This is a genomic window from Pseudonocardia bannensis (assembly GCF_012911875.1).
GTDB lineage: Bacteria > Actinomycetota > Actinomycetes > Mycobacteriales > Pseudonocardiaceae > Pseudonocardia > Pseudonocardia bannensis.
Genome location: NZ_JAAXKZ010000029.1, coordinates 1 through 52,226, shown reverse-complemented (window position 1 = coordinate 52,226; position 52,226 = coordinate 1). Strand labels below are relative to the sequence as shown.

The following is a 52,226-nucleotide window of genomic DNA, read 5'->3' as shown; positions in this document are numbered from 1 at the left end:
CGAACCGCGCCAGGAACTCCTCACGCAGCCGGGCGGACTCCGCCCGATGCACAACCCGCCCCACAACGGCCACGGTCGCTGCAACTCCTCATGATCGAGGTGTTGCAGCGACCGCTAGAACCCGAGCACCGCTGCCGGGGCCTTCGCCGTCGTGGTGTCATGCGAGTGGCCGGACCCGGGGCGGGCCGGCGGGAGTCAGTGCGACGGCCGCCGCGACCGCCCGCGCACGGCACTCAGCCGCTGGCTGAGCGCCTCCAGACTGGCCAGGTCGTCGCCCGTGGCGAACAGATCGATGTAGGGCATCGCGGCGGCCATGCCCTGAGCGATCGGCTCGTAGCCGACCAGGCCCTTCAGCGGGTTGAGCCACACCACCTCGCGGGAGAGCCGGTGCAGCCGGTCCATCTGCTCGGCGAGGAGGTCCGGCTCGCCGGTGTCCAGCCCGTCGGAGCAGACGATGACGACCGCCCCTCGCAGCACCTGGGTCTGTCCCCAGCCGTCCACCAGGGCCTTCACAGCGTCCCCGATCCGGGTCCCGCCGTCCCAGTCGAGCACCGCCTCCGAGGCGGCCCGCAGCGCCGCGTCCGGTGTGCGGGTGCGCAGCTGACCGGTGATGCGTGTCAGCCGGGTGCCGAAGCAGAACGCCTCCCAGCCGTCGTCGGAGGACAGCGCGGCGTGCGCGAAGATCAACAATGCTCGCGAGTACGCCGACATGGAGCCGGAGATGTCGAGCAGCAGCACCAGCCGGCGGGGGGTCAGACGGCGCTGGTGCCACTGGATGCCGGCCGCCTCACCGTCCGGTCGCATCGAGCGGCGCAGCGTGCGGGCCATGTCCAGCTCGCCGCGCCGACTGCTCCGCCGCCGCCGGGTCCGCCGGGGCGGCATGCTCCACGTCAACTCGCGCATCAGTTCCCCGAGCCGCGCGAGCTCCTCCTCGGTGCAGAGCTCGAAGCGCTTGTAACGCAGCTGCTCGACCCGGCTCGCCGGCGAGACACTCGCCGTCCCGGTGCTCGACGCGGACCCGTCAGGCGTCTCCAGCGCGACGTCCGGGACGCGGGCCACCATCCGGGGCATCGGCGTGCGCTCGGTGGGGAAGCCGGCCCCGTAGTGGGCGAAGAAGGCCCGGTCGTAGGGCGGGGTGTCGGCCGGGCGCGAGACGAGCACGGCCCGCCCGACCCAGTACGTCGCCTCCGGTGAGGTGAGCGCGATCGCCCGCGCGAAGGTGGCCAGCCGGGCCGGCTCCACGGTCAGCCCCTCGGCGCGCAGCCGTCGGCCGAAGGCGGCGACGTCGTCGACGAGGGTGCTCAACCGGTCGGCAGGTCGAACATCGGGCGGATCTTCCACATGTCCTCCCGGCTCTTGGCCACCCAGCCGAGCGTGGCCAGCGCGGCCTCGCCCTCGGCGCGACTGGCGCCGAGCAGCGCCATCGCCCGCGCCCAGTCGATCGCCTCGGTGGCGCCCGGGGTCTTGGTCAGGTCCATGTCGCGCAACGCGGCGATCGCCTTGGCCACCGACCGAGCCAGCTCGTCGTCCACCCCCGGCGCCCGCAGACGGATGATCTGCGCCTCCCGCTCGACATCGGGGAAGTCGATCCAGTGGTACATACAGCGCCGCTTGATGGCGTCGTGCAGTTCCCGGGTCCGGTTCGAGGTGATGATCACGACCGGCGGCTCGTCGGCGGTGAACCGCCCGATCTCCGGGACGGTCACCCCGAAGTCGTCGAGGACCTCGAGCAGGAACGCGTCGAACTCGTCGTCGGCCCGGTCGAGCTCGTCGATGAGCAGCACCCGCGGGCCGCTCTCCCGCACAGCCCGCAGTAACGGCCGCTCGAGCAGGAACTCGGGTCCGTAGAGCTCGGCGACGCTGTTGCCCGAGTTTCCGTTGTCCTGCTGCCAGGCACGTACCTGGAGCATCTGCCGGGCGTAGTCCCACTCGTAGAGTGCCTGGGAGGCGTCGATGCCCTCGTAGCACTGCAGCCTGATCATCGGACCGCCGAGCATGCGCGAGAGCGTCCGCGCGACCTCGGTCTTGCCCACCCCGGGCGCGCCTTCGAGCAGGATGGGACGGGACATGGTGAGCCCGAGGTAGAGGGCGACGGACAGTCCCGGGTCCGGGATATAGCTGTGCTGACGAAGGGCTGCGTCCAACTCGCTGATGCCGTCGGGAAAGCCCGGGGCCCGGAGCGGGGTGACATTGGAGGTCGTCAACTGTCGTCCTTTCACAGGGGCTCTCGTGCGGGCCCGCTCACCGGACTCGGTCTGCCCGCTCCGCGCCTGCGCAGCTGTGCGACGCGAGAGCCGGCCGGGCACGACGAGACCGCTTGTATACCATCGCCGAGCGGACCGCCGCGATCACCCGACCGGGACCGGGTCCCGCTCGCCGCAGCCGCTCGTTCCGGTCCTCGACGGGCCGCCTGCCGCCCAGCGCGCCGATGTAGCCGGCGTCGGTGTTCACCGCCGCCAGGAGGGCCGGCTCGTCGAACTTCGGGTCGTGGGTCAGCGCCAGCACCGCGTCCCGGGGCCCCAGCGTCCTCGTGGCGAGGGACCGATCCGGCCACTGCCGCACCACCCCGGCCGAGCGGGCGAACCGCGGCGACCGGATGAAGGTCTCCCGGGCATCGCAGGTGGTGACCGCATAGCCGAGCGCTGCGGCCATCGGTGCCGGTGCGGCGGAGAAGTCGATCGCCCCGAACAGCACCATCTGCGGCCGCGGAGCGCGCACCCGCATGTTGCGCTCCCCGTCGATGAGCATCACCGCACCCGGTTCCAGGGGCGCTGATCCGGCGCTGTCCACCAGGGTCCCGGCGACCACGGTCCGGGCCTCGGTGGTCCATTGCGCGGTGACCGATGCCCGTGCAGCGGCGATCGTCATCCGTGCTCCTCTCCAGCGATCCCGCTCCCTCAGCGGCCGCCGCGGAAGATCCGGTACAGCGCCACCGCCATGACGAGCGCCAGGCCGGCCGGGACGAAGCGCTTGGCCACCGACGCGCCCGCCACCTCGACGAGATCCACCGGTTCGGTACCGACCGTCGCGCTCTGGCTTTGGCTTTGGTTCGGGGCGGCCGGCTCCGGGCCGGGGTCGGCCAGCACCTTCTTCTCCAGGTCGTCGGCGAACTTGGTGAGCAGTCTGCCGGCGACCTCGGCGAGGATGTTCCGGCCGAACTGCGCCACCCGTCCGGTGACGTCCAGATCGGTCGTGATGGTCGCTTCGGTGACGCCGCCGCGGGCGGCCAGGCTGCCGGTCACGTCCGCCCTCATGGTCCCCGCACCCCGCCGCTCGCGACCGGCGGCCACGGCCTTGACCGTCCGGGCGACCGCGTCGCGCTCGACGACGGTGATGTCCACGTCGTACTGCACGGTGACGGCACCGACCTTGATCTTCATCCGGCCGCGGTACCGGTCGCCGTCAGCCTCGGTGAGGACGAATCCCGGAATGTAGGGCGCGAAGCGTTCGACGTCGTTGAGGACGTCCCACAGGGCGTCCACCGGCGCGGTGACCGTGAACGTGTTCCTCAGTTGCATCGGCTTGCCTTCGGGGTCGTGGTGAGGCGCAAGGGGGCGTCAGATCGTTCCGGCGGCGGCCAGCGCAGCCAGTTGGTCGTCATCGAGGCCCAGCAGTTCGCGGTACACCTCGTCGTTGTGGGCGCCGAGCTCCCAGGCGCCGGTCGGGCCGGGGTCGCCCGGTGTCGCGGAGAGCTTGGGCACGACCCCGGGCACGGTGAGCGGGCCCACCTCGGGGTCGTCGACCTCGATGAGCATGTCCCGGTCACGGAACTGCGGGTCCTGGAAGATGTCGGCGATGGAGTTCACCGGCCCGTAGACGACGTCGGCGGCAACGAGGATCCGGTCGATCTCGGCGGCGTCGTGCTGCGCCGTCCACTCGCTGATGATCGCGTCCAACTCGGCCATGTGCTCGACGCGTCCGCCCAGGGTGCGGAACCGCTCGTCGGCGAGCAGGTCGGCCCGGCCGATGGTGTGGCAGAGTCGCCGCCAGAGGTTCTCCCCGTTCGCGGCGATGACCACCCACTTGCCGTCCCGGGTGCGGTAGACGTTCGAGGGCGCGACGTGCGGCAGCACCGTCCCCGAGGGCTCCCGGACGACGCCCAGCTTCCCGTAGTCGGGCACCATCGACTCGAGAAGTGCGAAGCAGCTCTCGGTGATCGCGGTGTCGATGACCTGGCCGCAACCGCCGTTCGCGTCCCGGTGGTACAGCGCCATCAGGATCCCTTGTGCCGCGGACATCGCCGCGAGCGAGTCGCCCAGGGAGATCCCGGCCCGGGGCGCGGCCTGCCGGGGGAAGCCGTTGATGTAGCGCAGCCCCCCGACGGCCTCCCCGGCGGAGGCGAAGCCCGGCCGGTTCGCGTAGGGGCCGGTCTGTCCGTAGCCGGAGATGCGGGCGATGATCAGCTTGGGGTTCCGGTCGTGCAGCTGATCCGGTCCCAGGCCCCACTTCTCCAGCGTTCCGGGCCGGAAGTTCTCCACCAGCACGTCGCACTCGTCGAGCAGCCGCAGGCAGAGTTCGCGCCCCGCGGGCTGCCGGACGTCCAGCGTGATGAGCTTCTTGTTGCGGGATTGGACCGACCACCACAGCGCCCGTCCCTCGTGACGGTGGACCCCCCATTCGCGCAACGGATCCCCGGAGCCGGGCAGCTCGATCTTGATGACCTCGGCGCCGAAGTCACCGAGCATCCGGGTGGCGAACGGTCCCGCGATGATGGAGCCCAGTTCGAGGACACGGACCCCGGCGAGGGGTCCGGTCCGGACGGCCGCGGTCGTACTGCCGGCGAGCCCGGAGGGCTGGTGGGCGCGGCTCACCGGTGCGAACCGGGGCGGTCGGGGGCGGCCCGGCACGGCAGCGGCTTCTCCAACCCGGGAGCGGGGCCCCGCAGCAGGGGGCCGAGCGAGAACGAGGCAGGCATGGGCAATGTATACACGCTCGGGCGGCGCGTGTATACACGATTTCGGGCTCCGGATCGTGCCCGCCGGTCGGAAGCGCAGGACGAACAGCCCGCGGAGTACACGGCGAGGGACGGGCTCGACCGAGCCCGCCCCTCGCCGTGCTGAGCGACGGACCTACTGCTTCACCGGGTCCGGTTCCGTAACCGGCGTCGTGGCCTCAGGCCGCTTCGCCCCAGCGGTCCGCCCGGCATCGGCTCGCGCCGCCCGCAGGAAATCGGCGCTGGTGATCCCGCAGGCCGCGCAGATGGCTGCGTGATCGGGGGTGCTGGGATCGCGATCCATCTCCACCGCGGTGTAGGAGTGCCCGCAGCGGTGGCACTTCACCCGCGCCTCCCAGATGTCCGCGACCTCGTCGCGGGGATCTCCAGGACGATCGAGCAACCAGCGGCCGGGCAGCTTGCTGGCCGCCAGGTACAGCACGACGCTCAGTACGAGCGTGACCAGGGAGGACCAGGTCGCGCCGAACCGGCCGCCGAGGGTGAGCAGCAGGATCCCGCAACCCGCGGCCAGGAACCAGGCCGCCAGGCCGGGGGTGACGGCCTTGACCCGGCCCGGCCGGAATTCCGGCAGCCCGTTCTTGTCTCCCCTCCGGTTGAGCGCGACGTGGGTCAGCGCGACCCCCACCCAGGCGATGATGAACACGGCCTGCCAGGCCAGCGCGGCCAGCAGGTAGCTCAGCACGTCGGTCAGCATCAACAGATAGGCCAGGACACCGGCCACGAGCAGCCAGGCCACTCGCGGCATCCTGACCCTGAAGACCCGGCTGAAGAAGGCCTCCAGGTTGGTGGACGCGAGGTAGAAGTTCGCGGTGTTGATCCGGGTCTGCGTGGCCAAAATGAACAGGACACCGAAGATGCCCATGAGGTCGACGATGCCGGTGACGACCGAGCTCTCCGACAAGGGGCCGTCGGTCGCGAGGCTGTCCACCAGGAAGATCCCGGCGAGCCCGTTGACGAGGAATGCCAGGAGGTAGAAGACCGGGCCGAAGGTGACAACGCCGTGGAACGTCTCGTCCTGCTTCCGGCCGAACCGCGCGAAGTCGATGGTGAACATCATCAGGATGGCCATGCCGAGGTAGGTGACGAAGGCGAACAGCCAGCCGGGTCCGGCGAGCGCGGGGGCGGCCTCGGGGCCGCGGGTCAACCAATCGGAAGAGGCGGTGTCGCTGCTCGCGGCCAGCACCACGGCGGCCACCAGGCCGGCCATGTAGAACGGCAGCAGGACGCCGTTGAGCTTGTCCAGCCAACGCCGGACGCCGCCGACCACCAGCGGGATGCTGTAGACGACGACGGCCAGATACCAGATCTCGAGAGCGCCCCCGAAGTACCGGTGCAGGGCGACGGCCACCACCGACCCCTCGAACACCGCGTAGTAGATCGCGGTGCCGGCGAACAGCAGCGAGGCCAACGCCGCTCCACCATGCCCGAACAACCGCCGGGACAGTAGCGCCACGGTCAGTCCCGTCCGCGCCGCATAACGCGAGAAGAGGAAGTTCGCGGCGGAGAACGCGATGGCCGCCAGTGTCATCCCGATGAGGGCGTTCACCGTGCCGACTGCGAGCGCGACGACCGCGGCGGTGACCAGGTAGACGACCCCGCTCATCATCGCCCACCAGGCCATGGTCAGCGAGAAGCGGCCGCTACGCCAGGTCATCGGCATGATGTGCGTGGTGTAGTCCTCGGTCGCTGCGTGCCGCACGACATGCTCGTCATCGGTGTAACTCACCTCGAGCGGGCCTTGGATCACCCTGTCGAGATCTTGTGACATCGCATCCTCCTTGATGGGATCGATGAGAGGCAGAGCTGGGCTTCCGGCCTTCGAGCGTGCCGACGCTCCGGGCCGTGGGGTGCGGATGAATGCATCGGGCCGTCCGATGCGGCCACGTGAAGACGCGCTGAATGCCGGTGATGGGCCGAGCGGGCGCGTATCGAACGTCGGGGACAACGCGGCCCGGTCCGGGCACAGCCGTCGGGCCGGGGGTGAGGTCATCCATCCTCCGCCGGCGAGTCGCCGGTCAGTGCGGTGGCGACACGATCCGAGCAGCGGTCTGATGTCGTTCCGGCCGAGTGGGGATGCACACCGACCCGCCGCGCGCGGCGAGCTTCCAGAACGCTCGACACGTGCCATTGATCGGGATGGGCCGCCAGAGGCGGTTGCGCAGTCAGTTGCGGTGGGCGCGGTGCAGTGAAGAGCCGCCCGGTAGCCCGGGCGGGGCTTTCGGTGGGGGCTCACGAGCGAGTGAGACGCGCATGGCGGGGAGCGTATACACGAAACTCTTGTGTGTATACATTGCTGGCCGGATCTGCCACACTGTGCCTCGTCCGGCCGCCGCGACCCGCTGCGTGGCCCGGATCTGGCACCGGGCCGCACCGCGGTCAAGGAGGAAAAGCATGACATCAGCGCCGGACGCCACACAGTTCGACAGCCGCCCCGAGGCGCCCACACCCCATTGATCGGTTGACGATCCAGGGGGCGTGTTCCGGGGAGCTGCCCACGCATCGACGTCCGCTCGAGGGCGATGTGTGGGCGCTGGTTCGGCGCGTTCCGTCGCGGCGGCCGGTCACGGCGTGGCAGGGACGTGAGCGGCATCCGCCAGCGGACCCGCAGGCCCGTCGGTCTCCGGCCGATCCGATGCGATCGGCTCCGACCGATAACCCCGTGACGCGCACCCGAAGCGGTTCAGAAGGAGGTCCAACCGCATGATGCGCTTTCTCTGCGACACAGCGGAGGTCCCGGCAGGCGAGACGAGGTCCGTCCGCCTCGAGGGGATGCCTGAGCTCGTCGTGTGCAACGTCGACGGTGAGTTCCATGTCCTCGCCGCCACCTGTAGCCACGGCAAGGCGTCACTGGCGGACGGCCGGCTGTTGGGGTGCGAGGTGGAATGCCCGCTGCACTCCGGGCGGTTCGACGTGCGCACGGGCCGAGCGACACGACGGCCGGCGAAGAGGCCGGTGGCGGTCTACGAGTGCGTGGTCGAGGGCGGCGACCTGTACGTCTCCGATCCTGCCCCCGTGGATTCCGACCTCGCCGTCGCGCTCCGGCGCGAACCGGCGAGCGTGCCGCCGAAGCGATGACTGTGCGAGTGATGCCGGCGCCCGCGCCCCACGAGTCGGACGGGACGCCCGTGGACACCAGACCGAACGCCACGACCCGTCACCACCAGAAGTCAGTGTGCAGGAGGATCCCATGACCTATGTAGGCGAACGCGCGGATGCGCCGGAGGCCGCCGAGACGTACCACCGTTGGAGTCGGCGGTATCCCGAGCTGGGCACCGGTCCGATCTCGACCGAGCGCTTCCTCTCGCAGGAGCAGTTCGACCAGGAGCGCGACCGGGTGTTCGCCAAGTCCTGGCTGAACGTCGGCAGCACGCAGGACCTGGGCGAGCCCGGCGCGTTCTTCGTGCGCGACATCGCGATCCTCGGCGTCTCCCTGCTCGTCGTCCAGCAGGACGACGGCGACGTCCAGGCTTTCCACAACGTGTGTTCGCACCGCGGCAACAAGCTGATCTGGGAGCCAGACGGCACCTGCCCCGGGCAGTTCGCGTGCCGGTTCCACGGCTGGGGTTACGGCCGTGACGGTGCGCTGGAGACCGTTCCCGACGAGGAGAACTTCCACTTCCCGGACAAGGGCCAGCTCGGCCTGGTCCCCGTCCGGACTCAGGTGTGGAACGGCTTCATCTTCGTCAACCTCGATGCCACCGGGACCGAGTCACTGGATGACCACCTGGCCGGGCTGGGCGAGAGCCTGCGGGACTTCCCGTTCCACGAGCTGAAGCTGTCCTACCGCTTCGACATCCGCGAGCGAGCGAACTGGAAGGTCGCGCTCGACGCCCAGAACGAGATCTACCACATCCCGATGCTCGCTCCGCTGCACCGGTTCCTGGGCACCGCCTTCGCGTCGAACGACGACGGGTACACCCGGCTGCAGGACTTCGAGAAGTGGGGACCGCACACGGTCTACTGCTCCGACGTCGACCCCGACTACGTCCCGACGCCGGCGGAGGCCGCGATCCAGGCCGCGTGCCCGGACTTCAGCGCTCCGCGCCTTCCGACGCGGGCCCCGTTCGCCTTCCACGTGCTGTTCCCCAACATGGTCGTCGCCTTTCTCGGCAACTCCATGTTCACCTACAACTTCTGGCCGATCGGCGTCGACGAGACCGTCTGGGAGATCCGTTTCCACTACCCGCATCCGCGGACGCTGGCCGAGCGGGTGGCGATCGAGCAGATGAAGTCCCGGCTGCGCGACGTGCTGTGCGAGGACCAGGTCGGTCATGAGGCGCTGCAGGTTGGCCTGCGGTCGCGGGCCCGCCCGGACTTCGTGCTGCAGGACCAGGAGATCCAGATCCGCAGCTTCCACAAGTCCCTCGACGAGCGCATCTCCGGAGCGTCCCATGTCTGAGCACACCCAGCCCGCCCCCGCGGTGCTGCCCAACGGCTTCGAGGACCTCGCCCGGTTCCGGGACTGGATGGTCCCGACCGATCGCGAACGCGTGGAGCGCCGACTGTCAGTGCCGTTCGTGGAGGTCAAGGCGTTCTACGACGAGATCCTGCCCGAACTCGACCGGATCCTGCCCTACCTGCAGACCCGCCCGCCGACCGACATGTCGCAGGAGGACGCGAACCTGCTGAACCTGGCGCTGTCGCTGGTGGAGGTCGCGAACGCCGTGGAGATCTACAACCAGGGACCCGTGATGGACGGCGGCGACCTGCGATCGTTCGTCTCGGTGATCGACAAGCCGCTGGAGGCAGGCAGTGCCGCCTAGTTCGAAGGTGGCCTTCATCTCCGGTGGTGGGTCCGGGATCGGCCGGGCGAGTGCGCTCGCATTCGCCCGGCTCGGGCACGCCGTGATGATCGGCGACGCGGACGCGGCCGCGGCCGCGGCGACCGCGAAGGAGATCACCGAGGCGGGCGGGTCGGCCGCCGGTGTCCAGGTCGACGTCAGCGACGAGGGACAGGTCCGGGACGCGGTGGACGCGACGGTCTCCGAGTTCGGCCGGCTGGACTCGGCGGTCAACAGCGCCGGCATCCAGGGGGAGTTGGGGCCGGCCGGCGAGTGCAGCACCCCGAACTGGGAGCTGACCCTGGCGGTCAACCTCACCGGGACGTTCCTGTGCATGCGGGAACAGATCCGCGTGATGCTCCCGCAGGGAGCAGGTTCGATCGTGAACATCTCGTCGAACTTCGGCCTCGTGGGCAAGAAGGGTATCCCCGCCTACTGCGCGAGCAAGCACGGAGTCATCGGGCTCACGAAATCCGCGGCGCTCGACTATGCGGCGCACGGCATCCGGATCAACACGGTATGCCCGGGCCCGACCACGACACCGATGTTCGACAAGATCGTGGAGGAGTCCGGGGACCGCGCGCGGACCATGCTGCAGGAGGTCGAGAGCAGCGTTCCGATGGGCCGGCTGGGCATGGCGGACGACATCGCGGCCGCGGTGACCTGGCTCTGCTCCGACGCCGCCTCGTTCGTCACCGGCACAGCCATGCCGGTCGACGGGGGGTTCGTGGTCGGTTGACGGTGCTCGGCGCCGGAACCTGTGGCGCCCGCTCCCGGCGGGCGTGGCCGGGCCTTTCGACGTTGAGTCGTGGTGCGGCCGAAATGCGGAGAACGGAGAAGGATTCATGCTGATCAAACGCCGGAACGGCGAACTCATTCTCATCGAACAGGTCGTGCACGCCCACATGGCGGCCGAGATCGCTGCCCACTGGGGCAACGAGCAGTTCGCTGCCCCGCGGCCGCAGGACAAGGCATGCCTCGCGGCGGCGATGCACGACGACGGGTGGCGTGAGCCGGATTCGATCCCGCTGTTCAACGAGAAGGAGGCGCGGCCGCTGCACTTCCTCGAGATCGGGATGGAGGATCACGTCAAGCTCTACGGCCGGGGGGTCGACGAGGTCTTTGCCGCCGATCCGTACGCGGGCCTGTTGGTGTCGATGCACTGGACCGGCCTCTACCGCTCGCGCTGGGGGATGCAGGCCGGGCGCGTCGAGTTCGGCGACAACGTGCGCCAGGACGAGGCCGTCCTGGCCGAGGAGCAGCGCTGGATCGACGTCAAGCGCGAACTGGTCCGTGACCAGCGGCGCAGCGATCTCGAGCTGAGCCTGTGGCACAACTACGACCTTCTCCAGACCTGGGATCTGCTCTCCCTCTACGCCTGCGTGTGCGACACCGTCCCCGACGACGGCCCGGTTCGCCAGGTCTTCGAGACGCTCAAGAGCATCGACCACGTGCCGGGCGTGCGCACGATCCCGTCGGTTCCGGTGTCGATCGGCGGGGAGCGGGTCGAGATCACCCTCACCGCGGTCGAGCGCGGGGTGGTCGCCGTGGATCCCTATCCCTTCGACGTCGACGAGCTGACTGTCGGTGTCACCGCCAAGGCGATTCCCGACCGTCGTTACGACAGTGCCGAGGAAGCCCGTCAGGCTGTGGCCTCGGCCCGGGAGGAAAAGGTCGGATGCCGGTTCGTGCGCTCCTGAGCACAGCCGCCCGGACCGCCGTTCGTCACGACTTCGAAGGGTCAATGAATTTGAGCAAGGCATGCAGTCCCGTCGGACCCCCGCGGAGCGCGCTCTGCGATCGAGCCGGGCGCGCGGTCCGATGACGGGGACCCCGACCGCGCGGCCCCGACCGCGCCAAGGAGAGCAGCCCGTGACCGTGCTGACCGAGCCCGACGAGGGTTCGGCCGAGATGCCGGTGGCCTACATCCGTCTCTACAGCGATGCCGAGGGCCATTCGCGGTTCGAGGATGTCTCGCCGCTCGGCCGGACCACCGGCGTCGTCGAATCCGACCTACGGGCCACGTTCTCCGAACCCATGCCGGCCGACTGGGTCGTGTTCCGCCACGTCGTGCACGAGGCCGACGACAGTCGTCCGCACAACGCCCCGCGCCGGCAGTTCATCATCATGCTCAAAGGTGAGTGCGAGGTGGAGACGTCCACGGGGGAGAAACGCCGTCTCGGCCCGGGCAGCGTGCTGCTGACCGAGGACACCGAGGGGCTGGGCCACATCACCCGCCGGATCGGAGAAGGGGACCGATTGACGCTGCTCATCCCACTAGGTCCTGAGCTGTAGCAGGATCGCTGCAGTAAATTGGCATGTATGCAGGCTTCGGGGGATGTCGACACCGGTGGTGCCGCGGTCAGTCGGGGAAAGCCCGGTGCGGACCATGAGGTGGACGGGGTGGAAGCGCCGTCGGCGGTAACCAGCGTCAAGGGCAAAGAGGCCTATCAGGCGCTGCACCGGGGCATCGAGACCGGGCACTACCCCGCCGGTATGCGGCTGCTCGAGGTCAAGTTGGCCGACGAGCTCGGGATGTCGCGCACACCGGTGCGAGAAGCCATCCGGCAGCTCGCGCGCGACGGCTTCGTGGAGATCGTCCCCAACCGCGGCGCTACGGTGCGGGGCTGGACGCCGGCCGAGGTCGAGGAGGCCTACGCGCTGCGGGCGGTGCTGGAGGGGTTCTGCGCCAGCCGTGCCGCAACCCGTATGGACCGCGCCGCCGTCACCCGGCTGACCGAGCTCCACGCCGAGTTCGAGCACGAACTCGGCGTGGAGCAGCCGGACGTCGAGACCCTGATCCGGCTCAACGAACAGTTCCACCGGGCGATCGTGGCGGGGAGCGGCAACGCCAAGGCGATGGAAGTGGTGCCGCACGCCGCGGAGGTCTCCCGGAGCATCAAGCACGCCTTCTGGTCGTCGCACCGGATCCGCCAGACAGCGCTGGTCTATCACCGGGAGATCGTCCAGGCGATCCGCGCCGGTGACCCGATCCGGGCCGAGGCCGTGGCCCGCAGCCACGTGTTCTCGGTGAAGGACTTCCTGTTCGATTACCAGCGCGACGTGCTCGACGCCGGCGAGGCCCCCGACCTCGACACGTGAGACGGCGGGCGGTCCCGGCCGATCAGGGGAACGCGCCGGCCCGGGGGAGCAGAGCCGGTACCTCGTGACCGAGTTGGTCGGTCAAGAAGGCTGACACGCCCATCAGCGCCGTGAGGTCGAGTCCGGTGTGCAGCCCCATCCGCTCGGCCATGTAGACGAGATCATCGGTCGCGATGTTGCCCGTCGCGGCCGGCGCGAACGGGCATCCCCCGATACCGCCGACGCTCGAGTCGAGCACGCGCACGCCCTCGAGGAGGGCGGCGAAGGCGTTGGCGAAGCCGGTGTTGCGCGTGTTGTGGAAGTGGAAGCGCAGCCCGGGGCCGTCACCTACGGCCGACCTGATCTGCTGGCTGAGCTCACGGACCTGGTTCGGGGTGCCCACACCGATCGTGTCCGCCAGTGCCAGTTCGTGCACTCCGGCGGCGGCACCGTTGCCCGCGAGCTCGACGACCCGGTCCAGGCTCACCTCCCCGTCGAACGGGCAGCCGAACGCCGTCGCCAGGGTCAGGGTCGTGAAGAGCCCCCGGGAGCGCGCCTCGTCGATCACCTCGAGCGCTGCGGCCATGGCCTCGTCGGTCGAGCAGTTCTGGTTGCGCCGGCTGAAGGCCTCGCTGGCGCACACGACCACGTTGACCTCGTCCACGCCCGTTGCCAGGGCCCGCTGCAACCCCCGCTGGTTCAGGATCAGCCCGGCGTAGGAGACGCCCTCGACCCGCGGAACCCCCTCCATCACGGCTTCGGCATCAGCCATGGTCGGAACCAGCCGTGGATGGGCGAAGGAGACCGCCTCGATTCGCCGGGCCCCCGCCTCGATCAGCCGACGGACGAGTTCGATCTTCGCGTCGGTCGGCAGGATCCGGGCCTCGTTCTGCAGCCCGTCGCGGGGGCTGACCTCGACGATGGTCACATCCATAGTCACATGGCTCCTCAGGCACGACCCGGGCGAGAGACCGATCGGATCAGGTCCGGCCCGGAGCAAGCGCGACCGCGGTTCAAGGTGCGCAGCGTATGTATACACGTTCTCGTTCGTGGGTGTTGACCTGTCCGGGGCCGCGTATACAATCTGTCTGCCGCGCCGGACGCCGGCCCCACGGCCGGCGCGGTCAAGGATCTGGAACGGTTCGCGACGCGTTTCGTGATGGGAGCCGTCCGAATCAGCTACCTACCCAGTCGCCCCCGTCGAATTCCCTCGACGGCCTGATCTACCTGCGGCCGAACCCGCCCCGCCGAGCGTCTGGGCCGAGTTCCCCATCGATCGAGGAGTCGGAAGTGCAGTCGGAAGTGCAGGTAGAAGCAGGGCACACAGCCCCCGCAGACTCGGAGGCGCTGCGCCTGGTGGTTCGGCTGCGATCCCGGGAGGCCGACGGGGTCGTCGCGCTGGTGCTCGCCGATGCCGAGGGCGCAGAGCTGCCGGAATGGGAACCGGGCGCTCATGTCGATGTGTGCCTGTCCGGCTTCACCCGGCAGTACTCGCTGTGCGGAGACCCCTCGGATCGCCACCATTACCGGCTCGGTGTCCTGCTGGAGCCGGCAGGACGGGGCGGCTCTCAGCTCATCCACGAGATCTTGTATCCCGGCAGTGCTGTCACCGTTCGGCCACCCCGTAACCACTTCCCGTTCGCCGTCGCGGACGACTACCTCTTCATCGCCGGCGGGATCGGCCTCACCCCGCTGTTGCCCATGATCGCGCGAGCCGAGGCGGAGGGTCGTCGCTGGCGGCTGGTCTACGGTGGACGGACTCGAGCGTCGATGGCCTTCCTCGGCGAGTTGGCCGCCTACGGCGACAAGGTGCAGGTGGTACCGCAGGATGAGCACGGCCTGCTCGAGCTGACCGATCTGCTCGCGGTCCCGGGCGAGAGGCACGTGTACTGCTGTGGACCGGAGCCGCTGATCGAGGCGGTGGAGCGACTGTGCGCCGGCTGGCCGCCCGGGCGGCTACACGTCGAGCGCTTCACGGCTCGGGCCGCGGACGGCGAGGACGAACAGACAGCGTTCGAAGTGGAGTGCGCGGAGTCCGGGGTGACCGTGACCGTGCCGCCGGGGCAGAGCATGCTCGATGCCCTGCTCGCGGCCGGGGTTGACCTGAACTACGACTGTCGCGAGGGGACCTGCGGTACGTGCGAGCTCGATCTCCTCGAGGGACTCGCCGACCACCGCGACGCAGTGCTCAGCTCGGAGGAGCGCAACGCCGGTGAGCTGATCTTCCCGTGCGTCTCCCGCGCGCGCTCTGACCGGCTGGTCGTCGACGCCTGACAGGAACCAGCGTCACAACCGCCTCATGCGGATTCGACAGGAGGAGCTCGACCCGGGATGGATCAACAAACGAGCGCTGTATACACACGCGCAGGCTTCGGGCAGCCGGTCCGCCTCGGGACCCGGCCTGCCGTCCTCGTGGTGGACCTGATCTACGGGTTCACCGACCCCGGCTGCGTGCTGGGCGCGGATCTGACGGAGCAGGTCCAGGCGACCCGGCAGGTTCTCGACGAGGCGCGCGCCCGCGGCTGTCCGGTCGTGTTCACAACGATCCAGTACGAGTCCAACCTCAGGGACTGCGGCCTGTGGCTGCAGAAGCTGCCCGGGCTCGCCGTGCTGCAGGCCGGCCGTCGTGAGGTCGAGGTCGATGCCCGGTTGGGGCGGGCGGCGGAGGAGACGGTCATCGTCAAGAAGGGGCCGTCGGCGTTCTTCGGCACGAACCTGGCCTCGGTCCTGATCTCGCAGCAGGTCGACACCGTCGTCCTGTGCGGGGCCTCCACGAGCGGATGCATCCGGGCGACGGCGATCGATCTGCTGCAGTACGGGTTCCCGACGCTGGTGCCGCGGGAGTGTGTCGGTGATCGTGCGCAGACTCCCCACGAGGCCAATCTCGTCGACATCGACGCCAAGTACGCGAACGTCACCTCGTTGCAGAACGCCTTGCAGTACCTCGGGGCCGTCGCGACGCCGGCCGGGAGCGCGGCCCTGTGACGGGGCGGGCGCAGAACCGGGCGGACGACCAGATTGCGGACGAGGAGATCGTCAACCCCGCGCCGCGCACCGTCACGGTCTGGTCCGACATCGGCTGCCCGTGGGCGAGCCTGGCACTGAACACCCTCCGGTCGCGGATGCGGGAGCGGGGTGAGGAGGCCTTCATCGATCACCGCTGCTTCCCGCTGGAGCTGTTCAACTCCCGGCCGACCCCGAAGTTCATCGTCGACGCCGAAGTCGTGATCATCGCGGGTCTCCGGCCCGAGCTGGGCTGGAAGCCGTGGACCGCCCCGGACTGGACCTACCCGGTCACCACGTTGCCGGCGATGGAGGCGGTGCAGGCCTGCAAGCGCCCGTCGGTGGGTGGGCTGCGGGCCAGCGACGAGCTCGACGGCGCGCTGCGGGAGGCGTTCTACGTCCACGGCCGGTGCATCAGCGTCCACTCCGTGGTGCTGGACGTAGCCGAGCAGTGCGAGCACGTCGATGTGCGGGCCTTGGCGGCGGCGCTGGCAGAGGGCGCAGGCCGGGCCGAGGTGCACGCCCAGTGGCGGGTCGCGCAGCGCCCGGAAGTGCGGGGGAGCCCCCAGCTGCTCACCGCGGGCGGGTACACCACGCACAACCCCGGCGCGACCTACCACTGGACGGCCAAGCCCCCGGAGGGGTTCCCGCGCCTCGAGCACTACCGAACCGATTGGGCGGACGAACTGCTGGACGCCCTGATCACCCACCCGTGCACCGATGAAAGGGAACTCCCATGAGCCAGCCGTCCGATCCGGTCGTCATCGTTGCGACCCTGCAGCCCCTTCCGGGGCGGGAAGCGGACGTGGAGGCCGCCTGTCGCGAGGCCGTTCGCGCCGTGCACACCGAGCCTGGCTGCGAGCGCTTCGCGCTGCATCGCGGGGTCAACGGGTCCAGCAGCCTGGTCCTGCTGGAGAAGTGGAGCTCGGCGGCCACGCTCGACGACCACACGAAGGCGCCGGCCTACGCCGAGCTCGGCGCGAAGCTGAGCGGAGCGCTCGCCGGGCCGCCCGATGTCGTCTACCTGCAGCCGCTGCCCGACGGCGACGACCGGCTCGGCGTGCTGTAGCACCACCGGTCCCGGATCCGAGCGCCCCGCCGGCACCGCCGGCGGGGCGCTCGGCATCTGCCCGACGGGCGGCTCGGTCCTCGGCGACGCCGAGGACCGGCCGTCTCCTCTGCGCGGCTCATCACATCGTTCCTCACGCAGGAGGATGGGGGCCGTCCTCATCGCTCCGGGATCCTCGGCGCTGGCGTGCCGGGCCAACGCTGGGCGCGCGACCCGTTCTGGCCGCAGGCTCAACGAGGAGACTGATGAAACCAGCCAGTTTCAAGTACGCGTGTCCCACCTCCGTGCAGGAGGCGGTCGGCCTACTGCAGCACTTCGGCGATGACGCGAAGGTGCTGGCCGGTGGCCAGAGCCTGGTACCGATGATGAACGGTCGCCTGGCACAGCCCGATGTGCTCATCGACATCAACCAGATCGCCGAGCTGCGGGTACTGGAGGTCAACGGCGGCCTGCGCATCGGGGCGGGTGTACGCCAGCGCACCGCCCTGGAGTCGCCCGACGTGCAGCGCGTCGTCCCGGTCATCGCCGAGGCGCTGCGTCATGTAGGGCACGTCGGCATCCGAGCGCGCGGAACCGTCGGTGGCAGCATCGCCCATGCCGATCCGGCCGCGGAGCTGCCGACGATCATGCTCGCGCTGGACGCGACGATGACGGTCACCGGCGCCGGCGGGCAGCGGACCGTGCCGGCGGAGGAGTTCTTCCGCGGCGTCTTCACGACCGCGGTCGAGTACGACGAGCTGCTCACCGGCGTCCACGTCGCGGTTCCCGGGCCGGCGTCGCGCTCGGCGTTCGTGGAGGTCTCGCGGCGGCGCGGGGACTTCGCGCTGGTGGGCGCCGCGGTCAGCCTCGAGCTGATCGACGGGGCGGCGCGCCGGGTGCGGATCGCGCTGAGCGGGGTCGCCGACCGGCCGGTCCTGGCCCACCGGGCGCAGGAGTTCCTGGAAGGCAGGGACCCACACGATCCTGTGGTGCGCGAAGAGGCCGGCCGGCTCGCCGCGGCCGATCTCGATCCGGCGAGCGACATCCACGCGCCGGGCAGCTATCGGAAGAAGGTGTCCGCCGTCCTCGTGAAGCGGGCCTTGAGCAACGCCGTGAACGGGGAATGAGGGCAGCGATGTCGACAGTTTCGGAGAACCTGCAGCCGGTCGTCGAGGACGAGATCACGATCGAGGTCACGATCAACGGGAGCCCACGCAGCGGCCGTGCCGAGCCGCGCCTGCTGCTCGCCGACTTCCTGCGCCAGCAGTTGGGCCTGACCGGTACCCACCTCGGATGTGAGCACGGTGTGTGCGGGGCGTGCACCGTCCTGATCGACGGTGAGCCCGTGCGGTCCTGCCTGATGTTCGCGATCCAGGCCAGGGGCGCCGACATCACCACCGTCGAGGGGCTGGACGACGACGGCGAACTGCACCCGGTCCAGCAGGCCTTCCATGCCAAGCACGGCCTGCAGTGCGGCTTCTGCACGCCGGGCATGGTGCTGACCTGCAAGGCGCTGCTGGACCACAACCCGACGCCCTCGGAACCGGAGATCCGCGACTTCCTGTCGGGCAACATCTGCCGTTGCACCGGCTACGTCGGCATCGTCGAGTCCGTCAAGGAAGCGGCGGCTGCCGGACGGGGCGTGTCGCCGGCCGCCCCTGCGTCCACGACGACCGAGCGCTGAGAGGAAGACCGACATGACCGTCACCGAACCCCTCACCGTTCGGCCCCCGCAGTACGTCGGGGCCCGCGTGCTGCGTGTCGAGGACAACAAGTACCTGATGGGGCGCGGGCGCTATCTCGACGATCTGGCCCTGCCCGGCATGCTGCAGGCCGCCTTCGTCCGCAGCCCGCATGCACACGCACGGATCGCGAGCATCGACATCAGCGCCGCCAAGGCGCTCAAGGGCGTCGTCGAGGTCCTCACGGGCGCCGAACTGGCGAAGATGGGAACGCCCCTCGTCGCCGACCTGCAGCGCGAGGAGGTGCTGCCGGTCGGGAAGGAGCTCCTGGCCACGGACAAGGTCCGCCATGTCGGCGAGGCGGTGGCGATCGTCATCGCGGAGTCGCGCTACCTGGCCGAGGACGGAGCGCAACTCGTCTCCGTGGAGTACGAGCCGCTGCCGGCGCTGGTCGACCCGGAGCAGGCGCTCAGCCACGGGGCCGTGCTGCTGCACGATGACGTCCCGGGCAACAACGTCGCCCACATCGAGTTCGACAGCGGCGGTGTCGAGGAGGCCTTCGCCAAGGCGGACCGCGTCTTCACGAAGCGCTTCCACGCCGGTCGCCAACATGCCGCGCCGCTCGAGACGCGGGGCGTCATGGCGGACTACAACCCCGGAACCGGGCATCTCACCATCTGGTCGTCGACCCAGCTCCCGCATTTCCTGCGCACGCTGATCGCCCCGCACCTGCAGATGAGCGAGCGGCACCTGACCGTGATCGCTCCGGACGTGGGCGGCGGCTTCGGCCTGAAGTGCCATGTCTTCGTGGAGGAGGCGATCATCCCGCTGGTGGCCAAGCGCCTGCGGCGGCCGGTGAAGTGGGTCGAGGACCGCGTCGAGAACCTGGCGGCGAGTGGTCACGCCAAGGAGATCGTGATGGACATCGACATCGCGGTCACGAACGACGGGCGGTTCCTGGCCTTCCGAGGCCGCTACATCGGTGACTGCGGGGCCTACTCGGGCTACCCGTGGACGGCGCTGATCGACCCGCTGGCGGCGGCCAACCTGCTACCCAGCCTGTACGACGTGCGTGAAATGTCGTTCCAGGTCGACGCGGTGCTGACGAACAAGTGCCAGACGACGGCCTACCGCGGACCCGGCATGGCCCCGGGCCACCTGGCCCGCGAGACGCTGATCGACGACATCGCGCACGAGCTGGGCATGGATCCGGTCGAACTGCGGATCAAGAACTGTATCGGCCCCGAGCCGTACGTCACGGTGAACAACATGCGCTTCGACGGCGGTAGCTATGTCGAGTCGATCCGCAAGGCCCAGGAACTGGTCGACTACGACAGGTTCCGGGAGGCGCAGGCTGCGGCGCGGGCGGAGGGCCGATACCTGGGGATCGGCTTCAGCCCGTTCGTGGAGGCCGGCACGTGGGGTTCCGAGGGTGCGAAGGCGCTCGGGTTCCCGGCCGAGTTCTACGACACCGCGAGTGTGACGGTCGAGCCCGACGGCACGGTGACCGTGACCACCGGCACCTTCAACCACGGGCAGGGGCATCACACCAGCCTGGCCCAGCTCGCCGCCGACCGTCTCGGGGTCCGGATCGAGAACGTGCGCGTCGTCGACGGGGACACCTCGAAGGCGGTGTGGGGGGCGGGCACCTACGCCAGCCGGTCCGCCGTCGTGGCAGGCGGCTCGATCCTGTACGCGGCCACCGAGGTGCGCAACAAGCTCCTCGCGCTGGCGGGCAGCCTGCTCGAGGCGAGCCCCGACGACATCGAGCTGTACGACGGGCAGGCCAGCATCAAGGGAGTGCCGGAGAAGAGCCTCCCGATCGCCCAGCTCGCGGGGGTCGGCTACTTCGGCGGCGCGCTCCGCCCGGAGGGCCAGGAACCGACCCTGAGCGCCACCCGCTACTACGATCCGCCGCAGACCTACAGCAACGGGGTGGTGGTGGCGATCGTCGAGGTGGACGCCGAGACCGGCCGCGTCGACCTGCAGCGGGTGGTGGCCGTCGAGGACTGCGGGACGATGCTCAACCCGCTCATCGTGGAGGGCCAGGTGCACGGCGCCGTGGCCCAGGGCATCGGTGCGGCGCTGTACGAGTCGCTCGAGTACGACGAGAGCGGCCAACTCCTGTCGGGGACGCTGATGGACTTCCTCTACCCGTCCTCGACCGAGGTGCCGACGATCGAGGTCTCGCACATCGTGACCCCGTCGCCGGTGACCGAGGGAGGCATGAAGGGCATGGCCGAGGGCGGCACGATCGCCGCCCCGGCAGCCGTGATCAACGCGATCGCGGACGCGCTCACCCCGTTCGGCGCGGTGATCCGTCACGCGCCGGTGCGACCGGCCGACGTGCTTGCGCTCATCGAGGCCGGCCGGGCCTGACCACACCGGCGGCGGCCGGTGGGCCGCCTCGCGCGAGCGAGCCTTCGAACCTCCCGGCGCCCTCGATCCCTGAGGGCGCCGGGAGGTTCGTAGGTCGGCCGCCGTCGTGGCCGCCCATGACCCCGCCGACGCCGTACCGAGAGGGAGCAGTGCAGGACGACATGTCGTGGCCCCCCGCGGGGTCGAAGGACGGGAGTCCGGCACCTGTGCCGACTCGCGACCGGCCCACGCCACACTGCGCATTCGAGGCGGCCTTCGCCGCGGCCCCGATCCCCGGCGCGATCGCCGAGACCGGCGGCGAGCATCGGTTGGTGGCGGTGAACCGCGCGTTCGCCGCGCTCCTCGGCTACCGGACCGCCGATCTGGTGGGCATCCGGCTCGCCGAGGTCGTCGCGGCCTCCGACGTCGCGGCGCTCCGGCGATGCCTCGTCGCACTGGGCCGGGACGAGTCACAGATCGGACCACGGACCATGCGGTGGATCCGTGCCGACGGCGGTGCGGTGGCGGCCGACACCCGCTTCGACGGCAGTTCGACCGGTCAGGCGATCGTGTTCCTGGAGGGCGGCGCCGATGCCGGCTCGCCGGGCGACGTGCGCGACACCCGCAAGCTCCTGCAGGACATCATCGACGGTGTCCCGGCGCTCGTGTTCATCAAGGACCTGCAGGACCGCTACATCCTCGCCAACCGGCGGACCCGCCAGCTGTTCGGCGGCGAGTGCGTCGGGCTCACCGATCAGGACATCGCGACGATCGAGGAGGCGCAGCAGTTCCGCCGACACGACGCCGAAGCACTGGCGGCCGGTGAGCCCCGCGAGTTCGAGGAGTGGGCGCTGCACAACGGCGAGCAGCACACCTACTACTCGCTGAAGTTCCCGTTGCTGGACCGGCAGAACCGGCCCTATGCCCTTTGCGGGGTGTCCACCGACATCACCGCGCTCAAGCGGGCTGAGACGGCGGCCCGTGAGGCCAGGGACGAGGCCGAGCGGGCGAACCGGGCCAAGAGCGAGTTCCTGTCGCGGGTCAGCCACGAGCTACGGACCCCGCTGCACTCCATCCTGGGCTACTGCCAGCTCCTACAGGTCGAGGGCCTCGGGCTGGACATCCCGGCCACCGCCGGTCGGATGGCGAGGGCCGGCCACCACCTGCTCGAGCTGATCAACGACCTGCTGGAGGTTTCGCGGATCGAGCAGGGACAGGACCGCATCCGCCTCGAGCCGGTGCACGCCTGCGATCCGGTCAGCGAGGCGGTGGACATCGTGCGGCCGCTGGCCGCCGCCCGCGACATCGAGTTCGCCGTCAACCTGCACGGGGGCATCCACGAGTTCGTCTCCGCCGACCGGCGGCGCCTGCACCAGGTCTTGCTCAACCTCATGTCGAACGGCATCAACTACAACCGGCCGGGTGGGGAGGTGCGGGTCTCGTTCCGCCGGGTGGCCGTCGATCGCCTGCGGTTTCTGGTCTCCGACACCGGTTCCGGTATCCACAGGCAGGACTTCGAGCGGGTGTTCATGCCGTTCGAGCGGATGAACGGGCAGGACCAGCACCCGGAGGGGGCCGGGCTCGGCCTCGCGGTGTCCAAGGCGCTGATCGAGGCGATGGGTGGAACCATCGGCATCGAGAGCAGCCAGACGGGCCGCGGAACCACGTTGTTCGTGGAACTGCAGCTCGTCGCGGCACCGGCCAACGCGCACGAGATCGTCTTCGGGGCGCGGCAGGAGGAGGCGATCGGCCGTACACCCCTGCGCGGGCGGATCCTCTACATCGAGGACCACGCGGCGAACTTCGAGCTCATCGAACAGGCCCTGGGCCGGGCCGCGGACCTCACCCTCGTCCCGGCGGCCTGTGGTGAGATCGGGCTGACGCTGGCGAGAGAGCTCGTCCCGGATCTGATCCTGCTCGACCTGCATCTTCCCGACCTGCCCGGCGAGACGGTCCTGGTCCGGCTCAAGGAGGATCCGCACACGGCCCACATCCCGGTCGTCGTACTGTCGGCGGACGCCACACCGAGTCAGATCACGCGCGCCCGGGCGGCCGGCGCCGAGGAGTACCTGACCAAGCCGCTGGATCTTGTGCAGTTCGTTCGCGCCGTCGCAACCGCGCTAGGCGGCGGCCCCGAGGAGAAGGCGTATTGATCATGAAGTCGGTAAGCCCGGGGCAGGGGCGCGTCGGTGTGATCGTGGCCGACGACCACCCCCTCTACTGCGACGGTCTGGTGCGCGTGTTGCGCGAGCGCGCCGAGATCGATGTGCTCGCGCAGGCCGAGGACGGGCGCAAGGCCCTCGAGTGCATCCGCGAGCTGCGTCCCCAGGTCGCCGTGCTCGATCTGTCCCTGCCCGAGATCGACGGCCTCGGCGTGCTGGATGCCGTCAAGCGGGAGGCGCTCCCGACCAGGGCCCTGTTCGTCTCGGCGCAGGAGGACAGTGCGACGATCTACCGGGCCATCTCCTTCGGTGCCGACGCCTATCTGCCCAAGAGCAGCAGTGCCGCCGAGATCGTGAGCGCGGTCCTCGCCGTAGCGCGCGGGGAGACCGTCATCTCGCCGGCCATTCAGTACGGGCTGGCGCGGGAGATCCGGCTCCGCCGCCCCGCCGACGACCGGCCGGTGCTGAGCCCGCGCGAGCTCGAGGTTCTCCGTCTCGCCGCGGACGGCTTGAGCGCGGTCGAGATCGGGGAGCGGCTGCATCTGAGCAAGACCACCATTCGCACGCATCTGCAGCACGTCTATGACAAGCTGGGCGTCGCCGATCGTGTCGCCGCGGTCAGCCAGGCCCTGCGCCGAGGCATCCTCAAGTAGGCGGCACACCCTCATCCTCAGGCCGGATCCTCCTCGCGATCGTCGCGTTGCAGGATGGGCGATCCGGCGGCGGCCGAGCAGCGTGGGCATCAGACACCGACGCCGACGCAGATGAGGCCAGATGCCGGTAGCTCGCGATCCTTCCGTCCCGGCGGCCATCGGGCGCAATCGGATGAGCGCCGCCGGGCGCTCGTTGCACGCGGTCGACGCGATCGTCGAGGACGCCCGGGTGGACGTCCTGTTCCGACAGGCCATGGGCCGGTTGGCGTCCGGTGTGGTCATCGTGACGTGCTATGTGGACGACCGCCCGTGGGGTATCACCGCCACCGCCTGCTGCTCGATCTCGGTCGACCCGCCGCTCCTGCTCGTCTCGCTGAAGTCCTCCACGGTGAGCGCGTCGGCGATCCAGCGGACCGGCCGGTTCGGCGTCAGCCTGCTGGGAGCGAGGGCGCTGGACGCCGCCAAGTTCGCCTCCCGTCCCGGTCAGCCGAAGTTCATCGACGACTACTGCACTCCCTGCGAGCCCGAGGGCGCCTCGGCGACGCCGATCGTCCGGCACGCCGCCGCGCACGTGGACTGCGCCGTGAACCAGGCCCATCCAGCGGCCGACCACCTCCTGTTCATCGGTGAGGTGCACGCGGTGCTCCTGCAGTCGGCCGACCGTCCGCTCGTGTACTGCTCGCAGAGCTACCACGGCCTCGACGCGCTCGGTGAGCAGGAGCAGCGATCGTGAGCCGCGCGCTCTCCGGTTCCGGCCGCCGCGGCGGCCCGCTGCGCGAATCAACCGTCAACAGCGAGTCCTCCAGGACAGGAGCGAAGTGATGCTGGATGGAATGACACCGGCCGGTTTCATCGGACTGTGCGAGCACGTTCTGCGGCTCTGCGCCGTGAACGAGGCGGAGACCGTCGCGGTGCTCTCACAGGGCGACGAGCGGCAGGACTACGCCGATGCGTTCATGACCGCTGCCCGGCAGCTCGGCGCGGCCACGTTCCAGGTCCGTCTCCCGGACCCGCTGCCGTCGGTGGGCCCGCCGGGGGGCGACGGATTCGGTGTCACCCCGCTGGCCGGGAACCGTGCAGCCATCGATTCGCTCAAAGGCGCGGACCTGGTGATCGACCTGCTGTTCCTGCTGTTCTCCAAGGAGCAGCTGGAGATCCAGGAATCGGGTACGCGCATCCTGCTGTGCGTGGAACCGGTGGCTCATCTCGCGCGGATGCTGCCGACACCGGACCAGCGGCGGCGCGTCGAGGTGAGCGCCGAGTTGCTGTCCAGGGCGAGGAGCCTGCGGTTCACGAACCCGGCCGGGACCGACGTCGTCTACGACCTCGGCCACTATCCGGTGCTGACCGAGTACGGCTACACCGACCTCCCGGGTCGCTGGGACCACTGGCCGTCGGGCTTCCTCGCCACCGGTGCATCGGACGTGGGGGTGAACGGTCGGGTCGTTCTCGACCGTGGCGACATCCTCACCCCGCCGTTCGGCAGATACGTCGACGAGCCCGTGGAGATCACGATCTCCGACGGCTACATCGACGAGATCCGCGGCGGTGTCGACGCCGACCTGTTCCGGGACTACATCAACAGCTTCAACGACGACCGGGGACGCGCGATCTCGCACATCGGGTGGGGCTGCAACGAGAACGCCCGGTGGTCGGGCCTGGCGCACGACGGGCGGGGGATCGGTATGGAGAGCCGGGCCTTCTACGGGAACGTGCTGTTCTCGACCGGGCCGAACCAGGAGCTGGGCGGGCCGAACGACACCCCGTGCCACCTCGACATCCCGATGCGCAACTGCAGTGTCTACCTCGACGACGAACCGGTCCTGGTCCACGGTGAGTTCGTCGTCCCGGAACTACAGGTTCGACAGAAGCGGGTGCTGAACCGCTAGGTCCGATCCTCGGCGGTGAATCCCCCCGGGTCCTCCGCCCGCACCATCAATCCGATCCTCTCCCTGCACGATGGGCGCCCGTCGCAGTAGTGCCGATCATTGGTCGCCGAGAGCGTTCACGAGATGCACATCGCCGGCCGGCCGAAAATTGAGGAGTTGTCTGTGACGGAACCAGCGCACCGGACGGGTGGTCAGGACGCTGTCGCCCGGTTGTCCGCGCTACTGCGACCGCACCGTGGTCCCAGCGTGGTCACGATGGGCACGTTCGACGGCGTGCACGACGGTCACGCTGCACTCCTGGCGCACGCGAAGGGCCTGGCCACGGCCCGTGGGCTGCGCACGATCGCGGTGACGTTCAGTCCCCGTCCCGATCAGGTGCTGTCGCCGGAGCACGCGCTCCCCGACATCGTCCCGATCGCCGAGCGGGTGGACCGGCTCCGCGCGAGCGGGGTGGACGACGTCGTCGTCATCCCCTTCGATCGGGCGCTCGCCACGGTCACCGCCGAGCGGTTCGCCCGTCTCCTGGCGACCGACCTGGCCATGCGGACGCTCTGCGTCGGCGAGGACTTCGCACTGGGCCACAACCGGGAGGGGAGCGTCGCATACCTGCGTGGGCTCGGGGTGGACGTCGTCGCCTGCCCACTCGTACGAACCGCCGGGCGGGCCCGGAAGATCAGTTCGAGCGTGATCCGGCGGGCCATCGCCGACGGCGTGGCCCCTGATCAGGCGTGGCAGGCCGCATGAGCACCGCGCGGAAGACCCGTGGGAGCAGCCTCTTCGTGGACTGCGGCCGCGTGCGGCTGCACGTGCTGGAGTACGGCGCGGGCGAGCGCACCCTGCTTCTCCTGCCCGGCATCACGAGCCCCGCGGCGACCTGGGAGTTCGTCGCCGAGCGCCTCGCCGAGGAGATCCGGATCCTCACCTGGGACGCGCGGGGGCGCGGGTTGTCGGACCATCCGGAGACCGGCTACGGCGTCGGGCACTTCGCGGCTGACCTGGACGCGCTGATCACCGCGCTGAAGCTGGACCGTCCGGCCGTACTGGCGCACTCCATGGGGGCTCGCATCGCGGCCTACTTCGGAGCCCGCCGTCCCGAACGGGTCGGGCCCCAGATCATCGTCGATCCGCCGATGATGGGGCCGGGGCGGCCGCCGTACGCCTCGCCGATGTCGGCCTACATCGACGAGCTGCGTAAGGCCTCAGCCGGCGAGCTGACGCTCGAGGAACTCGGCCGATCCTGGCCGAGCTGGGACATCGAGCGCTTGCGCGACCGTCAGCAGTGGCTGCCGACCTGCAGCGAAGCCGGTGTCCGGGAGAGCTACATCGGGCTCGAACAGGATGATCTGGTCAGCTCCTGGCGGGGGCTGCGTCCGCCGCTGCTGCTGATCCGCGGCGCCGACAGCCCGGCGTTGTCGGCCGACGACGAGGCCGAGCTGCGCGCGGCCAATCCCGATGCCAACTATGTCTCGATCGCCGGGGCCGGCCACATGGTCCCGTACGACAACCTCGAGGACTTCCTCGGCGTCGTTCGACGCTTTCTCGCGGATTCGAATGGTGAAAGGAAACGCTAACCATGGGGATCAATAGGGACGCCGTTTTGCGTACGGGTGAGCAATACAAGAAGGCGCTGCGCGACGGTCGCGTCGTCTGGTACGGCGGCGAGCGAATCGACGACGTCACGACGCACCCGGCGACTGCCGGCGGTATCGACCGACTCGCCGAGATCTTCGACATGCAGCACGACCCGCGGTACCAGGACACGATGACGTTCGTGCGAGAGGACGGCCAGCGCGTCACCCGGGCCTGGCAGCTGCCCCGTACGAAGGAGGAGCTGCGCGCCAAGCGGGAGATGGACGAGCTGGCGTCGCGGCACACGCTGGGCATGTTCGGGCGCCACTTCGACAACATCGCGTGGACGACGCTCGGCCTGGCCGCCTACGAGCACCTGTTCACCGAGCCCGAACTCGCCGGCAACATCGGCCGCTACATCCGGTACGCGCAGGACAACAACATCATGATCGGGGGCATCGTCGCGGACCCGCAGGGCGCGCGGGCGAAGGAGAAGTGGTCCATCGGCGAGCGCATCCCGCTCAAGCACCATGGCGACACCGACCGGCTCCCCCCGCTGCTGCGGGTGGTGGAGAAGCGCTCCGATGGGATCGTCGTCGCCGGCGCCAAGATCGTCGGCACGGTCATCCCGCAGGCGGACGAGATCCTGATCCTCACGCAGCCCGGCGTCTCATCGGAGGAGAGCTTCTGGTGCGCCCTGCCCGCCAACTCGGAAGGGCTGCACATCGTCCTGCGGCAGGCACTGGCCCACCCGCCGTCGGCGACCGAGCACCCGCTCGCCTCGAAGGGAGAGGAGCAGGACTGCCTGGTCATCCTGGACAACGTCTTCGTGCCGATGGAGCGGGTGTTCTCGCTCGGCAACCCGAACCTGCCGCTGGAGTACGGGGACATCGGCGCCGGTGAGCACTGGAACACGCTCGTGCGGATGGCGGTCAAGGCCGAACTGCTCGTCGCGCTGGCGCAGATGATCATCGACTCGATCGGCACCGTGCGGGTGGCCAAGGTGCGCGAGATCGTCGCGGACCTCGTCGTCTATGCCCAGGTGCAGCGCTCTCTCGCGATGTCCGCGCAGGACTACGCGATCACGACCGAGTCCGGCGTCGTCTGGCCGCAGGTGGACTACGTCACCGCCGGGCGGGTCTACGGGGTCGAGCACTACGGCACGATCATGGGCAAGATCCGCGAGATGGCCGGCCAAGGCCCGCTGATGCTGTTCACGGAGAAGGACTTCTCGCACCCCGAACTGGGGCCACTGCTGTGTCAGGTGACAGAGGGCTTCGACCTGGTGTCCGAGGAGAAGAACCTGCTGATGGGGCTCGTCTGGGACATCACGTCGGACAGTTTCGGCATGCGGGTCGACTACTTCGAGCGGCTCAACGGCTATCCGCTGTTCTTCCTCAAGGAACGACTCTTCGGCGAGTACGACCGGGTAGCCGGCGTGGAACACCTCGCCAGGTTCCTGGGGCTCCCGGTCGACAAGCTCGCAGCGCCGGCCCGAGCCCTCGCGGACGTCAGGAAGCCGATGTTCGGATAGCCATCGAAGCCATGTCGGGGGGCGTGGCGGAGCAACTGGAATGCAGGGCCGGGGCCCCGGGAATGGGTCAACGCAAGAGGGAGGACGATGAGTCTCGCGGATCGGCTGTACCAGGCATATCGTTCGCGCGATATCAATCGAGTATCTGATCTCTATGCTCCTGGTGGCTGGCACCGTGAAGTCGCGACCGGCCGCGTCAGCCGCGGCCGGGAAGCGATCGGCAGGGGCCTGCAATCATTCCTGGAAGCGTTCCCGGATGCCCGATGGGAGGCGGAGGCAATAATCGTGGACGACAGCCGAGAGGCGGTCCCATACCGTTTGACCGGTACGCTTTCCAAGCGGCTTGGTGGCTTCCAGCCGCGGGGCCAGATCCTCGACCTCCGTGGCGTGCATGTACTCGGATCCATCGACGATCAGATCGCCTGGTCCGAAGACTATTGGGATGCCGAGACCTTCCGTCGTCAGATGAGCGGAGCGTGATCCGACCGGCGCTCGACATGGCGCCAGCCATCGCCGTCGGGCAGCGCATCAGGATCTGATGCAAGGTCGGGGCCACCCGGCCATGCCGGTGATCTCGACTCGACCGGGGCTGCGGCGGGCCGGTGGCCAGGGCGTCGGCGGATCAGTAGCTGCGGGCCCTGCCGCCGTCGACGCGCAACTGGATGCCGGTGATGTAGCCGGCCGCAGCGGAGCACAGGAACGCAGCAGCCTGCCCGAACTCCTGCGGGGTGCCGTAGCGCCCGGCCGGGATGGTGGAACGCGAGGCCGCAGCGACCTCCTCGGGTGAGGAGCCGGTCTGCTCGGCTCTCGCGCGATCGGTGAGCCGCACGCGGTCGGTGTCGATGCGTCCGGGAAGCAGCATGTTGCACGTGACGCCCCGGGAGGCGACTTCGGCGGACAAGGTCTTGAGATAGGCGGCCAGAGCGGCTCGACCGACGTTGGAAGCGGCCAGGTCGGCCAAGGGTTCGGCGACGCCGGAGGAGCCCACGGCCAGGATCCGACCCCAGTTGCGGGCGAGCATCCCCGGCAACGCGGCGGCGACCAACTGTCGCTGTGCGCGGGCCAGCGTGTCGATCGCTGCCGTGAAGTCCTCGTCGCTCAACGTCTCCGCGGTGCCGTGCGGCGGACCGCCACTGTTGAGCACCAGGATGTCGACGCCGCCGAGCGCCTGCTCCACACGTGGCACGAGTTCGGCGACGGCGGCCAGGTCGGTGAGGTCGGTGACGAAACCCGCGGCGCCTGACAACTCGGAGGCGCGCTGCTCGACCGTGTCCGCACGGCGTCCGGTGATGGCCACCCGGACGCCTTCGGCGGTCAGCGCCGCGGCGACCGCGTAGCCCAGACCGCTCGTCGAGGCGCAGACCAGGGCGGTGCGGCCGTGGATGCCCAGATCCATCAGGTCGTCCCTGGGGAGCCGGGGGCGAGTGGGCACGCCATGGTCATGTCCTTCCACTGCGGGGGGTTCTCGGGTGAACGGGTGAGGCGGTCTCGCGGTGGGGCTGGGACACCGGCCGGGAGGAGGCGTCGTCCGAGTCTGTGGGGAGGTGAGTGCCCGTACCCTCACCTCCCCACCGAGATCAATCGGCTCGTGCCGGTGCGGCGCTCACCTCGGCGCATTCCGCGACCATCGCGGCGAGTTCCCCTGGGCGGGACAGGAACGGGGAGTGCCCGGCGTCGATGTGCACCACGCGAGTGGCCCGACCGGTCGCCATCGCCTCCTGGACGAACCGGGGGAGCTCCGGGTCGAGGTCGGCGACCACGTACGTCGAGGGGATGGTCTCCCAAGCGGCTGCCTGCAGCGGCTGCCGGCACGAGCTGAGTGACTGCGGCTGTAGCCGGGGCACCGCCGCGGCGGCCACCGCCGGCTCGCAGTCGCTGTAGAAGACCTCTTCCGGGCGGTCCGGCGTCATCCAGGTGCCGTCCTCGGACAGCCGCCACCACGAGACGGGTTGCCCACCGGCCGCGTCGATGAGGCTCACCCCGGCGTCGAGCATGAAGGCGCAGACGTACACCAGGTGGACCACGTCCTCCCGCCCGGTGGCGGCCTGGGTCACCGGCAGCCCGCCGTAGGAGTGCCCCAGCAGGATCTTGGGGCCGGCGACGGCGTCGAGCACGGCGGTCACCGCGGCCACGTCGGCGTCCAGGTCCCCGAGCGCGGTCACGTCCGGCCCCGAGCTGGGCAGGTCCACGGTGGCGACGGCCAGCCCCTGGGCCTCCAACGCCGGGACGAGCTCGTCCCAGCACCAGGAGCCGTGCCAGGCGCCGTGAACGAGGACGACCGTGGCGCTCACCGGACACCCCCGACCACACCGTGCGGGTCGATGACGTACTTGCGTGCGACGCCGGAGTCGAACTCGGCGTAGCCGGCCGGGGCGTCGTCCAGGCTGATCACGGTGGCGTTGACGGCCTTCGCGATCTGCACCTTGTCGTGCAGGATCGCCTGCATCAGGCCGTGGTGGTAGCGCATGACCGGGCACTGGCCGGTGGTGAACGACAGCGACTTGGCCCAGCCGGTGCCCAGGCTCAGCGACAGCGACCCGACCTTGGCCGACTCGTCGACACCGCCCGGATCGCCGGTCACGTACAGCCCCGGGATCCCGATGGAACCACCGGCGGCCGTCAACGACATCAGCGAGTTCAGCACCGTCGCCGGCGCCTCCTTCGCCGCCCCGGCACCGTGTCCACGCGCCTCGAAACCGACCGCATCGACGGCGGCGTCGACCTCGGGGACGCCGAGGATCTGCTCGATCCGGTCCTGGGGGTCGCCCTGGGACACGTCGATGGTCTCGCAGCCGAAGGAGCGGGCCTGGGCCAGCCGATCGGCGTTGAGGTCACCGACGATGACCGCGGCCGCGCCCAGCAGCTGCGCGGAGACCGCGGCGGCGAGGCCGACCGGGCCGGCGCCGGCGATGTAGACCGTCGAGCCCGGCCGGACGCCGGCGGTGACCGCACCGTGGTAACCGGTCGGGAAGATGTCCGAGAGCATGGTCAGGTCGAGGATCTTGGCCAGGGCCTGCTCCCGGTCCGGGAAGCGAAGCAGGTTCCAGTCGGCGTAGGGGACCATCACGTACTCCGCCTGGCCGCCGACCCAGCCGCCCATGTCGACGTAGCCGTAGGCCGAGCCCGGACGGTCGGGGTTCACGTTGAGGCAGATGCCGGTCTTGCCCTCCTTGCAGTTCCGGCACCGCCCGCAGGCGATGTTGAACGGCACCGAGCAGACGTCGCCGACCTTGATGAACTCGACCCCGGGACCGGTCTCCACGACCTCCCCGGTGATCTCGTGGCCCAGCACCAGGCCGTGCGGAGCGGTCGTGCGGCCGCGGACCATGTGCTGGTCGCTGCCGCAGATGTTGGTCGTCAGGACCTTGAGGATCACCCCGTGCGGGCACTCCCGGCCCACATTGTCCGGGTGCACGCCGGGACCGTCGCGCAGGACGAGCCCCGGGTAGTCGAGGTCGCTGACCTCGACCCGGGCGGGGCCCTGGTAGGTGACGCCGCGGTTGTCTGCCATGGACGCTGGAACTCCCTTTCGGTGTCGCCGCTGTCGTGCGACGGACGGACCGGCCGGCGCAGCGCAGGCCGGAGAAGCCGACGGGCTGTGGACCCGGAGGGGATCCACAGCCCGTCCGGCGTGTGGTGGTGCGGCGTGGGTCAGGCGGGGAAGCCGACCGCGTGGGTGTCCATGAACTCGCGGACGCCCTCGATGCCCATCTCGCGGCCCATGCCGCTGTGGTTGAAGCCGCCGAACGGGGCCCGCTCGTCGAGGTGGGCGGCGCCGTGGGCGTTGACGAAGGTGTAGCCGGTCCGCAGCCGGGCGGCCAGGACGGCGGCCCGGTCGAGGTCCTGGGTCCAGACCGAGGAGCACAGCCCCGACCAGGTGTCGTTGGCGCGGGCGACGGCGTCGTCCTCGTCGTCGAAGGGCAGGATCGGCAGGGTCGGGCCGAACTGCTCCTCGACCACGACGCGCGCGCTCTCGGCCGGGTCGAGCACCAGGGACGGGCGGAGGAAGTTGCCGCGGGAGATGTCGGCGCCCTCGGCGGCCTCCCCGAACTCGCGGACCTCGGCACCGGACTCGCGCGCCTGCGCGGTGAGCTCCTGCACGTACTCCAGCTGCCGCCGGCTGTGCAGCGGGCCCATGGTCACGCCCTCGTCCAGACCGTGGCCCAACCGGGTCGCGGCGAGGAGACCGGACAGGCCCTCGACCACCTCGTCGTAACGTGACCGGTGCACGTAAAGGCGCTTGGTCGCCATACAGATCTGACCGGTGGAGTCGAAGGTCCCGGTGAACAGGCGCTGCAGCGCCTCGGGCCCGAGGTCGGCGTCGGCCAGCACGATCGCCGGGTCGTTGCCGCCCAGCTCCAGCGCCACGCGGGTCAGCGACTCGGCGGCCATGGACATGATCCGCTTGCCGCCACCCGGGCTGCCGGTGAAGCAGACCTTCTTGACCCGATCGTCCTGGATCAGCGCCGCGCCGATCTCCGCGTCGGCGCCGGTGACGACGTTGAGCACGCCCGGGGGCAGCGACCGGGCCACGAGTTCGACGGTGCGGACGGTGGCCAGCGGGGCGGTGGGCGGCGGCTTCACCACGACGGTGTTGCCGGCCAGCAGCGCCTGCGGCAGCGAGGCGGCCAGGATCGCCAGCGGCCAGTTGAACGGCACGATGATCGTCACGACGCCCAGGGGCAGGTAGGAGATCTCGGTCCGGTAGGGCGGCGCCGGCAGGTGCGTCACGTGCTCGAGCTCGCCGGCCAGGCCGGCGGCCAGGTCGAAGCGGTGCGCGAACACGATGGAGTCGATGAAGGACTCCATCCGGATCTTGCCGTTCTCGCGGGTGAGCACCTCCGCCGTCGCCGGGCGGTCGGCCTCCAGGGGAGCGAGAGCCGCGGTCAGCAGCGCGGCCCGCTCCTGCGGGGTGCGGGCGGCCCAGGCCGGGAACGCCCGGTGCGCCGCGGCCACGGCGGACTCGGCCTGCTTGGCGGTCGCGGCCGCGGCGTAGCCGACCACGGAGACACCGTCGGCCGGGTCGATCACCTGCAGCGCGTCGTCGGCGCTGCGCACCTCACCGTCGATGAAGAGATCGGTCCTGATCTCGGGCAGCTGGGCTGAAGACACCATCGTCTGTTTCCTCGGAGGTCATCGCAGGGGCCGCAGAACCGGTCGCACACTGTGTGCTCGGTGACGGTAGGTCGGACGACGATCACGCTCGTGGGGCATCGGACCCGATGCACCCGGTGTGATCCGGAAGTCCGGAGCGCGACATCTGACGTACCTGCTGGCCATTGTCCTCCTGCCCCCTGTGGACGGCGTGCCCGGGCGGTTAGCGTCGGCTCCCGTTGCCCGGGCCGGGTCCGGCGCCGGGCTCTGCGCTGTCTGAAGGAGAACGCCGTGCCCACGGTTCGCGAGACCACCTACGACCTGCTCCGCGCCTGGGGGCTGACCACCGTCTTCGGCAACCCCGGCTCGAACGAGCTGCCGTTCCTCGATGGGTTCCCGGCGGACTTCCGGTACGTCCTCGGGCTGCACGAGGGCGCGGTCCTGGCGATGGCCGACGGCTACGCGCAGGCCACGGGCCGCCCGGCGCTGGTCAACCTGCACTCCGCGGCCGGGTTGGGAAACGCGATGGGAAACCTGGCGAACGCGCGCGCCTCACACACGCCGCTCGTGGTGACCGCAGGACAGCAGGCCCGCGCGATGATCGGGCTGGGGTCCGTCCTGGCCGAGCCGGGGATGACCCGGCTGCCCGAGCCGCAGATCAAGTGGGCGTTCGAGCCGGCCCGGGCCCAGGACGTACCGCGGGCGTTGTCGGAGGCCTTCCACCTGGCCACGCTGCCGCCCGCCGGCCCGGTGTTCGTATCCCTGCCGCTGGACGACTGGGCGCAGGACGTGAACGCCGACGAGGTGGCCCACCTGGCCGGGCGGCGGGTGCGCGCCGCCGGCGCGGCCACCCCCGACCTCGTCGCCGAGCTGGCCGGCCGGCTGCAGGGGGCCTCGGCCCCGGCGCTGGTGGTGGGTCCGGAGGCGGACGACGAGCGCTCTTTCGGCCTCGTCGTCGAGCTGGCCGAACGGCTGCAGGCCCCGGTGTGGACCGCGCCCACCCCACCTCGGTGCCCGTTCCCCACCCGGCACCCGCTGTGGCAGGGCGTGCTGCCGCCGAGCATCGCCGGCGTCAGTGAGTGCCTGACCGGCTACGACCTCGTGCTCGTCCTCGGCGCCCCGGTCTTCCGCTACCACGCCTATCGCCCCGGACCCTGGCTGCCGGCCGGCACCGAGCTGGTCGCCGTCGGCGCCGACCCTCACGCGGCGGCGCGGGCGGCCTTCGGGGACGCCGTCGTCGCCGACGTCGCGGCGGTCCTCGGCCAGCTGCTCGACGCGTTCCCCGCTGCCCCCTCCCGAGCTGCCGTCCCGTCGCGGGAACGCCCGGCCGCGCCCGCACCGGAGGCAGCGCCGTTCCCTGCCGACGCGGTGTTCGCGCAGATGGCCCGGGTGTTGCCGCCGGATGTCCGCCTGGTCAACGAGTCGACGTCGAACACGACGCAGTTCTGGGCGCACCTGGACCTGCGCCGGCCGCGCAGCCTGTTCTTCCCGGCCGCCGGTGGGCTGGGCTTCGGACTGCCCGCGGCGGTGGGAGTGGCACTGGCCGATCCGCACCGGCCCGTCGTCGCCGTGCTGGGGGATGGCGCGCTCCAGTACGGCGTGGCCGGCCTGTGGACGGCCGGGCAGCTCGGCCTGCCCATCACGTTCGTCGTGCTCCGCAACGGCGGCTACGGCGCGCTGCGCAGCTTCGTCGCGCAGCTGGGGGTCACCGACGCCCCCGGGCTGGACCTGCCCGGCCTCGACGCGGTGCAGATCGCTGCCGGCTACGGCCTGCCCGGCGAGCGGATCACCAGCGCCGAGCAGCTGGCGACCACGCTGGCCTGCGCGGCGTCACTGCAGGGGCCCCGGCTGCTCGAGGTGCCGATCACGGCTGAGACCCGTCCGCTGGGCTGAGCGGAGCGTGCGGAGCGAGCATCGGCGCTGAGCGGAGCGTGCGGAGCGAGCATCGGCGCTGAGTCGGGGGTCCGCACGCCCGGACGCGACAGATGACGTAGTCCGGACGCCACAGAAGACCAACCCGGAGCAGGTCCGCGCGCTCACGACTTCCGACCGCCGACCGGCTTGCATTCCTACAGCCGTGAGGCCGCCCTCACCCGCGTGGTCGCACGCCTTCTCGCTCTCCGGCGTCCAGAGGAGTACGCAACCGTGGCCCCACCACCCAGCTCCACCAGTGCCCCGTCCAAGAAGGGGATCTTCGCGGCGAGCTTCATCGGCACGTCGATCGAGTGGTACGACTACTACATCTTCGGCACCGCCGCCGCGCTGGTGTTCGGAAGCCTGTTCTACCCCGAGTTCTCCAGCACGGCCGGCACCCTGGCGGCGTTCGGGACCTTCGCCGTCGGCTTCATCGCCCGCCCGCTGGGGGCCGCGGTCATCGGTCACTACGGGGACAGGATCGGCCGTAAGTCGATGCTCGTCCTCACCCTGGTGCTGACCGGCGGCTCGACGTTCCTCATCGGTGTCCTGCCCACGTACGCCGCCATCGGCATCGGCGCGCCGCTGCTGCTGGTCGCGCTCCGTCTCATCCAGGGCTTCGGGGTCGGCGGCGAGTGGGGTGGCGCGATCCTGATCGCCACCGAGCACGCCTCCCCGCGGCGCCGTGCGGTCTACGGGAGCTTCGCCCAGTTCGGCGTGCCGGTCGGCGTCCTCACCTCGAACCTGGCCTTCCTCGCCGTCTCGGGCATGTCCAACGAGGACTTCATGTCCTACGGCTGGCGGATTCCCTTCCTGATCAGCATCGCGCTGGTGGTCGTCGGTTTCCTGGTCCGCAGCCGGCTGCAGGACGCGCCGGAGTTCCAGCAGGTGAAGCAGGACAAGGACGTCAGCAAGGTCCCGGTCGCGGAGCTGTTCCGCCGCCAGCCGCGCAACCTGGTGCTCGCCAGCCTGGCCTCGATCGCCCCGCCGGCGGTCGGCTACACGGTCATCGTCTACATGCTCACCTACGGCACCGCGGTGGTGGGCTTCAACCGGACGACGCTACTCACGCTGATCCTCGCCTCGACGCTGGTCTGGATCGGGACCATCGTCGTGTCGGCCCTGGCCGCCGACCGCTTCGGCTCGAAGAAGGTCTACGCGGTGGGCGCCCTGACCGCCGTGCTCTGGCCGATCCCGATGTTCGGGCTGGTCAACACCGGGGACACCGGTCTGGCGCTGCTCGCCTTCGTCGTGGCCGCGCTCGTCCAGGGCGTCATGGCCGGGGCCCAGGGCGGCCTGTTCACCGAGATCTTCGACGTCCGGTTCCGGTACAGCGGGATCTCCATCGCCTACCAGGTGGGCGGCATGATCGGTGGCGCCGTCACTCCGATCGCCGCGACCGCGTTGTTCGGAACCTACGGCTCCTCGACGCCGATCGCGGTGTACGTGATGGCGCTGTCGCTGGTCAGCTTCGTGGCCGTCCTCGGACTCCGCGAGGGTTCCGCGCCGTCGGTGCCGTCGGTGCCGTCGGTGCCGTCGGTGCCGTCGGTGCCGTCCGGGCCCTCGGCCACCGGGCAGACGGACACGGCCGCCGAAGAGACGGCGCCGGCGGCCGCGTCGACCACCGCGACGGGGCCGCTGGGCTGACGCACTCCCATCTGCCACCCGAGTGGCAGGCCCGAGTGGCAGGAAAGCCACGTTCATGCCACCCCCGGCGTGAACGTGGCTCTCTTGTCAAGATCGCCCGGCCGCCGCCCCGCAGGCCGCGTCCGGGGCGCTCTGCACCCTCAGTACCGTTCCAGGGAGACACCGGTGTGAGGAGGCAGAGGTGTACAGCGACGTGGACGCCCCCGCCGGCGCGTCCCGGCAGCCGGTCACGGGCGAGGATCCTGTCCTCCGGGCTCTGGTGGACGTGTCCGCCGACGGACTGGCCGTGCTGGACCCGCGCGGTCGTTTCACGGTGCTCAACGCCGCGGCCGCGCACATCCTCGGCCTCCCGGCCGACGACCTCGTCGGGCGTGCGGCCCCTTTCGACATCGGCGATGCAAGCCCGGATCGGCCCCGTGAGGACCGTTGCCGCACGACATGGCCGGCCCCGGACGGACGTCGACGGGACCTGGAGTACCGCCTCGCCCCAGCGGCCGGTGGGGGGTACGTGGTCTGGTTCAGCGACGTGACCGACACCCTCCGGCAGCAGGAGCGGCTGACCGCCATCGCCCGGGCGGCCTCCAGCGTCGCGGACGTGTGCTCGCTGCGCGCCACCCTGGACGCAGTCGCGCACGAGGTCGTGATGACGGCGAACATCGCCGCCGTCCAGATCCTGGCCATCGACGACCCGCGCGAGGAACTACGGGTGCTGGGCATGGCCGGCTTCGGCGACGCCGCCGAGTTCACCGAGCGGCTGAGCGCCTGCCGGCGACTCGGCGCCCGGGTCGGCTTCATGGACGCCTTCCAGGGCGGGAAACCGGTCGTGGTCCTGCACCGCAAGCCCGCGATCATGGCCGACCCGACCTGGGCCCCGCTGCACGCGATCATGGGGCACCCCGACTGGGACAGCTTCGTGTCCATGCCCCTGGTGGTACGCGGCCGTACCCTCGGCGTGATCAATGCCTACTACCTCCCCGGCGAGGATCCCGGTCCCAACTCCCTGTCCTTCCTGGAGGCGATGGCCGATCACGCCGCGGTGGCGATCGACACCGCCACGCTGCTGGCCCAGACCCGGTCGCAGGCCCAGCTCGACGAGCGCCGCCGGTTGGCCCGGGACCTGCACGACTCCGTGGTGCAGCAGCTGTTCTCCATGCGCATGCAGGCGAAGGCGCTGCGCGCCCAGGTCGATTGCGCGGACGCCGATCCGGCCCGGGTGCGCAGTGGCGCCGAGGAGCTCGCGGAGCTCTCCCAGAACGCACTGGCCGATCTCCGCGGGCTCGTCTTCGAGCTGCGTCCCCTGGACCTGGCCGAGCGAGGCCTGGTCGACGCCGTCCGCGCCCACGCCGCGAGCCTGGAGGCGCGGACCGGACTGGTCGTCGACGTGGAGGCGCCCCCCAGTCTGGAGCTGGAATCCGGGATCGACGTCCAGGAGGACCTGTACCGCATCGTCCAGGAGGCGCTGCACAACGTGGTGAAGCACGCCCGGGCCACCGCGGTGGGCATCCGGTTCACCCCGGCCGAGGACGGCGGCGGTCTCGTCGTCGAGGTGACCGACGACGGGTGCGGCCCCAGCGCGGCGTCCGGGAGTTCCGCCGGCGGTGCCCCCCGGGACACGCTCGGGCTGGTGTCCATGCGCGAACGCGCCCAGCGCTGGGGTGGTCGGCTGGTCGCCGGACCGCGCCCGTCGGGCGGTTGGACGGTCCGGGTCACGTTGCCGGCCTCCGTCGCGCAGGTGGCCGCGGAAGGAGAGGCGGGGAGCCGATGACCGAGGACGTGGCCCCGGGCGAGGTCATCCGGGTCATGGTCGTGGACGACCACGCGATCGTCCGCCGTGGCCTGCAGGCGTACGTCGACACCGTGGCCTCACTGCACGTGGTGGGGGAGGCGGCTGACGGTCAGCAGGCGATCGACCGACTGCAGCAGTGGCAGACCCTCGGCGAGCCCCTGCCCGACGTGATCCTGATGGATCTGCAGATGCCACGCATGGGCGGCGTGGAGGCGACCGAGGCCATCGCCCGGGCCCATCCCGGGGTGAAGGTCGTCGTGCTCACCAGCTTCGGTGAGGTGGAGCGGGTCCACGCTGCACTCGCCGCCGGTGCGGCCGGCTACCTGCTGAAGGACGCCGACCCCGATGAGGTGGCCACCGCCGTCCGGGCCGCCGCAGCCGGGGAGGTGCACCTGGACTCGGCCGTGGCCCGTCAGCTCACCCGCCGCATGGCCGCCCCCCAGGTCGGGCTGACGTCCCTGACCGCGCGGGAGCGGGAGATCCTGATCCTGGTGGCCCACGGGCACTCCAACCGGGACATCGCCGACCGTCTGGTCATCAGCGAGCGCACGGCGCGGACGCACGTCAGCAACGTGCTGACCAAGCTGCAGCTCTCCTCCCGCACCCAGGCCGCCCTGCTGGCCATCCGCGAGGGGCTCATCCCAGCACCCAGCTGACCTGCCCCTGCAGCGGCGGACGCGACGGATGACGTAGTCACGACCCGTTGCATCGGTCGGCCGTGAGCTGACATCGAGCCGATCACCTGGGCCTCGATTCTTCCTACGTTTGTCGGTGAGCGCGGTCGTCCGGCCGCGACGAGCCCGGCGACGACGCAGGGAGGTCAGCGCCGCTGTGACCACGTCCACCGTCCTTGACACACCCGCCCCCACGACCCGCACCACGTCGGACTTCGCGGCGGACATGGTCGTCACGGCCCGTCGCGAGGAAGCCGAGGGTGTCGTCGGTGTGGAGCTCGCCCTGCCGTCCGGGGAGCAGCTTCCTTCGTGGACGCCCGGCGCGCACATCGACGTCGAGCTGCCCGGTGGGCTGACCCGTCAGTACTCGTTGTGCGGCGACCCGGCCGACGGCGCTGCATGGCGCATCGGCGTCCTGCGGGAGGCCGACGGGCGCGGTGGGTCCCGGTGGATCGCGGACGAGCTCACCGAGGGTGCGACCCTGCGCATCCGCGGGCCGCGCAACAACTTTCCGCTCCAGCCCGCAGGCCGGTACGTGTTCGTGGCCGGCGGGATCGGCATCACCCCGCTGCTGCCGATGATCCGGGCCGTCGCCGCGGCGGGCGCCGACTGGGTCCTGCACTACGGCGGCCGCACCCGCGCGTCGATGGCCTTCCTCGGCGAGTTCGCCGCATACGGGGACCGGGTCCGCGTGCACCCCCAGGACGAGGTCGGCCTCCTCGACCTGGACGCCGTACTGGGCGCCCCGGCCGCGGACACGCTGGTCTACTGCTGCGGTCCCACCGGCCTGATCGAGGCCCTCGAGACCCGCTGCCGGGCCTGGCCCGCGGGCGCGCTGCACGTCGAGCGGTTCACCGCCGCGCCGGTCGTGACCGACGGAGCCGACACCGCGTTCGACGTGGTCTGCGAGCGTTCCGGCCTCACCGTCTCGGTGGCGCCGGAGCAGACCGTCCTCGAGGCGGTGGGGAACGCCGGGATCGACGTCCTCTCCTCCTGCGAGGAGGGCGTCTGCGGCACCTGCGAGACCACCGTGCTCTCCGGCGAGCCCGACCACCGCGACTCCCTCCTCACCGAGGAGGAGAAGGCCGCGGGCGAGACGATGATGATCTGCGTCTCCCGCTGCCGCGGCGCCCGCCTGGTCCTCGACCTCTGAGCGGAGCTTGCGGAGCGAACATCAGAGCTGACGCCCGAACCGGGAGAGCTGAAGAACCTTGTCCGAGAACACCACCCCGTCCGTGCTGGTCATCAGCGCGCACGCCGCCGACTTCGTCTGGCGCGCAGGCGGTGCCATCGCCCTGTCCGCGCAGCGCGGCTCCGCCGTGCACGTGGTGTGCCTCAGCTTCGGGGAGCGCGGCGAGTCGCAGGGCCTGTGGAAGCAGGAGGGCATGACCCTGGACCGGGTCAAGCAGACCCGCCGCGAGCAGGCCTCCGCCGCCGCCGAGGTGCTCGGCGCGAGTATCGAGTTCCTCGACCTCGGTGACTACCCGCTGCGGGTGGACGAGGCAGCCCAGGACCGCATCGTCGCGGTCATGCGGGAGCGGCAGCCGGAGGTGCTGCTCACCCACGTGGCGAACGACCCGTACAACCGCGACCACAACCTGGCGCACGAGACCACGCTGCTGACCAGGATGGTCGCCCAGGCGCACGGGCACGACCGGTCCACGACGCCGCTGGGCGCGCCCCAGGTGCTGAAGTTCGAGCCGCACCAGCCCGAGGTCTGCGGCTTCACCCCGGACCTGCTGCTCGACATCACCCCGGTCTTCGACGTCAAGGTCAAGGCGATGCAGTCGATGAGCGGCGCGCAGGGCCACCTGGTGCAGTACTACACCGACCTCGGCATCCGCCGCGGCGTCCAGGCGGTGCGCAACGGCGCCCCGAAGACCGTCACCCACGCCGAGGCCTACCAGCGCACCTTCCCGACGGTGGGGGAGGAGCTGCGATGAGCGAGCGTGCGAGCGAATCATCGGCACAGCGCCGGCACGTCATCGTGCGGACCAACCGGCGCCCCGACGCCGAGGCCGTCGAGGTGCTCGGCCGGGTCGGCGTGGCGACCGCGCACGAGGCGATGGGCCGCCGCGGCCTCACCCACCCGGTGCTGCGGCCGATCTACCCGGGCGCGCGGATCGCCGGCCGGGCCGTCACCGTGCTCAGCCAGCCCGGCGACAACCTGATGATCCACGCCTGCATCGAGCAGTGCCGGCCGGGTGACGTCCTCGTCGTCACCACCACCTCGCCGTCGACCGACGGCATGTTCGGCGAGTTGTTCGCCACCCAGCTCGCCGCCCGTGGCGTGCTCGGGCTGGTCATCGACGCCGGCGTGCGCGACGTCGCCGACCTGACCGCGCTCGGCTTCCCGGCATGGTCCCGCGCGGTCTCCGCGCAGGGCACGGTCAAGGCGACCCCCGGTTCGGTCAACGTGCCGGTCGTCGTCGCCGGCGCCTACGTGCGTCCGGGTGACGTGGTCGTCGCGGACGACGACGGTGTGCTGATCGTCCCCCGCGAGGAGGCGTCCGCGGTGGCCGCCGCGTCCGTGGCTCGCGAGGCCAACGAGCAGGAGAAGCGGGAGAAGTTCCAGGCCGGCGTGCTCGGTCTGGACGTCTACGGCATGCGCGCGACCCTCGAGCGTCTGGGCGTCACCTACGTCGACGAGCCGGGCGACGAGACCGTCCCGCTCCCCTCCGCCTGATCCCTTCCGCCCCTTGCTTCCCAGGAGATCCCGTGGCTACGAACCCGATTGTCAAGAACGGCTGGTACATCGGTGCCTGGTCCGACGAGGTCGGCCGGACCCTGCTGCAACGGTGGATAGTGGGTCGGCCGGTCTGCTTCTACCGACTGCAGGACGGCAGCGTCACCGCGATCGAGGACCGCTGCCCGCACCGCAAGTACCCGCTCTCGTTGGGCCGCCTCGACGGTGACGTCATCGAGTGCAACTACCACGGGTACCGGATCGACTCCGGTGGCGTCTGCGTCGGCGTGGCCGAGCAGCCGGACACCCCCAAGGCGTCGGTGCACCGCTTCCCACTGGTCGAGCGCGACGGTGTGGTCTGGATCTGGACCGGCGACGTCGAGCTCGCCGACCCCGCGCTGATCCCCGACACGTGGTGGCTGAGCGACCCGGGCTGGACGCACGTGAAGGGTCTCGTGCCGCTGAAGGCGCGGCAGGTGCTGCTGGCCGAGAACCTGCTCGACCTGACGCACGAGACGTTCCTGCACCCCAGCAGCATCGGGAACGCCGCGGTCGCGGGCACGCCGATCGAGGTGACCAGCGAGGGCGACCGGGTGTCGTTCATCCGGCACATGGTCGGCATCGAGGCGCCGCCGTTCTACGAGAAGTCGATGGGGCTCACCTCGCCCATCGACCGGTGGCAGGACGGCGACTTCTACGCGCCGGGCGTCTTCATCCTCAACATCCGGCTCGCCCCGACGGGCACCGAGGAGCCCGAGGGCTTCCACATGAAGGTCATGTACGGGATGACCCCGGCGACGGAGACCGAGACCCACGACTTCTTCGCCCTCGCCCGCGACTACAAGATCGACGACGCGGAGCTGTCGACGTTCCAGCTCGAACAGCAGCTGGCGGTGATGAAGGAGGACGTCGACGCCCTGGAGATCCAGGAGGTCATGGTGGCCAGCGAGCCGGCCGGTGCCCGCGAGTCGAGCATCCGATCTGACGTCGCGGGGATCCGCGGCCGCCGGCTGCTGGAGAAGATGGCCGCCAAGGAGGCCGCCGCCGGGGAGGCACCGGCGCCACGTCGTCCGCGGGCGGCGGTGGCCGGGGCATGAGCACCTTCGTCCTCGTCCACGGAGCCTGGCACGGTGGCTGGTGCTGGGACCGCGTCGCCCCGCTGCTGCGCGACGCGGGGCACGAGGTGCACGCACCGACGCTGACCGGCCTGTCGGAGCGGGCGCACCTGCTCTCCCCCCAGGTGGGGCTCGACACCCACGCCGAGGACGTCGTCCGGCTGATCGACACCCTCGGCCTGACCGGCGTCGTCCTGGTCGGGCACAGCTACGCCGGCCAGATCGTGACCGCTGTGGCGGACCGGCGCCCGGCGGCGGTCGCGCGGCGTGTCTACCTCGACGCGTTCGTCGGGACCGACGGCGAGGCCGCCCGCGACCTGCTGCCGGAGACGGTCGAGCACCACTGGGCGGAGTCCGCGGCGGAAGCCGGCTTCGGCTGGCTCGTTCCGGTGCGCAAGCTGTCGGTGCTCGGCGTGACCGACCAGGCCGACATCGACTGGCTGACCCCCAAGCTGACGCCGCACCCGTGGAAGACCTACACCGACCGGCTGCACCTCACCGGCGCGGTCGATGGCGTCCCGGCTGCGTTCATCGAGTGTGTGAGCTGGATGCGAGTGTTCCAGGCGCAGGCCGAGCGGGCGCGCGAGTGCGGCTGGCCGGTGCACGAACTGGACACCGGGCACGAGGCGATGGTCACGGCCCCCGAGGCACTGGCCGACGTCCTGCTCGAACTGGCCCGCTGACCGTCCCCCCATCCATCACACACCCCTGGAGTCCGTCGTGGAGTTCCTCGTCCGGTCCGAGAATCGCCTGCCCGTCGACACCCCGGCGGAGCGGCGCGAGGAGCTGCGGGCCGGTGAGCGCGCCCGGGCCGTGGAGCTGCGCGCGGCCGGCGTACTGAAGCGGCTCTGGCGCGTGCCCGGGCGCAACGCCACCATCGGGCTGTACGAGGCCGCCGACCCGGCCGAGCTGCACGACGCGCTCATGTCGCTGCCCATGGCGCCCTGGCTCGACATCACCGTCGAGGCCCTGGCCACCCATCCGCAGGAGCGGCAGTGACGACGGCCGCCGGGGCGACGGGTACCGGACTGGAGCTGCGCATCTCCTTCCGCCAGTACGACGGCGAGATGCTCGGCCGCTGCTGGTGCGGGCGGACGTGGACCAGCTCGCATCCCCGGGAGATGTGGGACTGGCTGGACGACCACGAACATGCGCCGGCCACGAGCAGCAACGGGCCAGGAGGCCGCGATGTCGACTGAGCCGAGGTTCGACGTGCCGGGGACACCGGTCTTCGACGGGCGCAGCAGCCGGCGGGGATTCCGCATGAACAAGCTGTTCATGAGCCTGCGATTCGCCGAGAACAGGGAGCGGTTCCTGGCCGACGAGAAGGCCTACTGCGAGGAGTTCGGCCTGGCGCCGGAGCAGCAGGAGGCGGTCCTGGCCCGCGACTGGCAGGCCATGATCGACCTCGGCGGCAGCATCTTCTACGTCTACAAGCTGGCCATGATGGACGGGCGGTCGATGCAGTACCTCGGGGGTGTCTTCGCGGGGATGACCGAGGAGGAGTTCGTGGCAGTCATGCGCGCAGGAGGACGCACCGATGGCTGAGGTGATCTGGGGCCTGGCGACCTCGCACGTGCCGTCGATCGGCGCGGCGATGGACCGCGGGAAGACCGAGGACCCGTACTGGAAGCCGCTGTTCGACGGCTACCGGCCGGCGCGCGAGTGGATGGCGCAGCACACGCCCGACGTCGCGATCGTCGTCTACAACGACCACGCCAACGGCGTCGACCTCGACATCGTCCCGACGTTCGGCATCGGCACCGCCGATCGGTACCGGGTCGCGGACGAGGGCTTCGGCCGGCGTCCGGTGCCCGACGTCGTCGGCCACCCGGAGCTGTCGCTGCACCTGCTCGAGTCGCTCATGGACGACGGGTTCGACCTGACCGTCTTCCAGGAGCTCGATGTCGACCACGGACTGACCGTGCCGCTGTCGATCTTCTGCCCCGACCCGGGCGAGGCCTGGCCGTGCCCTGTCGTCCCGCTGATGGTCAACGTCATCCAGTACCCGCAGCCCACGGCCGCACGCTGCCTCGCGCTGGGGCGGTCGATCGGCCGGGCCCTGGAGACCTTCCACCCGGACACCAAGGTGGCGATCTTCGGTACCGGCGGGATGTCCCACCAGCTCGCCGGTGCCCGGGCGGGCTTCATCAACCCCGACTTCGACGCGATGTTCCTCGAAGCGATCGAGACCGACCCGGAGAAGCTGGCCGCGCTGTCCCGTGAGGACTACATCCGTGAGGCCGGCTCCGAGGGCATCGAGATGATCATGTGGCTCATCATGCGCGGCGCGATGAACGAGCAGATCCGCCGGGTGCACTCGACCTACCACGTCCCGGCGTCGAACACGGCGGCAGCGCTCGCACTGTTCGACAACCGGGTGCCCCGATGAGCCTGAGCCGGTCAGGCATCCTCACCATGGTCCGGTCGCAGTCCTGCTCGGCGAGGTACTGCCGGGTGCCCGGCGTCGCGACCTGACCGGGTACGACGGCGTTGACGGCGACCCCGTCCGGCCCGAGTTCCTTCGCGAGCACCGGGTGACGCGGCTCACCGTAGGAGGCGGGCGGAGGACTCCTGGCGTGCGGGATCTCGGTGACGTCACCACACGTCCATGACCCGGGCCAACGGTCGCTGCGCCATCCACCGTTGTTCCACCGGTCGTTGCACGTCGGCCTCGATGAGCTTGGGGTACGAGGTCAGGTCCGTGAACTGCAGGCGGCCGGACTGGAAGCCGATCATGGCGCTCGCGCGTGCGCCGGATTCGAGCTGTTCGGAGAGGTAGTCGATGCAGCGGGCGGTCAGCCGGGTGGCCTGGATGCGGTCGAACGGCGACGGGTCGCCGCCCTCCTGGACATGGCCGAGGATCGCCTCCCGCGAGTCCCACAGATCGCCGCCTTCCTTCTCGAACAGCGCCCGGATGAAGCCGGTGCTGTAGACGGGGTCGGCGTTCTCGCTGCGGATCACGAGCCCGAGTCGCTTCCCGGACCGGAACCCCTCGGCCAGTGCGCGGACGTCGAGGGTCAGATCGTCGAGCGTGATGCCTTCCTCGGGCAGGTAGACGCGTTCGGCGCCGGTCGCCAGCCCGCTCATCAGCGCGAGGTAGCCGCAGTCGTGGCCCATCACCTCGACGACGAAGCACCGGCGCGACGCCACCGCGGACTGCTTGATCTTGTCGACGTCGGCGATGATGCTGTTCAGCGCCGTGTCGCTGCCGACGGTGAGCTCGGTTCCGGGCAGGTCGTTGTTGATGGTCATCGGCAGGCAGACGATCGGGATGTCGAGCGCCCGGTGCAGCCGACCGCTGCTGTGCAGCGCGTACGCGGCCGCGTAGCCCGCCCAGCCGCCGGCCATCAGCAGGCCGTCGATCCGGTGCGCGGCGACCTGCTCGGCGATCCGCGCCACGTCGTCGCCGGCGGGCACGTACCGGTTGGTCCCGAGTTCGGCGCCCCCGGACGACACCCACCCGCTGACGTCCATCCAGTCCATCTCCCGGATGTCGCCGTCGCGCAGGCCGCGGAAGCCGTTCCTGACCGCGAGCACGGCGTAACCGCGGTCGAGGCCGAGCCGCACCGCGGCCCGGACGGCGGTGTTCATGCCCGGCGCCGGGCCCCCGCCGTGCACCACGGCCAGCCGGAACCGCTTGCGGCCGGCGGCCGTGGGCCGTGGCGCGGCCTGCTGCATCGTCACCAGGATCTGGAACGACTCGCGGAAGCTGCCACCACGCAGCAGCATCGCGCCGTCGAGGTCCTGGCCCTTGACCCGGTCGGCGGCGGCGTGGGTCTGGGCGACGCAGTCCATCAGCGGCGAGCTGACGACCTGGTGGCCGCGGATCCCCACGAGCTGCGCGGAGGTATCGGAGCCGGCTGCCAGCAGCTGTTCGACCGCGGCGTGCCCGAGCAGGGTGCTCAGGTACCGGTCGAACGCGCTCGGCGCGCCTCCGCGCTGGACATGGCCCAGGATCGTGACGCGCGCGTCCTCGCCGAGTTCCTGCTCGAGGATCCGTTTGACGTCGTCGACCGTGATCGGCTCGCCGTTGTGGTCCTGCGCACCCTCGGCGACGAGCACCAGGTTGCGCCGCCGTCCGTTCTCGCGCCCGGCTCGCATCACCGAGCACATCAGCTGCGCCCAGTCGTCGTACTCCGGAGGGCGTTCCGGGATCAGCACCCAGTTCGCGCCCGATGCCAGCGACGCCATCAACGCCAGGTACCCGCAGCGCCGGCCCATCACCTCGACGACGAAGCTGCGCTGGTGGCTCGACGCCGTACTGTCGATCGCGTCGAGCGCCTCCACGATCCGGTGCAGCGCCGTGTCGGCCCCGATCGTCATGTCCGTGCCGAACATGTCGTTGTCGATCGAGCCGACCAGGCCGACGAGGCGCAGGACCGGATGCGCTGCGGCCACCTCGGGGTGCAGTTCGTCGGTGTCGACCAGTTCGGCCAGCAGGTCCGGCCACTCCTCCCGTAACAGGTTCGCGCCCGTCAGGCTGCCGTCCCCGCCGATCACGACGAGGGCGTCGATGCCACGCTCCAGGAGGTTGCGCGCCGCCCGGCGGCGCCCCGCCCGGCTGCGAAACTCCGCCGACCGCGCGGTACCGATCACGGTGCCGCCGCGCTGCAGGATGCCGCCCACGTTCGACGAGTCGAAGCGGCGGATGGCATCGCCACCCTCGATGAGCCCCCGGTAGCCCTCGAACACCGCGTACACGTCGATGCCGTGGTGCACGGCGCTGCGGACCACCGCGCGGATGGCCGGATTCATCCCACCCGCGTCACCCCCGCTGGTGAGCACGGCGATGCTGGTCGGCCCGGTCGGCACCTGGGTCATCGGACCACCTCCGCTGCGGAGCGAGCAGGGATGTCGACTCGGGTAGAGCGTCCCAGACCGGTCCGGGGGAGTGAACCGTGGAACGCCGACGCAGGCGATACCAAGCACGGTCGGTGATCGTCCCGGGGCAGGGCGGCCCGTGGCGCGTGGGCGGGCAGGACCGATGGTGCGGACGGACCGTACGCCTGATGGGTGACGAAACCTCCACGCGGAGGCATGCCCTTGCCCTGGCGAACCGATCGAGCGATGATCTTCGCAACCGTACGAAGCTCTTCGGTCACGAAGAGTGAGATCGTGCGGATGTCTGCGAGGGGGACGGCGATGTCGGCTGATCACGACTACTCGGGCGACTACGGCTACGACCTGGTGACCGAGGTCAGGACCGCGCTCCAGCTGCCGTCCGCTCGCGGGGCGCTCCTGCCGCACCGCGCCGGAGGCGCCACCGGCCGCCAGCTCTACCTCGACGGGGACCTCGGCTACGACCAGGCGCACGAGGTGTAGTCCGGCAGCCGCCCCTGCATGCCTGGCTCGTGGTGACGTCGGTCGTGACCCACGCCGTCCGCCGGCCGCTCTCGGGAGGCGGGGCCGCGAGTCGGCACACTCGGAGCAACCGGCCGATGGGAGGGAGCCGCGGTGTCCGAGCGGCGGGGCAGCAAGAACAGACATGTCGATTCCCGGTCGAGGCCGGCGTCGCCGGGGATGGCCGATGTCTGGGTCGTGGCTGGACCTCCGGGTGGGGGTGAGCCGGTGCGCCTGGTGTGGGTTCGTTCCGATGCGGCCTCTCTGCGGCACCGTCTCGAACTGCGGCGGTCCGATCGGGACACGGGAAAGCTGGCGAGGTTCGACGAGTTCGTCGCCGGCATGCTCCTGGACCGGGATCCCGCCGTGCCCCACGTGCGGGTGGACAATCGCCTGTCGGCCGCGTCGACGATCGAAGCCCAGCTCCGAGCCGCGCTCCGGCCCTCCTGAGCGGGAGGTTCCGGCCCGCGATGGGCTCGGCCCTGCGGTGACCTGTGGGCGGCGTGGCTCGATCCGTCGTCGAGGGCGAGCGGTCGCGGGTCGCCTCGCCGCATGAGCGCGCCGCCGGCCGGGCGGGTCGGACGACGGCACGCTGCCCGCGTCGGAGGGCCTCAGGCCTGCGCGGGGGCGACCGGCGGCGCCTCCTGGGCCTGGTCGGTCCGGAAGTGATGGAGGGGCTCCGGCCGGTGGCGGGCCGGACTGCGCGCCGAACAGCGAGCGGTGTGGTTCAGCGCCCGTGGGTGCTGGCGCTGCGGTAGTCGGTGTAGGTGTAGGGGTTGTCGAGGATCGTGGTCTCGGGCACGTCGGGGTTCATGCCCTTCTCCCAGGCCTGGTCGCCGAGGGTCGAGCGCAGGTGCTCGACGGTCTGCTCGACCGTCCGCCGCGCAGCCGCGAGGTCGACGCCGAGGAGGCGATGATCGTGCTTGACCACGCGGCCGTCGACGAGCACGGTGTGCACGTCGCCGCGCTGGGCCTGGAAGGCCACGTGCCCGTAGGGGTTGAGCAGCGGGAACATCACCGGCGAGTGGTCGTTCTTGATCAGCACGAGGTCGCCCTTCTTGCCTACCTCGATGCTGCCGAGATCGCGGTCGCGGCCCAGGGCGCGGGCTCCGCCGCGGGTCGCCCAATCGACGACCTGCTCGGCGCGCAGCGCGGCGTGGGTGACCGTCTCGCCCTTGGCGTGGGCCTCGAGATGCTCGCGTGAGCGGTCGGCGCCCAGGGTGGTGCGCATGGCGGTGAACAGGTCCCCGCTCCACCAGACGGTGGTGTCCATCGACAGCGACACCGGGATGCCGTGCGCCCGCAGCGCCCAGGTGGGCGGGTAGCCCTGGCCGGCACTCTGCTCGCTCTCGGTGGAGACCGACACCGATCCGCCGGTGGCGGCGATGCGGTGGTAGGAGTCCGCGGACAGCGTGGCGCTGTGCACGTAGACGGTCTCGGGTGTCATGAAGCCGTGGTCGTGCATGAGCCGGATGCCGTCGTCGCCGGTGGCGCCCCAGACCCCGGCGTGGGTGGTGACCGCGACGCCCAGGTCCCGGGCGGCCTCGAAGGCGGGCTTCTCGGGGAAGGCCGGGTCGCCGGTGACGTCGAAGGCGAGCTGGAAGCCGAGCATGTCGCCACCGGTGATGCGCCGACCGACGAAGTCGCGGAACTCCGGCGCGGTGGTCCATTCACCAGGGGACTGTTGGATGTTGCCGTAGGCCAGCACGAACCGGCCGGGCACGGCCTGCAGCGCGTCGACGGCCGCGTCGGCGTGCTGCGTGGTCTGGAGTCCGTGGGACCAGTCCACGGTGGTGGTGACGCCCGCGTCGATCGCCTCGATCGCGCCGAGCAGGTTGCCGGCGTGGACGTCCTCGGGGCGGAAGGCCTTGCCCCACTCCAGGTAGTACCAGACGAAGTACTGGGTCAGGGTCCAGTCGGCGCCGTAGCCGCGCATCGCGGTCTGCCACATGTGCCGGTGGGTGTCGATCATGCCGGGCATCACGATGCCGTCGCTCGCGTCGATCTCGACGGTGCCCTCGGGCACGGTCAGAGCCGGGCCGATCGCGGCGATCCGGTCGTCGACGACCAGGACGTCACCGCGGGGCAGGACCTGCTTGGTGTCGTCCATGGTGAGCACGGTGCCGCCGCGGAGTACCACGGGACGCCCGGGGCCGAACTCCTTCGGATCGCTCATCGCTCTCGCTCCTTCGCGGCGGCGTCGTCAATGCCGGACCTTTGTCCGTAGTACGGTCAATGTGAGGTCGGCGTCACTGTTGCCGACCCGGTGTCCCGCTGTCAATCCGCGTCCTGCACCGCGGTCGCTGCGGATTTCGGTCGGTCTTGTCCGCTGAGCGGACAGCAGGTGGCTACCCTGCGGGAACGCGCTGTCGAGTGGAGGAGTCGCGTCATGCCGCGCGAAGGCACCGGACCGGATTTCATCGAGGCGCTGGCCCGTGGTCTGGAGGTCATCGCCGCCTTCGGGCCCGCCCGGCCGACGATGTCGCTGACCGAGGTCGCCACCGCGACCGGACTGGCCAGGCCGACGGCCCGGCGCATCCTGCTCACCCTCGCCGAGCTCGGATACGTGCGCTCGGGGGAGCGCGGATTCGCGCTGACCCCGCGGGTGCTGGAGCTGGGGGTGGCCTACGTGCGGTCGATGGGGCTGTGGGAGGTCGCCCGCCCGCACATGGAGCGCCTGGTCGCCCGGACGAACGAGTCGTGCTCGATCGCCCAGCTCGACGGCTCGGACATCGTCTACGTCGCCCGGGTCGCGGTGCCGAAGATCGTGTCGTTGGCGGTGCAGATCGGCACCCGGTTCCCGGCGTTGCAGACGTCCCTGGGCAAGGTGCAGCTGGCGGCGCTGCCGGCCGACGAACTGGACCGGGTGCTGGCCGAGCCCAGCCGCTCGCGCCTGGTGCCGCGCTGGCAGCCCGACCGCGCCGAGCGGGACGCCGAGCTGCGGGAGGTGCGGGCCCGGGGCTGGGCGCTGACCGACGAGCAGCTCACCCGCGGCATCCGGTCGGTCGCCGCGCCGCTGCGCGACGGCTCGGGCCGGGTGATCGCGGGTATCAACGTCAACACCCACGCCGCGGAGACGCCGGTCGAGCGGCTGCTCGAGCACCACCTGCCGCAGCTGCTGCAGACCGCGGGGTTGCCGCAGGCGTAGACCTCGTGGCCGCGCAGGTCGGGGTGGTCGGCGAGCACCGCACGGTGCACGGGGCCGTTGCGTCCGGCCCATTCGGTGTCGGGGTCGGACAGCACCGGGGTGAAG

General features: G+C 70.6%; 51 protein-coding genes. 38 read left to right on the top strand and 13 right to left on the bottom strand.

All coding sequences use genetic code 11. The annotated features are described in order from the left end of the window. Window positions 1–195 precede the first annotated feature (195 nt). The 6 genes from HF519_RS10670 to HF519_RS10645 all read right to left on the bottom strand — a co-directional run bounded on the left by HF519_RS10670 (window position 196) and on the right by HF519_RS10645 (window position 6,680). Window positions 196–1,305 carry a vWA domain-containing protein gene (locus HF519_RS10670; RefSeq protein ID WP_169412669.1) on the bottom strand — a complete coding sequence of 370 codons (1,110 nt, stop codon included), beginning with the start codon at window positions 1,303–1,305 and terminating at the stop codon, window positions 196–198. Further along, window positions 1,302–2,204 carry an AAA family ATPase gene (locus HF519_RS10665; protein ID WP_246243060.1) on the bottom strand — a complete coding sequence of 301 codons (903 nt, stop codon included), beginning with the start codon at window positions 2,202–2,204 and terminating at the stop codon, window positions 1,302–1,304. Before HF519_RS10665 ends, HF519_RS10670 begins: the two co-directional genes overlap by 4 nt. Before the next feature lie 37 nt (window positions 2,205–2,241). Further along, complete coding sequence (locus HF519_RS10660) at window positions 2,242–2,868, bottom strand: XdhC family protein (RefSeq protein WP_169412667.1); 627 nt, start codon at window positions 2,866–2,868, stop codon at window positions 2,242–2,244. A 29-nt stretch (window positions 2,869–2,897) separates the two neighbouring features. Beyond that, window positions 2,898–3,518 (bottom strand): SRPBCC family protein, encoded by a 621-nt coding sequence (locus HF519_RS10655; RefSeq protein WP_169412665.1) that lies wholly within the window; start codon window positions 3,516–3,518, stop codon window positions 2,898–2,900. Between the two features lie 39 nt (window positions 3,519–3,557). Next, window positions 3,558–4,811: a CaiB/BaiF CoA transferase family protein gene (locus tag HF519_RS10650; protein ID WP_169412663.1), complete on the bottom strand. Its 1,254-nt coding sequence runs from the start codon at window positions 4,809–4,811 to the stop codon at window positions 3,558–3,560. A gap of 258 nt (window positions 4,812–5,069) precedes the next feature. Then, complete coding sequence (locus tag HF519_RS10645; protein WP_169412661.1) at window positions 5,070–6,680, bottom strand: purine-cytosine permease family protein; 1,611 nt, start codon at window positions 6,678–6,680, stop codon at window positions 5,070–5,072. Window positions 6,681–7,654: 974 nt separating this feature from the next. On the opposite strand from HF519_RS10645, the gene HF519_RS10640 reads away from it, so the two are divergent. The 7 genes from HF519_RS10640 (at window position 7,655) to HF519_RS10610 (ending at window position 12,837) form a co-directional block, all read left to right on the top strand. Next, the gene (locus HF519_RS10640; protein WP_169412659.1) at window positions 7,655–8,029 is read left to right on the top strand and encodes a non-heme iron oxygenase ferredoxin subunit; all 375 of its coding nucleotides are present in this window, start codon (window positions 7,655–7,657) and stop codon (window positions 8,027–8,029) included. A 112-nt stretch (window positions 8,030–8,141) separates the two neighbouring features. Beyond that, window positions 8,142–9,353 (top strand): aromatic ring-hydroxylating oxygenase subunit alpha, encoded by a 1,212-nt coding sequence (locus HF519_RS10635; protein WP_169412657.1) that lies wholly within the window; start codon window positions 8,142–8,144, stop codon window positions 9,351–9,353. Next, on the top strand, window positions 9,346–9,717 hold the full coding sequence (locus tag HF519_RS10630; RefSeq protein ID WP_169412656.1) for a hypothetical protein: 372 nt from the start codon (window positions 9,346–9,348) through the stop codon (window positions 9,715–9,717). The genes HF519_RS10635 and HF519_RS10630 overlap by 8 nt, the downstream gene beginning before the upstream one ends. Window positions 9,718–9,724: 7 nt before the next feature. Further along, window positions 9,725–10,474, top strand: coding sequence for an SDR family NAD(P)-dependent oxidoreductase (locus HF519_RS10625; protein ID WP_312860035.1), 750 nt, complete (start codon window positions 9,725–9,727; stop codon window positions 10,472–10,474). Window positions 10,475–10,580: 106 nt separating this feature from the next. Further along, on the top strand, window positions 10,581–11,435 hold the full coding sequence (locus HF519_RS10620; protein WP_211169841.1) for a DUF3891 family protein: 855 nt from the start codon (window positions 10,581–10,583) through the stop codon (window positions 11,433–11,435). A gap of 172 nt (window positions 11,436–11,607) precedes the next feature. After that, the gene (locus tag HF519_RS10615) at window positions 11,608–12,030 is read left to right on the top strand and encodes a cupin domain-containing protein (RefSeq protein WP_211169840.1); all 423 of its coding nucleotides are present in this window, start codon (window positions 11,608–11,610) and stop codon (window positions 12,028–12,030) included. A gap of 108 nt (window positions 12,031–12,138) precedes the next feature. After that, window positions 12,139–12,837, top strand: a complete 699-nt coding sequence (locus tag HF519_RS10610) for a GntR family transcriptional regulator (RefSeq protein WP_169412650.1) — start codon at window positions 12,139–12,141, stop codon at window positions 12,835–12,837. Between the two features lie 22 nt (window positions 12,838–12,859). Here HF519_RS10610 and HF519_RS10605 read toward each other — a convergent pair whose 3' ends face one another. Further along, a complete protein-coding gene (locus HF519_RS10605) occupies window positions 12,860–13,750 on the bottom strand; it encodes a hydroxymethylglutaryl-CoA lyase (RefSeq protein WP_169412648.1) in 891 nt (296 codons plus the stop codon). Window positions 13,751–14,106: 356 nt separating this feature from the next. Between HF519_RS10605 and HF519_RS10600 the strand changes: the two genes are divergently transcribed. The 15 genes from HF519_RS10600 to HF519_RS10530 all read left to right on the top strand — a co-directional run bounded on the left by HF519_RS10600 (window position 14,107) and on the right by HF519_RS10530 (window position 29,194). Continuing rightward, window positions 14,107–15,090, top strand: a complete 984-nt coding sequence (locus HF519_RS10600) for a PDR/VanB family oxidoreductase (RefSeq protein WP_312860034.1) — start codon at window positions 14,107–14,109, stop codon at window positions 15,088–15,090. A gap of 57 nt (window positions 15,091–15,147) precedes the next feature. Next, window positions 15,148–15,801, top strand: coding sequence for an isochorismatase family protein (locus HF519_RS10595; RefSeq protein WP_169412644.1), 654 nt, complete (start codon window positions 15,148–15,150; stop codon window positions 15,799–15,801). Beyond that, window positions 15,798–16,559: a DsbA family oxidoreductase gene (locus HF519_RS10590; protein WP_211169839.1), complete on the top strand. Its 762-nt coding sequence runs from the start codon at window positions 15,798–15,800 to the stop codon at window positions 16,557–16,559. Before HF519_RS10595 ends, HF519_RS10590 begins: the two co-directional genes overlap by 4 nt. Further along, window positions 16,556–16,888: a putative quinol monooxygenase gene (locus HF519_RS10585; RefSeq protein WP_169412642.1), complete on the top strand. Its 333-nt coding sequence runs from the start codon at window positions 16,556–16,558 to the stop codon at window positions 16,886–16,888. The genes HF519_RS10590 and HF519_RS10585 overlap by 4 nt, the downstream gene beginning before the upstream one ends. A gap of 245 nt (window positions 16,889–17,133) precedes the next feature. Continuing rightward, on the top strand, window positions 17,134–17,994 hold the full coding sequence (locus HF519_RS10580; protein ID WP_169412640.1) for an FAD binding domain-containing protein: 861 nt from the start codon (window positions 17,134–17,136) through the stop codon (window positions 17,992–17,994). 8 nt (window positions 17,995–18,002) lie between these two features. Further along, window positions 18,003–18,551: a (2Fe-2S)-binding protein gene (locus tag HF519_RS10575; protein WP_169412639.1), complete on the top strand. Its 549-nt coding sequence runs from the start codon at window positions 18,003–18,005 to the stop codon at window positions 18,549–18,551. Between the two features lie 13 nt (window positions 18,552–18,564). Next, on the top strand, window positions 18,565–20,928 hold the full coding sequence (locus HF519_RS10570; RefSeq protein WP_169412637.1) for a xanthine dehydrogenase family protein molybdopterin-binding subunit: 2,364 nt from the start codon (window positions 18,565–18,567) through the stop codon (window positions 20,926–20,928). A gap of 206 nt (window positions 20,929–21,134) precedes the next feature. Continuing rightward, window positions 21,135–23,060, top strand: a complete 1,926-nt coding sequence (locus tag HF519_RS10565) for an ATP-binding protein (protein ID WP_169412635.1) — start codon at window positions 21,135–21,137, stop codon at window positions 23,058–23,060. 2 nt (window positions 23,061–23,062) lie between these two features. Beyond that, window positions 23,063–23,722, top strand: a complete 660-nt coding sequence (locus HF519_RS10560; RefSeq protein ID WP_169412633.1) for a response regulator — start codon at window positions 23,063–23,065, stop codon at window positions 23,720–23,722. A 172-nt stretch (window positions 23,723–23,894) separates the two neighbouring features. Continuing rightward, window positions 23,895–24,455 (top strand): flavin reductase family protein, encoded by a 561-nt coding sequence (locus tag HF519_RS10555; RefSeq protein WP_169412631.1) that lies wholly within the window; start codon window positions 23,895–23,897, stop codon window positions 24,453–24,455. Window positions 24,456–24,543: 88 nt separating this feature from the next. Then, window positions 24,544–25,611, top strand: a complete 1,068-nt coding sequence (locus tag HF519_RS10550) for a 2,5-dihydroxypyridine 5,6-dioxygenase NicX family protein (protein ID WP_312860033.1) — start codon at window positions 24,544–24,546, stop codon at window positions 25,609–25,611. 123 nt (window positions 25,612–25,734) lie between these two features. Then, window positions 25,735–26,355 carry an FAD synthetase family protein gene (locus tag HF519_RS10545; protein WP_281358485.1) on the top strand — a complete coding sequence of 207 codons (621 nt, stop codon included), beginning with the start codon at window positions 25,735–25,737 and terminating at the stop codon, window positions 26,353–26,355. Beyond that, window positions 26,352–27,182 (top strand): alpha/beta fold hydrolase, encoded by an 831-nt coding sequence (locus tag HF519_RS10540; RefSeq protein WP_169412627.1) that lies wholly within the window; start codon window positions 26,352–26,354, stop codon window positions 27,180–27,182. Before HF519_RS10545 ends, HF519_RS10540 begins: the two co-directional genes overlap by 4 nt. 2 nt (window positions 27,183–27,184) lie before the next feature. Next, window positions 27,185–28,714 (top strand): 4-hydroxyphenylacetate 3-hydroxylase N-terminal domain-containing protein, encoded by a 1,530-nt coding sequence (locus HF519_RS10535; protein WP_169412625.1) that lies wholly within the window; start codon window positions 27,185–27,187, stop codon window positions 28,712–28,714. Between the two features lie 87 nt (window positions 28,715–28,801). Further along, window positions 28,802–29,194 (top strand): ester cyclase, encoded by a 393-nt coding sequence (locus HF519_RS10530; RefSeq protein WP_169412623.1) that lies wholly within the window; start codon window positions 28,802–28,804, stop codon window positions 29,192–29,194. Window positions 29,195–29,336: 142 nt separating this feature from the next. On the opposite strand, the gene HF519_RS10525 is transcribed toward HF519_RS10530, so the two are convergent. The 4 genes from HF519_RS10525 to HF519_RS10510 form a co-directional block, all read right to left on the bottom strand. Continuing rightward, window positions 29,337–30,146, bottom strand: a complete 810-nt coding sequence (locus tag HF519_RS10525; RefSeq protein ID WP_312860032.1) for an SDR family oxidoreductase — start codon at window positions 30,144–30,146, stop codon at window positions 29,337–29,339. Window positions 30,147–30,291: 145 nt separating this feature from the next. After that, a complete protein-coding gene (locus HF519_RS10520; RefSeq protein ID WP_169412621.1) occupies window positions 30,292–31,005 on the bottom strand; it encodes an alpha/beta hydrolase in 714 nt (237 codons plus the stop codon). Further along, window positions 31,002–32,225 (bottom strand): formaldehyde dehydrogenase, glutathione-independent, encoded by a 1,224-nt coding sequence (fdhA, locus tag HF519_RS10515; protein ID WP_169412619.1) that lies wholly within the window; start codon window positions 32,223–32,225, stop codon window positions 31,002–31,004. The genes HF519_RS10520 and fdhA overlap by 4 nt, the downstream gene beginning before the upstream one ends. A 140-nt stretch (window positions 32,226–32,365) precedes the next feature. Beyond that, window positions 32,366–33,829 (bottom strand): aldehyde dehydrogenase family protein, encoded by a 1,464-nt coding sequence (locus HF519_RS10510; RefSeq protein ID WP_169412617.1) that lies wholly within the window; start codon window positions 33,827–33,829, stop codon window positions 32,366–32,368. Window positions 33,830–34,099: 270 nt separating this feature from the next. Between HF519_RS10510 and mdlC the strand changes: the two genes are divergently transcribed. The 13 genes from mdlC to HF519_RS10445 all read left to right on the top strand — a co-directional run bounded on the left by mdlC (window position 34,100) and on the right by HF519_RS10445 (window position 46,022). Beyond that, on the top strand, window positions 34,100–35,701 hold the full coding sequence (gene mdlC / locus HF519_RS10505) for a benzoylformate decarboxylase (RefSeq protein ID WP_312860031.1): 1,602 nt from the start codon (window positions 34,100–34,102) through the stop codon (window positions 35,699–35,701). A gap of 252 nt (window positions 35,702–35,953) precedes the next feature. After that, on the top strand, window positions 35,954–37,369 hold the full coding sequence (locus HF519_RS10500; RefSeq protein WP_169412615.1) for an MFS transporter: 1,416 nt from the start codon (window positions 35,954–35,956) through the stop codon (window positions 37,367–37,369). 181 nt (window positions 37,370–37,550) lie between these two features. Further along, the gene (locus HF519_RS10495; protein WP_169412613.1) at window positions 37,551–39,134 is read left to right on the top strand and encodes a sensor histidine kinase; all 1,584 of its coding nucleotides are present in this window, start codon (window positions 37,551–37,553) and stop codon (window positions 39,132–39,134) included. Next, the gene (locus HF519_RS10490; RefSeq protein WP_169412611.1) at window positions 39,131–39,811 is read left to right on the top strand and encodes a response regulator transcription factor; all 681 of its coding nucleotides are present in this window, start codon (window positions 39,131–39,133) and stop codon (window positions 39,809–39,811) included. Before HF519_RS10495 ends, HF519_RS10490 begins: the two co-directional genes overlap by 4 nt. A gap of 175 nt (window positions 39,812–39,986) precedes the next feature. Continuing rightward, the gene (locus HF519_RS10485; RefSeq protein WP_459161734.1) at window positions 39,987–40,982 is read left to right on the top strand and encodes a PDR/VanB family oxidoreductase; all 996 of its coding nucleotides are present in this window, start codon (window positions 39,987–39,989) and stop codon (window positions 40,980–40,982) included. A 58-nt stretch (window positions 40,983–41,040) separates the two neighbouring features. Continuing rightward, window positions 41,041–41,772: a PIG-L deacetylase family protein gene (locus HF519_RS10480; RefSeq protein WP_169412609.1), complete on the top strand. Its 732-nt coding sequence runs from the start codon at window positions 41,041–41,043 to the stop codon at window positions 41,770–41,772. After that, on the top strand, window positions 41,769–42,515 hold the full coding sequence (locus HF519_RS10475) for a 4-carboxy-4-hydroxy-2-oxoadipate aldolase/oxaloacetate decarboxylase (RefSeq protein WP_169412607.1): 747 nt from the start codon (window positions 41,769–41,771) through the stop codon (window positions 42,513–42,515). Before HF519_RS10480 ends, HF519_RS10475 begins: the two co-directional genes overlap by 4 nt. A 32-nt stretch (window positions 42,516–42,547) precedes the next feature. After that, window positions 42,548–43,612, top strand: a complete 1,065-nt coding sequence (locus HF519_RS10470; protein ID WP_211169837.1) for a Rieske 2Fe-2S domain-containing protein — start codon at window positions 42,548–42,550, stop codon at window positions 43,610–43,612. After that, a complete protein-coding gene (locus HF519_RS10465) occupies window positions 43,609–44,313 on the top strand; it encodes an alpha/beta fold hydrolase (protein ID WP_169412605.1) in 705 nt (234 codons plus the stop codon). Before HF519_RS10470 ends, HF519_RS10465 begins: the two co-directional genes overlap by 4 nt. Window positions 44,314–44,350: 37 nt before the next feature. Next, complete coding sequence (locus tag HF519_RS10460) at window positions 44,351–44,629, top strand: muconolactone Delta-isomerase family protein (RefSeq protein ID WP_169412604.1); 279 nt, start codon at window positions 44,351–44,353, stop codon at window positions 44,627–44,629. Beyond that, window positions 44,626–44,829: a hypothetical protein gene (locus tag HF519_RS10455; RefSeq protein WP_169412602.1), complete on the top strand. Its 204-nt coding sequence runs from the start codon at window positions 44,626–44,628 to the stop codon at window positions 44,827–44,829. The genes HF519_RS10460 and HF519_RS10455 overlap by 4 nt, the downstream gene beginning before the upstream one ends. Further along, window positions 44,819–45,178: a protocatechuate 4,5-dioxygenase subunit alpha gene (ligA, locus tag HF519_RS10450; protein ID WP_169412600.1), complete on the top strand. Its 360-nt coding sequence runs from the start codon at window positions 44,819–44,821 to the stop codon at window positions 45,176–45,178. The genes HF519_RS10455 and ligA overlap by 11 nt, the downstream gene beginning before the upstream one ends. Beyond that, window positions 45,171–46,022 (top strand): class III extradiol dioxygenase subunit beta, encoded by an 852-nt coding sequence (locus HF519_RS10445; RefSeq protein ID WP_169412599.1) that lies wholly within the window; start codon window positions 45,171–45,173, stop codon window positions 46,020–46,022. The genes ligA and HF519_RS10445 overlap by 8 nt, the downstream gene beginning before the upstream one ends. Before the next feature lie 206 nt (window positions 46,023–46,228). On the opposite strand, the gene HF519_RS10440 is transcribed toward HF519_RS10445, so the two are convergent. Further along, window positions 46,229–48,454, bottom strand: a complete 2,226-nt coding sequence (locus tag HF519_RS10440; protein ID WP_169412597.1) for a 6-phosphofructokinase — start codon at window positions 48,452–48,454, stop codon at window positions 46,229–46,231. A 321-nt stretch (window positions 48,455–48,775) separates the two neighbouring features. Here HF519_RS10440 and HF519_RS10435 point away from each other — a divergent pair, with 321 nt between their 5' ends. Together HF519_RS10435 and HF519_RS10430 are read left to right on the top strand one after the other, a co-directional pair. Further along, window positions 48,776–48,955 (top strand): hypothetical protein, encoded by a 180-nt coding sequence (locus tag HF519_RS10435; protein ID WP_169412595.1) that lies wholly within the window; start codon window positions 48,776–48,778, stop codon window positions 48,953–48,955. Between the two features lie 246 nt (window positions 48,956–49,201). Further along, window positions 49,202–49,423: a hypothetical protein gene (locus HF519_RS10430; protein ID WP_169412593.1), complete on the top strand. Its 222-nt coding sequence runs from the start codon at window positions 49,202–49,204 to the stop codon at window positions 49,421–49,423. 277 nt (window positions 49,424–49,700) lie between these two features. Here HF519_RS10430 and HF519_RS10425 read toward each other — a convergent pair whose 3' ends face one another. Further along, window positions 49,701–51,149, bottom strand: a complete 1,449-nt coding sequence (locus HF519_RS10425) for an amidohydrolase family protein (RefSeq protein WP_169412591.1) — start codon at window positions 51,147–51,149, stop codon at window positions 49,701–49,703. Window positions 51,150–51,362: 213 nt separating this feature from the next. On the opposite strand from HF519_RS10425, the gene HF519_RS10420 reads away from it, so the two are divergent. Next, entirely contained in the window at window positions 51,363–52,121 is a 759-nt protein-coding gene (locus HF519_RS10420) for an IclR family transcriptional regulator domain-containing protein (RefSeq protein ID WP_169412582.1), read from the top strand. The last annotated feature ends 105 nt before the right edge of the window (window positions 52,122–52,226 follow it).

Coding starts and splice junctions, on each gene's coding strand:
- HF519_RS10660 (WP_169412667.1), bottom strand. CDS start 2,868: ATGACGATCGCCGCTGCACGGGCATCGGTCACCGCGCAATGGACCACC.
- HF519_RS10655 (WP_169412665.1), bottom strand. CDS start 3,518: ATGCAACTGAGGAACACGTTCACGGTCACCGCGCCGGTGGACGCCCTG.
- HF519_RS10640 (WP_169412659.1), top strand. CDS start 7,655: ATGATGCGCTTTCTCTGCGACACAGCGGAGGTCCCGGCAGGCGAGACG.
- HF519_RS10635 (WP_169412657.1), top strand. CDS start 8,142: ATGACCTATGTAGGCGAACGCGCGGATGCGCCGGAGGCCGCCGAGACG.
- HF519_RS10630 (WP_169412656.1), top strand. CDS start 9,346: ATGTCTGAGCACACCCAGCCCGCCCCCGCGGTGCTGCCCAACGGCTTC.
- HF519_RS10620 (WP_211169841.1), top strand. CDS start 10,581: ATGCTGATCAAACGCCGGAACGGCGAACTCATTCTCATCGAACAGGTC.
- HF519_RS10605 (WP_169412648.1), bottom strand. CDS start 13,750: ATGGATGTGACCATCGTCGAGGTCAGCCCCCGCGACGGGCTGCAGAAC.
- HF519_RS10595 (WP_169412644.1), top strand. CDS start 15,148: ATGGATCAACAAACGAGCGCTGTATACACACGCGCAGGCTTCGGGCAG.
- HF519_RS10585 (WP_169412642.1), top strand. CDS start 16,556: ATGAGCCAGCCGTCCGATCCGGTCGTCATCGTTGCGACCCTGCAGCCC.
- HF519_RS10580 (WP_169412640.1), top strand. CDS start 17,134: ATGAAACCAGCCAGTTTCAAGTACGCGTGTCCCACCTCCGTGCAGGAG.
- HF519_RS10575 (WP_169412639.1), top strand. CDS start 18,003: ATGTCGACAGTTTCGGAGAACCTGCAGCCGGTCGTCGAGGACGAGATC.
- HF519_RS10570 (WP_169412637.1), top strand. CDS start 18,565: ATGACCGTCACCGAACCCCTCACCGTTCGGCCCCCGCAGTACGTCGGG.
- HF519_RS10560 (WP_169412633.1), top strand. CDS start 23,063: ATGAAGTCGGTAAGCCCGGGGCAGGGGCGCGTCGGTGTGATCGTGGCC.
- HF519_RS10555 (WP_169412631.1), top strand. CDS start 23,895: ATGAGCGCCGCCGGGCGCTCGTTGCACGCGGTCGACGCGATCGTCGAG.
- HF519_RS10550 (WP_312860033.1), top strand. CDS start 24,544: ATGCTGGATGGAATGACACCGGCCGGTTTCATCGGACTGTGCGAGCAC.
- HF519_RS10545 (WP_281358485.1), top strand. CDS start 25,735: ATGCACATCGCCGGCCGGCCGAAAATTGAGGAGTTGTCTGTGACGGAA.
- HF519_RS10540 (WP_169412627.1), top strand. CDS start 26,352: ATGAGCACCGCGCGGAAGACCCGTGGGAGCAGCCTCTTCGTGGACTGC.
- HF519_RS10535 (WP_169412625.1), top strand. CDS start 27,185: ATGGGGATCAATAGGGACGCCGTTTTGCGTACGGGTGAGCAATACAAG.
- HF519_RS10530 (WP_169412623.1), top strand. CDS start 28,802: ATGAGTCTCGCGGATCGGCTGTACCAGGCATATCGTTCGCGCGATATC.
- fdhA (WP_169412619.1), bottom strand. CDS start 32,225: ATGGCAGACAACCGCGGCGTCACCTACCAGGGCCCCGCCCGGGTCGAG.
- HF519_RS10510 (WP_169412617.1), bottom strand. CDS start 33,829: ATGGTGTCTTCAGCCCAGCTGCCCGAGATCAGGACCGATCTCTTCATC.
- HF519_RS10490 (WP_169412611.1), top strand. CDS start 39,131: ATGACCGAGGACGTGGCCCCGGGCGAGGTCATCCGGGTCATGGTCGTG.
- HF519_RS10475 (WP_169412607.1), top strand. CDS start 41,769: ATGAGCGAGCGTGCGAGCGAATCATCGGCACAGCGCCGGCACGTCATC.
- HF519_RS10465 (WP_169412605.1), top strand. CDS start 43,609: ATGAGCACCTTCGTCCTCGTCCACGGAGCCTGGCACGGTGGCTGGTGC.
- ligA (WP_169412600.1), top strand. CDS start 44,819: ATGTCGACTGAGCCGAGGTTCGACGTGCCGGGGACACCGGTCTTCGAC.
- HF519_RS10445 (WP_169412599.1), top strand. CDS start 45,171: ATGGCTGAGGTGATCTGGGGCCTGGCGACCTCGCACGTGCCGTCGATC.
- HF519_RS10440 (WP_169412597.1), bottom strand. CDS start 48,454: ATGACCCAGGTGCCGACCGGGCCGACCAGCATCGCCGTGCTCACCAGC.
- HF519_RS10435 (WP_169412595.1), top strand. CDS start 48,776: ATGTCGGCTGATCACGACTACTCGGGCGACTACGGCTACGACCTGGTG.
- HF519_RS10425 (WP_169412591.1), bottom strand. CDS start 51,149: ATGAGCGATCCGAAGGAGTTCGGCCCCGGGCGTCCCGTGGTACTCCGC.
- HF519_RS10420 (WP_169412582.1), top strand. CDS start 51,363: ATGCCGCGCGAAGGCACCGGACCGGATTTCATCGAGGCGCTGGCCCGT.